At 67.0% G+C, this 57140-nt stretch carries 56 protein-coding genes and 2 pseudogenes (2 of these 58 running past the window's edge); 23 read left to right on the top strand and 35 right to left on the bottom strand.

All coding sequences use genetic code 11. The features are described from left to right. A protein-coding gene (locus NV348_RS33395) for a TetR/AcrR family transcriptional regulator (protein WP_447150470.1) crosses the window boundary here: on the top strand, positions 1 to 553 show its 3' portion. Its footprint begins 74 nt before the window's first position; 553 of the gene's 627 nt are visible here — the last part of the coding sequence; its start codon lies off the left edge, out of view; the stop codon is at positions 551 to 553. Positions 554 to 607: 54 nt separating this feature from the next. Here NV348_RS33395 and NV348_RS33390 read toward each other — a convergent pair whose 3' ends face one another. From NV348_RS33390 to NV348_RS33370, 5 genes and pseudogenes are all read right to left on the bottom strand, one after another. Further along, positions 608 to 2044 (bottom strand): three-helix bundle dimerization domain-containing protein, encoded by a 1437-nt coding sequence (locus NV348_RS33390; protein ID WP_447150469.1) that lies wholly within the window; start codon positions 2042 to 2044, stop codon positions 608 to 610. 223 nt (positions 2045 to 2267) lie between these two features. Next, positions 2268 to 2876: a DUF308 domain-containing protein gene (locus NV348_RS33385; RefSeq protein ID WP_447150468.1), complete on the bottom strand. Its 609-nt coding sequence runs from the start codon at positions 2874 to 2876 to the stop codon at positions 2268 to 2270. 79 nt (positions 2877 to 2955) lie between these two features. Then, positions 2956 to 3183: pseudogene (locus NV348_RS33380) on the bottom strand (hypothetical protein); the annotation flags it as partial. A gap of 31 nt (positions 3184 to 3214) precedes the next feature. After that, a complete protein-coding gene (locus NV348_RS33375; protein ID WP_447150467.1) occupies positions 3215 to 4216 on the bottom strand; it encodes a GNAT family N-acetyltransferase in 1002 nt (333 codons plus the stop codon). Positions 4217 to 4717: 501 nt separating this feature from the next. Further along, the gene (locus NV348_RS33370) at positions 4718 to 4951 is read right to left on the bottom strand and encodes a hypothetical protein (protein ID WP_447150466.1); all 234 of its coding nucleotides are present in this window, start codon (positions 4949 to 4951) and stop codon (positions 4718 to 4720) included. A gap of 9 nt (positions 4952 to 4960) precedes the next feature. Here NV348_RS33370 and NV348_RS33365 point away from each other — a divergent pair, with 9 nt between their 5' ends. After that, positions 4961 to 6376: an AlbA family DNA-binding domain-containing protein gene (locus NV348_RS33365; protein ID WP_447150465.1), complete on the top strand. Its 1416-nt coding sequence runs from the start codon at positions 4961 to 4963 to the stop codon at positions 6374 to 6376. A 177-nt stretch (positions 6377 to 6553) separates the two neighbouring features. Here NV348_RS33365 and NV348_RS33360 read toward each other — a convergent pair whose 3' ends face one another. The 3 genes from NV348_RS33360 to NV348_RS33350 form a co-directional block, all read right to left on the bottom strand. Beyond that, positions 6554 to 7366 (bottom strand): hypothetical protein, encoded by an 813-nt coding sequence (locus NV348_RS33360; protein WP_447150464.1) that lies wholly within the window; start codon positions 7364 to 7366, stop codon positions 6554 to 6556. Positions 7367 to 7706: 340 nt separating this feature from the next. Then, positions 7707 to 8072: a hypothetical protein gene (locus tag NV348_RS33355; RefSeq protein WP_447150463.1), complete on the bottom strand. Its 366-nt coding sequence runs from the start codon at positions 8070 to 8072 to the stop codon at positions 7707 to 7709. Positions 8073 to 8128: 56 nt separating this feature from the next. Next, positions 8129 to 9532 (bottom strand): LGFP repeat-containing protein, encoded by a 1404-nt coding sequence (locus NV348_RS33350; protein ID WP_447150462.1) that lies wholly within the window; start codon positions 9530 to 9532, stop codon positions 8129 to 8131. Between the two features lie 269 nt (positions 9533 to 9801). On the opposite strand from NV348_RS33350, the gene NV348_RS33345 reads away from it, so the two are divergent. Next, positions 9802 to 10353 (top strand): hypothetical protein, encoded by a 552-nt coding sequence (locus tag NV348_RS33345; protein ID WP_447150461.1) that lies wholly within the window; start codon positions 9802 to 9804, stop codon positions 10351 to 10353. A 79-nt stretch (positions 10354 to 10432) separates the two neighbouring features. On the opposite strand, the gene NV348_RS33340 is transcribed toward NV348_RS33345, so the two are convergent. Further along, a complete protein-coding gene (locus NV348_RS33340; RefSeq protein WP_447150460.1) occupies positions 10433 to 10654 on the bottom strand; it encodes a hypothetical protein in 222 nt (73 codons plus the stop codon). Between the two features lie 950 nt (positions 10655 to 11604). Here NV348_RS33340 and NV348_RS33335 point away from each other — a divergent pair. Together NV348_RS33335 and NV348_RS33330 are read left to right on the top strand one after the other, a co-directional pair. Beyond that, positions 11605 to 12606, top strand: coding sequence for a M20/M25/M40 family metallo-hydrolase (locus NV348_RS33335; RefSeq protein WP_447150459.1), 1002 nt, complete (start codon positions 11605 to 11607; stop codon positions 12604 to 12606). 2 nt (positions 12607 to 12608) lie between these two features. Further along, on the top strand, positions 12609 to 13658 hold the full coding sequence (locus NV348_RS33330) for an NAD-dependent epimerase/dehydratase family protein (protein WP_447150458.1): 1050 nt from the start codon (positions 12609 to 12611) through the stop codon (positions 13656 to 13658). 142 nt (positions 13659 to 13800) lie between these two features. Here NV348_RS33330 and NV348_RS33325 read toward each other — a convergent pair whose 3' ends face one another. Next, on the bottom strand, positions 13801 to 14340 hold the full coding sequence (locus NV348_RS33325) for a hypothetical protein (RefSeq protein WP_447150457.1): 540 nt from the start codon (positions 14338 to 14340) through the stop codon (positions 13801 to 13803). A 650-nt stretch (positions 14341 to 14990) separates the two neighbouring features. On the opposite strand from NV348_RS33325, the gene NV348_RS33320 reads away from it, so the two are divergent. The 5 genes from NV348_RS33320 to NV348_RS33300 all read left to right on the top strand — a co-directional run bounded on the left by NV348_RS33320 (position 14991) and on the right by NV348_RS33300 (position 21665). Then, entirely contained in the window at positions 14991 to 15632 is a 642-nt protein-coding gene (locus tag NV348_RS33320; protein ID WP_447150456.1) for a LysE family translocator, read from the top strand. A 205-nt stretch (positions 15633 to 15837) separates the two neighbouring features. Further along, positions 15838 to 19173 carry an aminotransferase class I/II-fold pyridoxal phosphate-dependent enzyme gene (locus NV348_RS33315; RefSeq protein ID WP_447150455.1) on the top strand — a complete coding sequence of 1112 codons (3336 nt, stop codon included), beginning with the start codon at positions 15838 to 15840 and terminating at the stop codon, positions 19171 to 19173. A 19-nt stretch (positions 19174 to 19192) separates the two neighbouring features. Further along, positions 19193 to 19960, top strand: a complete 768-nt coding sequence (locus NV348_RS33310; RefSeq protein WP_447150454.1) for an SDR family NAD(P)-dependent oxidoreductase — start codon at positions 19193 to 19195, stop codon at positions 19958 to 19960. A gap of 138 nt (positions 19961 to 20098) precedes the next feature. Continuing rightward, entirely contained in the window at positions 20099 to 20779 is a 681-nt protein-coding gene (locus NV348_RS33305) for a class I SAM-dependent methyltransferase (RefSeq protein ID WP_447150453.1), read from the top strand. A gap of 13 nt (positions 20780 to 20792) precedes the next feature. Continuing rightward, on the top strand, positions 20793 to 21665 hold the full coding sequence (locus tag NV348_RS33300) for a 2,3,4,5-tetrahydropyridine-2,6-dicarboxylate N-succinyltransferase (protein WP_447150452.1): 873 nt from the start codon (positions 20793 to 20795) through the stop codon (positions 21663 to 21665). 158 nt (positions 21666 to 21823) lie between these two features. Here the strand turns inward: NV348_RS33300 and NV348_RS33295 are convergent, their stop codons facing one another. The 5 genes from NV348_RS33295 to NV348_RS33275 all read right to left on the bottom strand — a co-directional run bounded on the left by NV348_RS33295 (position 21824) and on the right by NV348_RS33275 (position 24024). Continuing rightward, positions 21824 to 22303 carry a hypothetical protein gene (locus NV348_RS33295; RefSeq protein ID WP_447150451.1) on the bottom strand — a complete coding sequence of 160 codons (480 nt, stop codon included), beginning with the start codon at positions 22301 to 22303 and terminating at the stop codon, positions 21824 to 21826. A gap of 214 nt (positions 22304 to 22517) precedes the next feature. Continuing rightward, positions 22518 to 22676 (bottom strand): hypothetical protein, encoded by a 159-nt coding sequence (locus NV348_RS33290; RefSeq protein ID WP_447150450.1) that lies wholly within the window; start codon positions 22674 to 22676, stop codon positions 22518 to 22520. A 162-nt stretch (positions 22677 to 22838) separates the two neighbouring features. Beyond that, the gene (locus tag NV348_RS33285; RefSeq protein WP_447150449.1) at positions 22839 to 23237 is read right to left on the bottom strand and encodes a hypothetical protein; all 399 of its coding nucleotides are present in this window, start codon (positions 23235 to 23237) and stop codon (positions 22839 to 22841) included. Next, positions 23234 to 23425 carry a hypothetical protein gene (locus NV348_RS33280; protein ID WP_447150448.1) on the bottom strand — a complete coding sequence of 64 codons (192 nt, stop codon included), beginning with the start codon at positions 23423 to 23425 and terminating at the stop codon, positions 23234 to 23236. The genes NV348_RS33285 and NV348_RS33280 overlap by 4 nt, the downstream gene beginning before the upstream one ends. Beyond that, positions 23422 to 24024: a hypothetical protein gene (locus NV348_RS33275; protein ID WP_447150447.1), complete on the bottom strand. Its 603-nt coding sequence runs from the start codon at positions 24022 to 24024 to the stop codon at positions 23422 to 23424. Before NV348_RS33275 ends, NV348_RS33280 begins: the two co-directional genes overlap by 4 nt. Before the next feature lie 261 nt (positions 24025 to 24285). Between NV348_RS33275 and NV348_RS33270 the strand changes: the two genes are divergently transcribed. The 3 genes from NV348_RS33270 to NV348_RS33260 all read left to right on the top strand — a co-directional run bounded on the left by NV348_RS33270 (position 24286) and on the right by NV348_RS33260 (position 29723). Beyond that, entirely contained in the window at positions 24286 to 24735 is a 450-nt protein-coding gene (locus NV348_RS33270) for a hypothetical protein (RefSeq protein ID WP_447150446.1), read from the top strand. Positions 24736 to 25261: 526 nt separating this feature from the next. Beyond that, positions 25262 to 26518 (top strand): hypothetical protein, encoded by a 1257-nt coding sequence (locus NV348_RS33265; RefSeq protein ID WP_447150445.1) that lies wholly within the window; start codon positions 25262 to 25264, stop codon positions 26516 to 26518. A gap of 169 nt (positions 26519 to 26687) precedes the next feature. Next, positions 26688 to 29723 (top strand): Tn3 family transposase, encoded by a 3036-nt coding sequence (locus tag NV348_RS33260; RefSeq protein ID WP_447150444.1) that lies wholly within the window; start codon positions 26688 to 26690, stop codon positions 29721 to 29723. A gap of 137 nt (positions 29724 to 29860) precedes the next feature. Here the strand turns inward: NV348_RS33260 and NV348_RS33255 are convergent, their stop codons facing one another. The 6 genes from NV348_RS33255 to NV348_RS33230 form a co-directional block, all read right to left on the bottom strand. Continuing rightward, entirely contained in the window at positions 29861 to 30343 is a 483-nt protein-coding gene (locus NV348_RS33255) for a hypothetical protein (RefSeq protein ID WP_447150443.1), read from the bottom strand. 15 nt (positions 30344 to 30358) lie between these two features. After that, on the bottom strand, positions 30359 to 32764 hold the full coding sequence (locus NV348_RS33250; protein WP_447150442.1) for an LGFP repeat-containing protein: 2406 nt from the start codon (positions 32762 to 32764) through the stop codon (positions 30359 to 30361). Positions 32765 to 32879: 115 nt separating this feature from the next. Next, on the bottom strand, positions 32880 to 33779 hold the full coding sequence (locus NV348_RS33245; RefSeq protein ID WP_447150441.1) for a tyrosine-type recombinase/integrase: 900 nt from the start codon (positions 33777 to 33779) through the stop codon (positions 32880 to 32882). Between the two features lie 158 nt (positions 33780 to 33937). Then, positions 33938 to 34183, bottom strand: a complete 246-nt coding sequence (locus tag NV348_RS33240; protein ID WP_447150440.1) for a hypothetical protein — start codon at positions 34181 to 34183, stop codon at positions 33938 to 33940. A gap of 50 nt (positions 34184 to 34233) precedes the next feature. Then, the gene (locus tag NV348_RS33235; protein WP_447150439.1) at positions 34234 to 34863 is read right to left on the bottom strand and encodes a maltokinase N-terminal cap-like domain-containing protein; all 630 of its coding nucleotides are present in this window, start codon (positions 34861 to 34863) and stop codon (positions 34234 to 34236) included. A 22-nt stretch (positions 34864 to 34885) separates the two neighbouring features. Further along, positions 34886 to 36187, bottom strand: a complete 1302-nt coding sequence (locus NV348_RS33230; RefSeq protein ID WP_447150438.1) for a S8 family serine peptidase — start codon at positions 36185 to 36187, stop codon at positions 34886 to 34888. A gap of 365 nt (positions 36188 to 36552) precedes the next feature. Here NV348_RS33230 and NV348_RS33225 point away from each other — a divergent pair, with 365 nt between their 5' ends. Next, entirely contained in the window at positions 36553 to 38262 is a 1710-nt protein-coding gene (locus NV348_RS33225) for a glycoside hydrolase domain-containing protein (RefSeq protein ID WP_447150437.1), read from the top strand. Position 38263: 1 nt separating this feature from the next. Here NV348_RS33225 and NV348_RS33220 read toward each other — a convergent pair whose 3' ends face one another. The 3 genes from NV348_RS33220 to NV348_RS33210 form a co-directional block, all read right to left on the bottom strand. Beyond that, complete coding sequence (locus tag NV348_RS33220; RefSeq protein ID WP_447150436.1) at positions 38264 to 38452, bottom strand: hypothetical protein; 189 nt, start codon at positions 38450 to 38452, stop codon at positions 38264 to 38266. Positions 38453 to 38462: 10 nt separating this feature from the next. Next, complete coding sequence (locus tag NV348_RS33215; RefSeq protein ID WP_447150435.1) at positions 38463 to 39446, bottom strand: coiled-coil domain-containing protein; 984 nt, start codon at positions 39444 to 39446, stop codon at positions 38463 to 38465. A 1155-nt stretch (positions 39447 to 40601) separates the two neighbouring features. Continuing rightward, on the bottom strand, positions 40602 to 40931 hold the full coding sequence (locus NV348_RS33210) for a carbohydrate-binding module family 14 protein (protein ID WP_447150434.1): 330 nt from the start codon (positions 40929 to 40931) through the stop codon (positions 40602 to 40604). A gap of 393 nt (positions 40932 to 41324) precedes the next feature. Here NV348_RS33210 and NV348_RS33205 point away from each other — a divergent pair, with 393 nt between their 5' ends. After that, a complete protein-coding gene (locus NV348_RS33205) occupies positions 41325 to 41489 on the top strand; it encodes a hypothetical protein (protein ID WP_447150433.1) in 165 nt (54 codons plus the stop codon). Between the two features lie 3 nt (positions 41490 to 41492). Here the strand turns inward: NV348_RS33205 and NV348_RS33200 are convergent, their stop codons facing one another. Continuing rightward, entirely contained in the window at positions 41493 to 42197 is a 705-nt protein-coding gene (locus NV348_RS33200) for a DUF998 domain-containing protein (RefSeq protein ID WP_447150432.1), read from the bottom strand. A gap of 39 nt (positions 42198 to 42236) precedes the next feature. Between NV348_RS33200 and NV348_RS33195 the strand changes: the two genes are divergently transcribed. Beyond that, on the top strand, positions 42237 to 42947 hold the full coding sequence (locus NV348_RS33195; protein WP_447150431.1) for a TetR/AcrR family transcriptional regulator: 711 nt from the start codon (positions 42237 to 42239) through the stop codon (positions 42945 to 42947). 140 nt (positions 42948 to 43087) lie between these two features. Then, positions 43088 to 43624, top strand: a complete 537-nt coding sequence (locus tag NV348_RS33190) for a TerD family protein (protein ID WP_447150430.1) — start codon at positions 43088 to 43090, stop codon at positions 43622 to 43624. 58 nt (positions 43625 to 43682) lie between these two features. Here the strand turns inward: NV348_RS33190 and NV348_RS33185 are convergent. The 3 genes and pseudogenes from NV348_RS33185 to NV348_RS33175 form a co-directional block, all read right to left on the bottom strand. Continuing rightward, positions 43683 to 44681 (bottom strand): annotated as a pseudogene (locus tag NV348_RS33185) (DUF1254 domain-containing protein); the annotation flags it as partial. 24 nt (positions 44682 to 44705) lie between these two features. Then, on the bottom strand, positions 44706 to 46175 hold the full coding sequence (locus NV348_RS33180; protein WP_447150429.1) for a multicopper oxidase family protein: 1470 nt from the start codon (positions 46173 to 46175) through the stop codon (positions 44706 to 44708). Beyond that, entirely contained in the window at positions 46175 to 46471 is a 297-nt protein-coding gene (locus tag NV348_RS33175) for an SHOCT domain-containing protein (protein ID WP_447150428.1), read from the bottom strand. The genes NV348_RS33180 and NV348_RS33175 overlap by 1 nt, the downstream gene beginning before the upstream one ends. A 273-nt stretch (positions 46472 to 46744) precedes the next feature. Between NV348_RS33175 and NV348_RS33170 the strand changes: the two genes are divergently transcribed. Beyond that, positions 46745 to 47599: a universal stress protein gene (locus NV348_RS33170; RefSeq protein ID WP_447150427.1), complete on the top strand. Its 855-nt coding sequence runs from the start codon at positions 46745 to 46747 to the stop codon at positions 47597 to 47599. Positions 47600 to 47623: 24 nt separating this feature from the next. Here NV348_RS33170 and NV348_RS33165 read toward each other — a convergent pair whose 3' ends face one another. From NV348_RS33165 to NV348_RS33155, 3 genes are all read right to left on the bottom strand, one after another. After that, a complete protein-coding gene (locus tag NV348_RS33165) occupies positions 47624 to 48094 on the bottom strand; it encodes a pyridoxamine 5'-phosphate oxidase family protein (protein WP_447150426.1) in 471 nt (156 codons plus the stop codon). Then, positions 48091 to 48867, bottom strand: coding sequence for a sigma 54 modulation/S30EA ribosomal C-terminal domain-containing protein (locus tag NV348_RS33160; RefSeq protein WP_447150425.1), 777 nt, complete (start codon positions 48865 to 48867; stop codon positions 48091 to 48093). Before NV348_RS33160 ends, NV348_RS33165 begins: the two co-directional genes overlap by 4 nt. A 132-nt stretch (positions 48868 to 48999) precedes the next feature. After that, positions 49000 to 49584 (bottom strand): QsdR family transcriptional regulator, encoded by a 585-nt coding sequence (locus NV348_RS33155; protein WP_447150424.1) that lies wholly within the window; start codon positions 49582 to 49584, stop codon positions 49000 to 49002. 71 nt (positions 49585 to 49655) lie between these two features. Between NV348_RS33155 and NV348_RS33150 the strand changes: the two genes are divergently transcribed. The 3 genes from NV348_RS33150 (at position 49656) to NV348_RS33140 (ending at position 52977) form a co-directional block, all read left to right on the top strand. Then, positions 49656 to 50819 carry an acyl-CoA dehydrogenase family protein gene (locus NV348_RS33150; protein ID WP_447150423.1) on the top strand — a complete coding sequence of 388 codons (1164 nt, stop codon included), beginning with the start codon at positions 49656 to 49658 and terminating at the stop codon, positions 50817 to 50819. 9 nt (positions 50820 to 50828) lie between these two features. Continuing rightward, entirely contained in the window at positions 50829 to 51956 is a 1128-nt protein-coding gene (locus NV348_RS33145) for an acyl-CoA dehydrogenase family protein (RefSeq protein WP_447150422.1), read from the top strand. Positions 51957 to 52035: 79 nt separating this feature from the next. Beyond that, positions 52036 to 52977, top strand: coding sequence for an aminoglycoside phosphotransferase family protein (locus tag NV348_RS33140; RefSeq protein WP_447150421.1), 942 nt, complete (start codon positions 52036 to 52038; stop codon positions 52975 to 52977). Position 52978: 1 nt separating this feature from the next. Here NV348_RS33140 and NV348_RS33135 read toward each other — a convergent pair whose 3' ends face one another. The 3 genes from NV348_RS33135 to NV348_RS33125 form a co-directional block, all read right to left on the bottom strand. Continuing rightward, positions 52979 to 53530 carry an imine reductase family protein gene (locus NV348_RS33135; RefSeq protein WP_447150420.1) on the bottom strand — a complete coding sequence of 184 codons (552 nt, stop codon included), beginning with the start codon at positions 53528 to 53530 and terminating at the stop codon, positions 52979 to 52981. 245 nt (positions 53531 to 53775) lie between these two features. Beyond that, the gene (locus NV348_RS33130; protein WP_447150419.1) at positions 53776 to 54360 is read right to left on the bottom strand and encodes a winged helix DNA-binding protein; all 585 of its coding nucleotides are present in this window, start codon (positions 54358 to 54360) and stop codon (positions 53776 to 53778) included. 48 nt (positions 54361 to 54408) lie between these two features. Then, complete coding sequence (locus NV348_RS33125; RefSeq protein WP_447150418.1) at positions 54409 to 54852, bottom strand: winged helix DNA-binding protein; 444 nt, start codon at positions 54850 to 54852, stop codon at positions 54409 to 54411. A 131-nt stretch (positions 54853 to 54983) separates the two neighbouring features. Between NV348_RS33125 and NV348_RS33120 the strand changes: the two genes are divergently transcribed. Continuing rightward, positions 54984 to 55610, top strand: a complete 627-nt coding sequence (locus NV348_RS33120; RefSeq protein ID WP_447150417.1) for a TetR/AcrR family transcriptional regulator — start codon at positions 54984 to 54986, stop codon at positions 55608 to 55610. A 119-nt stretch (positions 55611 to 55729) separates the two neighbouring features. Here the strand turns inward: NV348_RS33120 and NV348_RS33115 are convergent, their stop codons facing one another. Further along, entirely contained in the window at positions 55730 to 56851 is a 1122-nt protein-coding gene (locus NV348_RS33115; protein ID WP_447150416.1) for an acyl-CoA dehydrogenase family protein, read from the bottom strand. 91 nt (positions 56852 to 56942) lie between these two features. Between NV348_RS33115 and NV348_RS33110 the strand changes: the two genes are divergently transcribed. Continuing rightward, positions 56943 to 57140, top strand: partial view of a winged helix-turn-helix transcriptional regulator gene (locus tag NV348_RS33110; RefSeq protein WP_447150415.1) — the beginning only. Its footprint extends 504 nt past the window's final position; 198 of the gene's 702 nt are visible here — the first part of the coding sequence; its start codon is at positions 56943 to 56945; the stop codon falls past the right edge of the window.

Genomic DNA, 57140 nt, shown 5'->3' with positions numbered 1-57140 from the left:
GATCATCACTCGGCATGCGGTCGATATCGCGTCGCTGGACGGCCTCGGCTGGCTCAGCTTCGGACGCCTGGCCGATGACCTCGACATCAGCAAAGCGGGAATCCAGACACTCTTCGGCACCAAGCAGAATCTGCAGCTGCGCACCGTGGAAACCGCCCGCGAGGTCTTCATTGATGCGGTCATCCGCCCAGCGCAGAAAGCACCGGAGGGCGTGCCCCGCCTGCGCGCCCTCCTCGAGCACTGGATCGCCTACATCGCGCAGCCACTGTTTCCCGGCGGTTGCTTCTGGAACGCCAATCTGCCGGAGTTCGACAGCCACCTCGGGCCGGTCCGCGACGCGCTGGTGCGTCAGCGTCGCGACTGGCTCGACATCCTGGCCCGACAACTCGGATACGCTGCCGCGGGCCACCCACTTCCGGAAACGGACATCGATCTGACCGTCTTCCAACTCGACGCTGCCCTCAACGCCACCAACACCGCACTACGGCTCGGCGAATCCGACAGCGTCGAGAAACTACGCCGCGTGATCGACGGTCTTGTACCACCGGAATAGCACGCGAGTGCCGCGCAGCGGTCGGGCTGCGCGGCACTCGGTGTGTCGAGGAAGTCAGTTGTAGGACTTCGCGACCCCGTCGAGCAGGTGCTCGAGGGTGTCGTACGCGGGGGCGTCGACGACGTCGATCAGCTCGGCGGGCACCGGCACGTTGCGTTCGGCGGCGACGGCGGTGAACTGGGCGTTGTCACCGGTACGGAACCCGTGCAGGGCGGCGAGGCGACGCAGTTCCGGGTTCTCGGTGAGCAGTTTGCCGACCTTGTCACCGGTGCCGGTCAGCGGGACCAAGGTGTGGCTCGACAGCACGGTCGGGGTCGGGTAGGTCAGCATCATGTCCGGCTTGATCTTGCCCTCGCCCGCCGCCTCGACGAACTGTGCCTCGTAGATGCATACCAGCGGGGTGGGGCCCATCCCGTTGGTCAGGTACTGGGTGAACGGGCCATCGCTGCTGTTGTCGGTGTAGCCCTGGGCGAGGAACAATTTCGACAACGCGGGCAGCACGTGCTGTTCGGCCGTGGCGCCGCGCACGATGGTGTGGTCGTTGGCGACATAGCTCGCGATCGACAGGTACATGGCCGCGGAGTTGGAGCTGCGCGGATCGGTGGTCGAGACCAGGATGTTCTTCTCGACGGGGTAGGTGGTGTTGTCGGGCAGGTCGTCCCACTGCGCGCCGGTGCCCGCCAGTTCCAGGTACCGGTTCATGTCGAAGGTCGCGACCGGGCCCGGCTTGATCACGCCGGCCGCGGTGAGCAGTTCCGCGATCGGCCGGTAGGTGGCGATGGCGATCGGCGAGGCGAACGGGGTGTACTTGCTGGTGACGTTGCGCTGTCGCTGGATCCGTTCGGCGGCGGGACTGCTCGACGGGAACGCGAAGTCGTAGCGGTCCAGGTCGACGGTGGTCGCGATCTGCCGCGACCCGGCCGGCTCGACCTCGATCCGGATGCCGTTGTCGGCGAGCACCTTCACGACCTGCTCGTCCTGGAAGAACGCCACCTTCTCCGACCCGACGACACCGCGCACGACCGTCACCGGCGCGCCGGTCGGTGCCGCGGCCGGGGTTTCGCCCCCGCCGGGAAGCAGAATCACCGCGGCCGCGACGGCGGCGACGACGGTGACCACACCGATCGACAGCGGCAGCATGCCACGCCTGGTCACCAGGTGCCGGTCCCGCTCGGCGGCCGAACTCCCTTCCGGTGCGGCGGAAACCGGTTCGGGTCCGGCGGCGCGAACGGTGGCCGCCGGGGCGGGTACCCGCACGGTCGGATCGGGATCGGCCAGTTCACTGCGCACGATCCGCTCGACCAGAATGGGCACGAACTCCCGGATCGGCTTGCCCGCGAAACGATGGTGCGCGGCACCCACCGCCGAGGTGACCTGGTCGGCGGGGACGTTCTCGGACAGGTCTTCGACCAGACTCTCGGTCATGCGCCGCATAGCCAGCTCTTCACGCTGGACGGTATCGGCGGCTTCGGCGTGGGATACGCGCGACACCACATTTCTCCTGGGCTCACATCGGGCTGCGGACGACGGCGCGCGGCGACCGGGCCCTCCCGTGCGCACGCCGCGGGCCACGCTACCGGCGCGCAGCACAGTTACCCCAGCGGTGAACGGCTGGGCACACAGTGTTCAGCGCCCGCTCCGCTGCCCGCAACGTCGCGTTGTCCGGGTGTTCGCGTAAACATCGAAACACGCTCTGCGAGTGTGGGATTCACTACTATTGCCCGGCGGCGGCCTGCCCGGGGCCCGTGATGGCGTCCGGCTGCGAACGTCGCGCACCGCGCAGTGCCGTACGCAGCATCCCACCCGCGAGCTGTTCCAGCACGCCGATCACCACCAGCGCACTGCCGGCAACCGTCGCCAGCCCCGTGACGGTCTCGAACTTCATCGCGATGACGGTGATCCCGATCGCCGTCGTACCCAGTCCGCAGATCTCGTGCAGCCAGCCGTCGGCGACACTGTCGTCCCAGGCCGCGACCAGCGCCTGCACGACACCGCGCACCGACCAGCCGATCCCGATCCACAGCGCCAGCAGCTCGATGGTGCCGCCACCGAACGCCAGCGCCGCCAGGATGACCGTGAGCACGGCGCTCACCAGCACCAGCACCCGCAGCGGGAACGCGATCCGCGCCGCCACCGCGAGATAAGCCTGGATGCCCGCACTGAGCAACAGCGAGATACCGAACAGCAGCGCCAACGTGGACGCGCTGCGGCCGGGCCACAGCAAGATCGCGACGCCGAGGACGAACGAGCACCCGCCGGCGATCTGCATCGCCTGCCGGGTTCGGTCCTGCGCCGGACTCCCCTCCCCGTCGTTCACGGGCATTGCCCCACGATATGCCCCCACCGACCGATAGCCGCCGATTTGCCCGGGCGCGCCGCGGTCGTCCCTGCCGGATTCACCTCAGCCGCTCCCGCAGGTACGGCGCGGTCCGGCTGACCGGGTCGGCCGCGACCTGCTCCGGGTACACCGTCCCGAAATCCAGCGACGACTTGCCCGAACCCGACACCCCGGTGAACGCGACCAGGGCGTTTCTCGGCATGTCCGCGTCGACATCACGCAGATTGTGGACCCGGGCGCCACGCACCCGAACCGAAGGATCGACCTCGTGCGAATCCACAGCTACCCAGATTACGCGCCCCGGCCGCGCGTCCGCGTCCTTGCTAGAAGAACCAGCCCAGTTCCGGCGCGCGCTCGGCGGTGAACGCCGCGTCGAGATCCCGCAGCGCCGCCGCATCGTCGACCCGGATCCGGTGCGCGGCGGCGAGATTCCCGGCGCGATGCGCACCGAAGTAGAGCGCGCCGAGGACATTGATATCGAGACCGAGCGCGGCGGGGCGGGTGGTGGGTTCGCACGCGGCAACCCCGTCGCGCACGCGCAGCGCGAAGGTGCCACCGGCCGAACGGAACGGGTCGTGCACGGACAGCACCGTGTCGATGTCGTGTTGATAGGTGCGGGCGGTGAGGGCGGCGGGCACGTCCATCAGCCGCGCCCACAGCGAGTCACCGCGATCGGTCACCCGCACCGCACGGGAATCGGTGAGCAGGTACGGCAGCGGGTCGTCGTCGGCGATCTCGACATCGACCGCCTCGACCAGATCCAGTCCGAGCAGCACCCGCCACAGCGCGGCGTGCGCGTCCGGGGTGAGAGCGCGGTATTCCCACACCGACGCGGTGGCACGCCCGTCGCGCCAGCGGCGCCGATACAGGGCGTAACCGTCGGGGTGGACCAGGGTGAACAGCGTCGTGGCGCCGTCGCGGTGGCGTTCCACGTCGGCGAAGAACAGATCCCATTTGGCGTCGGGCCGCACCTGCGCACCCGGCACCGTCCGCTGCCAGCGCTCGTAGACGGCCCGGATGTGCGGCTCGGCCTCGGCCAGGGTGGCCATCTCGACGCCGCCGGGATCGGGTGTGGTCGACCGGAACTCGGCGCGACGGCGATCGATGGAGATCGTGGTGGACAGGATCGCCGGGTCGTAGCCGAACCAGCCGTAGATCGTGGCCTCGCTGGCGGTGAAGATCGTCAACGGCAGACCGTCGGCCTCGGTCCGCTCGTGCTGAGCGGTATACAGCTCGCGCAGAATGCCTCGCCGCCGATGGGTCGGCGCGACCGCGACGCCCGACACACCACACGCCTGCACCTGCCGTCCCCCCGGCACGGTCACGGGGGTTCGGGAACATCGACGAGAAAAGTCACGCTAAGGAGTTACCGCAGATAGCCGCTGACTATATGCGGTAACTCCGACGCCGACCTGGGCGGTTGCTCCGCACGGGCGATGCCGACTCCGGAAACTATCTGCGGTAGCGCCCTAAGCGCCGGATCTGGCGGAGATGTTCCTCGACCCCCGTCCCCGCCGCGGCCGACGTCGTTGTCGGCCTGCCGACGCCGTTGTCGGTGGCGGGAACGGTGAGGGCCCGGCTTGGCCGGGCCCTCAGTCGTGTCAGACTGCGGGGCGCGGGGCGCGGGTGACCACGGCGGTCTGGGTCGACAGGTCGACCTCGACGGTGTCGGCGGTCAGCTCCAGCGAGGCGCGGGGTGCGCCGTCGCGGCCCAGGTAGGCGTCGGCGGTCAGGCGGGCGCCGGTGACGTGGACCTTGGTCCCGACACCGATCGTGCCGACGACGTTCTCGGCGAGATGGGGGTTGAGACTGGCGGGGTCTCGTAATCAACTGTCGCGGGTTCGTGGTGCCCAGCCGGACGGTTTCCGGGCCCGTGGGCCGGAGGCGTAACGGCTCCAGTCGGCAGCTGCGTGGGCAGCGGCGCGGGTAGTGGTCTTGTGGTGATAGCCGAGGGCGTCGGCGACGACGGGCGCGGGCAGCTCGAGAACATGCTGATGCAGCGCCCCGACCCGGCCGGCGGTGGTGGGAACGGTGAACGCTGTCGGTACCGCCCTGGACAATGGCTGCTCATGCACAGCTTCCCGCGTTTGACTGCCCTGTTCGGCGCTTCGGTGGACGCGCTGACTGCCACACATCTCGCCGCAGTGGTCGCCAGAAAGGTCCCCGAAGCAGAGGACCTGGACTTCAAAGAAGCCCTCTACGGCAAGACCACCGAGGCGAAACAGGAACTGGCCAAGGACGTCTCAGCCCTGGCCAACGCGGGCGGCGGAGTGCTGATCCTCGGCATAACGGACCAGAATTCGGCGGCCGAAGCACTGAAACCGCTTCCGCTATCGGCAGAGGAAGCCGAGCGGATGCAGAAGATCTGCCACTACCAGATCCGGCCGTTCCTGCCCGGAGTCCACATCAAACAGATACCGGACCCCACGAACCTGCACACGGGCTACTACGTGATCGCGGTGCCGCGCAGCGCCGATGCACCGCACGCGGTGATCCGGGGCGGCAACGACAACGGCGACGGCACCCTGCTCAGCTACGCACTTCGAGACGGACAGGTGACCCGCTACCTCGCCGAAGCAGAAATCGCCCGCCGCTATCGGGACCGGTTCATCAGCCGCGCCGAACTGAGCGCCGCGCTCGATGCGGTCCACGACGACGGCGTCAGCCGTATCGACCCCGGCACCGCGCAGGCGTGGTTGACACTGGCCGCCTATCCCAGTGCCCCCGGCACTCAGCGGCTCGGCGGCTCGGCCGACATCGAGCGGACCGCTGAGGAAGTGAAAGCCTGGGCCGGTGCGACGCCGCCGATGCCGGGTCAGATCCTCAGCCACTACGTCGAGGCGTTTCCCGGGGTCCGGCGGGCCGTGGTGACCGCAGCCCAGACCTTCAGCAGCGCATTGGACGAGCCTTTCACCGAACTTCATTTCAACGGGGCGGGATTCGTCGCCAGCCCGGCGATGTCCTTCGGGCAAGCCGATGACGGGACCGAGGAGATCGCGCTGGATGTGTTGGAACTCGACCTGCACGCGATGGTGTCGATGCTGTCCAACCACGCTGCCCAGACTGGCGCCGGAGGGGACTGCGAGTTCCGTGCGCAGTTGCTTCTCCCTCCCCACCCCGCGGGCAGAAGCGCGGGCATGATCTGCACGGTCAGGCCAGCGGTCCTGCATGCTCCCACCCGACGGCTCCGCAACGGCCCGCTCGACCACTACCAGCAAGTCCTGCGATCACTCAAGGTGACCACGGACTTCGTCGATGCCCGCACCACCGCGAGTCTGGACGAGCTCGCCCAGAGTTGGCAAGCGCAAGTCCGAACGGCGCACGCTCTCGCTACCGACATCGTCGGCCGGTTCGCCGTCGCCGACACTATCGTTCTGGCAGCCGACGGCACCCTCCACAGCTCTGCCGTCGACCCGTATCGCGCGAAAGCGATCAGTGAATGGGTGAGCGGACAATCCTCGACCATCGCCGACTACCGGAGCTGAGCACATTCGCGACCCGCCCACTCAGCATCGTGTCCAACCGAGTCTCGGGATCGGTCGGGGCGGTGACCTCGCTCATGCGCTCCACCGTAAGCGCAATGCCACGCCGAGTTCAGGAATCCGGCCACGGTGTGGACGACCGCAGCATTTCACATGAACTCCGCGCGAATGGGAGGACGACTAGCGGTGCCACATCTGCCTGAGATACGCCTCGTCGGTCAGCTTGATGTCGGCCTCGGTTCCCAGTTCGCGCGCTGCCCGCCGCAGCTCGGAGCGGCGCACTGTGTTGTCTTGCTGGACATATCGGGCGGCGGACCCGGCCCATACTAGGCAGCAGGCGAGCAGATGGGCGCAAATGGTGGGAGAGAATGGCCCTCGTGGCTCCGACCGCAGCTGAAAAGGTGCAGCGGAGTCGTCTTCGGAGTCCTGGTCAGGCTGTTCGAGGTACTGGTCGGACAGGGAGGCACTGGGATGGGTGTAGCCGCATAGCATCCGGTAGTAGGCGTAGGCGTCCGGGCCGCCGGGAACGAAATCCGCCAGCAGCTTCTCGAAGACCTTCGCCTGATTGTCCGAGGAGGTCGACACCGTCGGCAGCTCGGTGTGAGCGATGCGCGAGGCGATGTCCTGCATCGTGGTCGACCGCGCGGCGGTGAGAGTCCGTTGGAGTGCACGCCGCTGGTTGAGGTCCTTGTTGTACATGGCCAGTGCCGCATCTTGGGACTGCGCTACCCAATGGACGGTCAGCGCGGTCTCGAAGCACGCCCGCAAGGTGGGCACCATGAGCGCCGGCGGGGTGTTGCGGTCGAGCAGGTCCAGCGCCAAGGCACCAAGTTTGTGCACGTGGATCGCCAGGCTCAACACGATCCCGGCCTTGATGTAGGCGTCCTTGCTGTCGGTCTTGATCTTGAGATTCGTACCGAGGTGTTCGTTGAAGCTGGCGATCAGCTCCCGTCCGGTCGACAGATATTGCACGGCGTCGGGATCGGTGGGCATGCGGTGAACCTACGGGATCCCGATGCGGAGACCCAACCCGATCGTCACGGTCAGGATCGGGTTGGGCTGGCACGGCAGGCCTCCGCTTCGGCGGGTTGGTGTTGTGGCTCAGGGGTGTTCGACGAGTCGCCAGGGGCCGCCGCCGGTGCCTATCTCGTCGTGGGCCGCGCCGTTCGGGATCGACGACGAATCCGATGCCGTCGGTGAGCCGAAGCATGTCGCGGGACCAAGTAGATGGTGTCGGGGTGATGACGCCCGCGACGACCCGCCGCCGGTGCCTGACCAGCACGCACAACACGTTCCCTGTCCTGGCCCGTACGCGGCACCAAGCCGCTCTGGGTCAGGAAGGCGCGAACCCGCCCAGCTCGAACCCGATCGTCAACGCCGCCAGCGCTACAGCTGCCACCCCAGCGGTGACCGCGTACCCCACCGCGACCCGTCGCATGACCGGCCACCCCGCCAAGACCACGGCCGGCGCGAGCAACACCACCCCTGCCACGAACCAGGTGACCCAGTACGAGGCGGGCACCTCGACCGGCCGAGCACGCAGATGCGACGGGGTGGCCGAAACCTCGGCAAGGTCGAGCCACTGCCGGACAATGAAGACCGCCGGGATGAACACCACCACCGAGAAAAACAGTCCGGCGCCGACACCCCAGCCAGCACTGTGGCGTCGTGTCTGGGTCGCTGGGTCGATGGTGGACATGGGCTCATTGTGCGGCATTGCCCGCCGCCGGCGCGCGGCGGGCAATGCACGGATCCTCAGCGGATGCCGGACCAGGAATGCACCGACGACGAACCCAACACCAGGAACGGTTTGGCGACGCCGAGCTTCTCGCCTTCGACGCCGACCAGGACCGCCTGCTGGGCAGGATTGCCGTAGTCGTCACCGGCGGCATAGTCGTAGACGTCGTAGATATGGGTCTGCTGACGCAACTCGATCGGGTTCTGGCCCGGATTGGCGGGCTGGGCGATCACCGCCGTGGTCGAGCACAGGCTGTAGCGGCCGATCGACTGCACCTGATCGTTGCTGATCCCCGCGGTCACTTGCCACGGAGTCGAAATGATGACCTTGGCCGGCTGACCGGTGCGGGCGGTCTCGTTGATCGCAGCGGTGATCGCCTCCTCCTTGTTCGCGTTGACCCATTCCGCCGGTGGTCGCAACCCCGCGTAGTCGGTGCGGTCCTCGGCGGTCCAGGAATCGAGCAGCGTCGCTCCGAGCGCGTAGTCCTGGCCCGCTTCGTCGTAGTCGTAGTAGTGCTCCCACAACGCGTGTGCCGTCGGGCGGCCGTTGGCGGCGAAATAGGCCGAGACCACACCCGCCTTCTGCAGATTCGCTGGGATCAGCGTGCCGTCCGGGTCGCCGACGGTGTTGTAGTCGGCCAGGTCCACCGGGCACGTCGGGGGCGAGTTCAGCGGGTCCGGGCAGTAGGCCGGGTGCAGGCCGGTGTCATAGCTCGCGAATCCCTGCGCCGGGACGAGCAGTGCGCGCAGGTAGTCGTTGAGCACATAGATCGACCCGTGCTCGAACTGCTGGATCAGCGAACCCGGCTCGGCACCGGGGGTGGCGTCGCTGGTCGGGTATCCGTAGTGGCTGCTCTCGTATCCCGCGGCCGACCACAGCGCCAGAATGCGGCCACTCACAGCGTGCGCGCCGGTCGAGGGCGACCAGTAGACCATGCCGCGTTCGAACCGGTTGAACCGTCCGTTGCCGTCGGGGGCGACGACTTCGTCGGTGCTGGGGTAGCCGAGTGGGCCGCGTTCGCCGCCGGACTCGAGCCATTTGTCACGGATCGCGCCCTGGATGTTGTGGGCGCCCGTCAGGGCGTGCCAGTAGATCCAGGCGCCCTGGAACTCCTGGCGACGGCCGATGCCGTCCGAAAGGACGATCTCATCGGTCAGCGGATAGCCGATGAAGCCTCCCTCATAGCCGTATTCGCCCCACTTGGTGAGGAATTCGTGCGCGACAGGATGCGCGCCGGTGTTCGGCGACCAGTAGATGTTGCCGCCGAGGAACTCCGAGCGCCGGCCGAACCCGTCGGGGTTGGTGAGCTCATCGGACTTCGGGAACAGCAGGAACCCGTTCGGTCCCCCGGTCTGCAGGTACTTGTCGAGAATCGCGCCACAGACCTGGAACGGTGACGGTGGGAAGGTCTGACATGCCATAGCTTGCTTACTCCTTCATCACGCTGCGTCTCCCCGGTGATGAACCAGGGAGGGCGGCCTCCCCCATCGAGGCCACTCACTCGAACATACATTCGAATTCATGCCATGCCCAGGCCTCGCGCGCCGAAACCGCCCGCGCTGCTGATCGTTACGAAGCCGAGTCGAGTTCGATGAACAGACGCAACGTGTTTCGACCTCATCGGCTACTGTCCCCCGCACACCCATTCCCGCGATACAGCCCGCTGCCGAGCCCGGATACGCTGTCGGACGTGGGGAGTCTCGACGACGCGATCGATAAGAACCGCCAACGCATGACCCAGCAGGATCAGGCCGAGAACGCCGCGGCCGCCGAGAGAGCCGTCGGCGCACGACAAGCCGAGGACCTCATCCGAGAGGCCACCGAGAAGTTCGCTCCACTGGCCGCTCTTCAGCTGATCCTGGTGCGGCCCCGCAAGCTGTTCGACCGGGGCAAGGCCATCGTCAGCACGATCGGCGAGAAGCCCGGCACTTACACCGCCGTCGAGGCGATGCGCTGCTGGGCCGTGTCGTCGAAGCTGCGCTACAGCCATGTAGTTCTGACCGAACGCGGGCAGCTGGCGCAGGTGGACTACGTCGACCGGATCACGATCAACACCGAGTCCGCCATGGTCGTGGCCGAGTCCGACCTGCGCACACCTGATATCCGGCGCGCGTTCACACCGTCCGGCGACATGACCGGGCGGCCCAACCTCTACGTGATCCACCTGCGCGAAGCGCTGGCCGCCGCGTTCCTCGAATACGAGCGCGTCACCGCCGAACGCGCTACCGCCCAGCGCCCGTGACGGCACCGGCACCAGGCGGACCCGATCTGGTGCCGGACACAGCGAGCTACGCCCGTGGCTGGCTGGCGCGGCGCGGCGGCTACCAGCTGGTGTCGCTGCACAGCTCGCCGATCGGTGCGAACATGCGCGCGGTGCGAGGATCGAGCCACACCGGTGCCTGGTCGATCTCGCGGGCCCGCAGCACGCGGCCTCCCCGGGAGGGCCACTGCACGAACTCGTAGCCGCCCAGCTCGGTCTGGTCGAGTCGACCGGGGTGCCCTCGCCCACCCGGAACCCGCCGACGCGCGCCGTTGTGCCCCACCCGATCACGATCGTGTCGTCGCCGGTGACCGCCAGTTCCCACACCAGCTGGTCCGGGTCGATAACGCGGCCGTAGCGCAGCACCCGCAGGTCGGTCGCGACCGCGGTGATCGCATCGACCCACACCGGCGGCGGGCCGATCCCCGCACCCGGGCTGTCGATGACGCCGACCCCGGAGACGGTGCGGCCGAGCCGCCACACCAACAGATCGTCGGCGCCGAACGTGGGCAGGGGCATGGTGACTACGATCCCACGCCCCGTCACTTGCCGATCCGGTCCAAGACCCGCAGCGCGTCGCGGCGTCGCTTCGGATCCGGATGCAGGGATGCGGTGAGGATGGGAATGATCCGGATCAGCACCGAATCGCGCCGCCAGCAGGCGGGGCGTCCTCGAATTCATCCACTGGGTCGACCGGATGGCCGGCGAGCATGGCCTGCCTGTGCTCGCTGTTCGTAATCCGGCGGCGCGACGGCTGGCCGATCGGACGCCGCCCTCGCTGGCACGTATGACGCGTTGCTGACCGTGACACCCACGACGGCAACCGATCTCGCCGTCACTGGCGGTGCCCTGGACAGCGAGGTGTCGTGAGCTCCGCCGAGGACTGGCAGGAGGTTCGCCACCTGTTCAGCTCCCGGTCCAGCAGGCGAGGTGACATATCAAGTCTGCGAGTTGCGGGTAGTGCCAGCGCAATCCATCGCCAAGTTGTTTCCTCGACGGCGTAGTTGTGGAAGGGTGGAATGAGGGGGTCGGTCTGCCGAACGCGTCGAAATAGCTTGGCGGGCACAGTGTCCCGCAGTCAGCGACTTGTGGAGGATCTAATTGTCGAGCAGTGTTAGCAACCTTCTACTTTCGGCTCACGATCTCCAACCGATCATGCTGGACAGGCTTGAGCAGCTCGTGAATTGCGAGTCCCCCTCGAACTCGCCAGGCGCTCTCGTTTCGTGTGCTGACGTGCTGCAACCCTGGCTGACATCGGCGCTCCAGCGTCCGGTGCGTCGAGTGCTGGTTGGTGATCATGTTCACCTGCTGGCCGAGACACGTGAGCCGAAGGTGTTGCTGCTGGGTCATTTCGACACTGTGTGGCCACTCGGCACGGTTGCGCAGTGGCCGTTTTCGATCACAGGGGACATCGCCGTCGGCCCAGGCATCTTCGATATGAAGGCCGGAATAGTGCAACTGGTCGCGGCCGTTGAGTTGCTGCCGGACTCGTCACAGGTCAGCGTTCTGCTGACCAGTGATGAGGAGGTCGGGTCGGCGACATCTCGATCGTTGATCGAGCAGCACGCACAGTTGGCCGGCGCGGTACTCGTATGCGAGCCGAGCGCCGATGGCGGCGCGTTGAAGATCGGCCGCAAAGGGATCGCGGGCTATCGCGTCGAGGTTCGAGGAAAGGCGGCACACGCAGGCCTGGAGCCAGAGCTCGGCGTGAATGCGGGTGTCGAGCTGGCACATCAGATTCTGTCGATTGCTAGCTTGTCCTCGGGTGAAACAACGTTGACCCCAACGGTCTTGGCGGGCGGCACCACAGTGAATACCGTTCCTGAACGTGCTCATGTACGCGTCGAGGCACGGTCGTGGACGACTGCGGAACTGGAGAAGGTCGACCGACTGATGTCCGAACTCACCCCGAATCTTATAGGAACGCAGGTGATTGTGACTGGCGGAATACGGCGCCATCCCTTCGAACAGGAGACGGCGTTGGCGTTGCTCGCCGAAGCCGAGCATGCCGCTTCCATGCTGGGGATCAGTCTTCCGACACCGGTCAGATCCGGCGGAGTTTCTGACGGCAACATCACGGCAGGGCTCGGGGTGCCGACGCTCGATGGACTCGGCGCCATCGGCGGTCACCCGCACGGGCGCAGCGAAAACGTCGTCATCACGACTATGCCTGAGCGCGTCGCTCTGCTTGCAGCACTGATAGGTCGGCTCGCTGAACGACCGGGAGTGCTGTGAGGATGGTCGACGCAACACGTGTGCTGATCCTGGGCGGGTCGTGGTTCCTCGGCCGGACCATCGCGGAATCCGCGGTCACTCGGGGCGCTGAGGTCACCACGTTCCGGCGCGGGGTCAGCGGTACAGACGCTGACGGTGTGACCGTGTTGTACGGCGACCGAACCGACCCCGCTGACATCGCTCGATTGGCCAGCGCCGGCACCTGGGATGCGGTCATCGACACATCGAGTTACGTTCCGCGCGAAACGCTTCAGCTCGCTCGTGCACTGGAACCAGTCGTTGAACGCTACGTGCTGGTGTCGACTGTCGCTGTGTATTCGGGATGGCCGTTGACGCCACTGACCGAATCCTCCGATGTCCTGAAGTGCCCGGCAGATGCGGGGCCGGACTTCAGCTATGTCGGCGATCCAAGGCCATCCCAGTACAGCATCACCAAAGCCGGATGCGAGCGGGCAGTCATGGAGACCTTCGGGCCAGAACGCACCGCGATCCTGCGCCCTGGCGTCATTCTGGGTCCCCTTGAGTATGTCGGCCGTCTTGAGTGGTGGCTGCGACGGATGCAGCGTGGCGGGCGTGTCCTGGGGCCTGGGTCCCCCTCGCGTTCCATTCAGCCGGTTGATGTGCGCGACGTCGCAGAGTTCGCTCTGCATGCTTGTACGTCATCCGGGACCTGGAATGTCACGGCATCGGGCATAGACACGATGGGTGACCTCCTCGAGGCGTGTAACCGTGTGGCCGCCGCTGGCGAAGCTCGGATCGACTGGGTCACTGATGAGGATTGGCTCCAGGCTCACGGTGTCTCGCAGTGGAAGGAGCTGCCATTGTGGCGAACCCACCGAGGAACCTGGGCTGTCGATTCGCAGCGTGCTCGTGTGGAGGGACTGAGCTGTCGCCCGCTCAGCGACACTGTTAGAGACACCTGGGAATGGCTCACCTGTGGTGGCGCGCCGATCGCCCACATCCGCGCAGGGGAGCTAGGCATTTGCCCAGACCGTGAGCAGGCTGTCCTGCGAGCGTGGGATGCCCACCAGCTCGAGCGCCGCGGGGCCTGACGGACTCGCGGCGTCTGCATCGTGCGCCACAGGGTGAGAACCGTGACTTGCCCGACAGCGGCGCACCGGACCGACGCCAGGCACCGGATGTCGGCTTCCGCTGCCGACATCGTCTGAGCAGCAGCGGACTCGACTCGGGGTCTCAGAGCCAGCTAGCGCGGATGAAATCTTCTACTGGCCCTTCTGGAGCTCGGCCTAGTTCCCCTGCTTGGACCCTGGCCCATACCCGCCGGGTTACCTCGACGATCTCGGCCGCTGTGCGCGGCAATTCAACCAGGTCGCCCGGGGTTACAGCGCTCGCGTCGACCCCAGCCTTCGCCAACAGGCTCGGAAGGTCTGACAGTTGGCGCTCCAACCATCCGAACGGGTCGGCGGACAGTTCGGGGTCGAAGACCCGCTCGCAGTCATTCCAGCCGTCGAACCACGGATGATGATGGACGCGATCGAAGCTTCCGTGGGGCCCGTCAACCGACTCCAGCAGGTCGGCCCGCCAGATCGGCTCCGCAACGGCGATCGGCCGGGCCGAATAGATTGTTCCTTTCAGTTCGCCAGCCTCCAGCCAGCGCAGTTCCAGCCGGACTCCGCGCTCCGGACCATCGTGGCCTTTTGCGCCCGCCGAATTAACGAAGTACATGTCGCTGATCACGACTCCGAGCCTGTCGAACCCGAAGGCATAAAGCATAATTGTTCCCCTTCTGAGATTCCCCCCGGCAACGTGGACAGGGGACGCTCTAAGTTGCTGCAGGTGGCGATCAGTCGCCTCCGAACACTCTTATTGAACGCCTCCGAGTTGTCAACGGCGGCAAGAACGTTCGGCGACGTGTCACGTAGGAGCTGGCGGCGACACGGCCCACTGAGGCGGTGTGCCGTACGAACGGTGCCAGCCCGGCTGCGTTCCGTTCATACGTGGCCGGCGCACCGATGCATTACTTCTGCCGTTCGGAAGCGGATTGACCTCGTGAACATCTAACGAACCGCAAGGTACGGTATGCCCTCCAACAAGGTCGCAACCTTCTAGCGCTCCTGCTTGCAGGCGGAGGGGCCCGCGCCTCAGCGGATCGGTTACTCTCGGCATCTGACCTAATCAATGGCCATCTCGTTACTCGAATCAGTTTGTAGAAGGAGGACCGATGACATGGATGACAGTGACGTCCGGTGCACAAAAAAGCGAGTCCAGCGAATATTTGGCAGCGGTTGAACTCGGTTGTGAGCGCTGCTATTCTTGCGCTGGTAAAGCGAGGTGGACATCACGCTGGATCGGGGGTTACGTTTGATAAAGACGCTGCTGTTGTGCGTGCCCGGAATTTCGTTTCCCTCCAATAGGAGCTGTTGATGTCCTTTCTCGCACAGTACGCCGCGTTCGCAGGTGTGATGCTTTTCGTCGCCATCTCTCCTGGGCCTGATATGGCGGTAATCATTAGCCGCGCTTTGACGGGCTGGTCTGCGGGCGTGGCAGCGACAGTGGGTGTCGTGGCCGGTGTTGCGATATGGGTGGTGGCCGCGGTGACAGGGGTCTCCGCATTGTTGGCTACATCCGCAACATCCTTTACCGTCGTGAAGATCGTCGGCGCAATATACTTGGTATACCTTGGTGTTCAGTCGTTGCTTGCCGCCCGTCGTCACATTGATGAGACAGTCGACGCACCGGCTCCGGTAGCGATGAACAAGACAGGGTTGGCAAGTAATGCGTGGCGAGGATTTTTGTGCAATATCCTCAACCCGAAGGCAGCCGTATTCTTTGTCGCATTGATTCCGCAATTCATTCGACCCGACGGAGACCGCGTCGTGGACGCGCTCGTGCTTCCTTTGCTGGCGGTCGCTATCGTCGGAATTTGGTATCTGATTCTCGTCAGCATCGTCTTCTCACTACAGAAGAAGCTCGTCAATTCTCGAATCCGCAAACGCATCGACGCAACCGTGGGTGTCGCCCTGGTCGGAGTTGGCATAGGAGTCGTTTTCGCCGATAGCAGGTAAACGGGCTGAGCCGCGCGGGGCAACCTGTTCATATTGAATCTTCGACGGCCAATAGATATCGATGTTGGCCGCTGCTTTTGCTGTGCATATCTCGGGGGGAAAATTGAACCAAAACGGCAATCTTGACAGTTCACCATCGACTCGCTCGCTTTCCAACGCCAGGGTCGTTACCACCACGGCAGGCGGCCACCAGTGGGATCCGCCCGTGATCGGGTTGGCCGTGCATGCTCTGCTCGACCGTGCGTTCCCACACCGCGACCGGATCGTGCTCGCATACCGCAACACAACGAGGATGGTTGACCTCAGTGGCATCGATCCTGACCAAGCCACGCTCGTAGACCTGGCCACGTTGTGCGCCCATGCGACTGAGGCGAGCCCTGGTGTCGGCGGCCATCTGATCGCGATTGACGGCGGTGCCAGTGCGGCGGCAACGACAGACCCCGACACCAGGTTGGAATTCGACACCCTCGACAGCTCTGTCCGCGTGACCACCGAGCTGGAGGCCGACGAGCAAGAGTTGATCGACGTGGTGAACCTCGTGTGGCCTTTGCTGGCCGCCGCGGACCCGGATATCCCGCTGCAACAGATCGTCGGTAGCACCGCCACAGAGATCTTGTCGACTCGAACCACGGCGCCCTATGGCGATCCACCGCTGTTCCTCGCCCGCTTCCTGGATCTGGTCCGACGCCATCCACATCGGATAGCTGTCGAGACTGGCGATCATGCGATGACCTACCAGGAACTGAACGCTGTCGCCGACACCATGGCCAGTACCTTGGAAGCTCACGGTGCTGGCCCCGGGCGTGTGGTGTTGCTGATTCCACGCCGAGACGAGTACCTGGTCGCGATGATGGTGGCGACGTTCAAAGTCGGCTCGGCGCTCGCGATCACGAATCCAACAGCACCACAAGCTTTCCTGCGTGAGTGCGTCACCGCGGCTCGCGCGGATCTCGTCGTCGACCTAGCTGGAATCGGATTTCCCGACGCCCTCTCCGAGGTACCGACGACACCACAGCCCGGCCAGCGCTATGACAGTGAACGCCTGTCCGGCGACGACTGCGCGGTGGTGACCTTCACGTCCGGTACATCAGGGACACCGAAAGCTGTTCGAGGCCGCTACCGCTCGCTGACGTACTACTTCGACTGGATGGACGAGCATCTCGGTCCCCTCGCCGATGCAAGGTTCGGAATGTGCTCGGCGCTGGGGCACGACCCGCTGCAACGTGATGTGATGACCCCGCTCTACCTCGGCACCACAGTGGTCGTCCCGCCTGAAGCCGAGCTGACCTCGCAGGGTGGCCTCGCGCGTTGGCTCGCCGAGACCGACACGCAAGTGGCGTGTGTCAATCCGTCGGCAATCGCGCTGCTCACCGCCGCCGACCAGCAGCTACCGGCCCTGCGCGTGGTGTTCCTGGTCGGTGCTGCTCTGACCCGCCCTCAAGTGCAGTCGCTGGCGAGGATCGCACCATCAGCGCGACTGGTAGCGCTCTACGGATCTACCGAAACACAGAGAGCCGTGGCCTTTTTCGACATCGACACCAGCGCTGAGGCTATCGAGAAGCTCCCAGATGTGATCCCGTCCGGGCGCGGCATGGCGGATGTGGACGTGCTGGTACTGACTGCCGCCGGCAGTGTCTGTCTGCCGTGGCAGAGCGGCCAGATCGGAGTTCGTTCGCCGCAGATCGCGCTGGGCTACGCCGGTGACCCGGAGATGACAGCAGCGAAATTTCGCATCGGCCTGCCTACCGGGACTCCACGACACGATCACACACCCACATATCTGACCGGAGATATCGGCTATTCGACGCCACGACACGGTGTCCGCTATCTCGGGCGCGCCGATGCACAGGTGAAGATCAACGGGCACCGGATCGAGCTCGACCATGTCACTGCCAAGGCACGTGCCGCAGCGGCGGTCCGGGACGCGGCCGCGATCGTTGCCGACGTCGCTGGCGCGCCAGCACTGGCACTGTTCCTCGTCCCGGAGAGCCCGGCAATCAGGTTCGAGGCGACCGCGTTTCGCGCCTTGCTGGCCGAGCAACTGCCGTCGCACATGCTGCCGACGAGGGTCATCACCCTCCATGAACTGCCGATCACGCGCAACCAGAAGATCGACACAGCCGCATTGGCCGGCCACCTCGCTCCGCCAGCGCAGGACGAGGTAGACGAACAGCGCGACGGCCAGGCAGCACATCTTGTCCGGAACTACCTGTACCGGCTGACGGGCGACACCGATCCGGATCCCTCGATTCCGCTGCGCGAGCTCGGCGTTGACTCACTGCGGTTGGCGGCATTGCTCAGCCAGCTGCCTGGTCCTGCCTCGGGCGCACACGCGGCAACCACGGCTTTGACCGCGGCCCAGCTTGTGGATGCGGTCAGCGTCGGCCTCGATGCACCAGAGACACCGGACGACGACCTCTCAGGCGGTGATGTGGACATCCGCGGCCTTCTAGGCCCGGTGAAGACTACGACAGAGACGGAAATCGCGTTCGACGGTCGGCGACTGGACCACCTCTGCTCAAACAGCTACCTCGGATTCTCTGGGCACCCGCAGCTACGCGCCAGCATGGCTGAATTCGTGCGCACGGCTGACTCGCTGGGACCCCACGGATCACCGGAACTCAACAGCCACACCGAAACTCACCAGCGTCTCACCGACGGGCTGCGATCCTTGTTGGGTTGTGAGGCGGTAACGCTCTACAGCTCAGCCTACCTGGCAAACCTTTCAGCTCTGCCCACGATCGCCGGGCCAGGTGATGCGCTGTTCATCGACGAACATTGCCATCGTTCTCTGCTCGACGGCGCGGTTTTGTCGGGCGCGGCATTCGACGTATTCCGGCATAACGATGCCGATCATCTACTCACTCTGATCAGCACCTCGGGGGCGCGTGGGCAGCGGGTGATCGTCACCGAGGGGGTGTTCAGCGGCCATGGCGATGTCGCCGATCTTCCCGCCCTCGTCGCATGCGCACGATCCACCGATGCGGTCCTCTACGTCGACGAAGCGTCCTCGGTAGGCCAACTCGGCGCCGGGCGTGGCCTCGAGGCCCACTACGGCATGCCCGCGACCATCGACGTCCGTGTTGGATCCCTCGGCAAAGCTCTCGTGGGTGGTGGTGGATTTGTCGCGGGCAGCGTTGCATTCGCCGCCCGGCTACGCCGCCGAGGGACATTCTCAACCGCGTTGTCCCCGCTGGCCGCGCACATCGCCGCCCATGCCCTCGAGCTCCTCATCAGCGCCGGACCACAGCTAACCGATCGGCTAAACCACAACCGCACTGTCTGGGCACAGGCGTTGACTCAAGCCGGATTCGACATCGGCACCTCGACCACTGCCATCGTGCCGTTGCTGGTACCGGTCGATCCCGCCCGCGCGTTCCACGCCGCGCTCGACGCCGGAGTCTTCGCCCTCCCGCTGGCGGGCACGGGGGGCGCCAGCCGGGGTCTACGCACCACCGTCACCGCAGCACACGATCCTGCCCAACTCGCTGACATTGCCGCCCGGCTCGGCCGCATCCTGGCTCCGGCCGCCGCCAACTAGCAACATCTGGAGGAACCCAATGCTCCCGTCCGACAACGTCCTCGTCGTGATCGGCGCGACCCGCGGCATCGGCGCCGCCACCGTCATCCAACTCGCGAACGACGACCCAGATACCCGGATCGTGTTCTGCGGGCGCGACGTGGCCGCAGGTGAAGCGCTGGCCGACAAGCTGAGCCCCGCAGTCGAATTCGTGCCTACAGACATCACCGACCCTGCCCAAGTCGCGGCATTCTTCGACGTAGTCGCCGCGCGCGGAAATTTGGCGGGTGCGTTCAACTGTGCCGGAATCATTGGCACCGACACGATCTTGCGCGGCAACCACTTTCATGAAGCCGAACCCGCAGAGTTCGAACAGGTGATGGCGGTCAATGTGCTCGGGATGGCCACCTGCCTGCGCCATGAACTACGGCTCCTCACCACTCACGGCGAAGGCGGCTCGATCGTCAACATGGCCAGCGTTGCCGGGCTGCGCGCCGCAGACAGCCTGGCGGTCTCCTACACCGCCTCCAAGCATGCGGTGGTGGGTCTGACACGTGCGCTGGCCGCCGAATACTCCCGCCACCGAATCCGCATCAACGCCGTTTGTCCAGGCGTGATCGAAACCGAGATCCTCGAAGGCCTGCACGAGCCGCTGTTGGCCCAGCTACGCGCTAAGAACCCGGACGCCTACTTCGGCACTCCTACCGAGGTCGCCACCACAGTCTCCTTCCTGCTGTCCCAGAACGCTTCCTACATCTCCGGAACCACTGTGACCATCGACGCCGGTGGATTGTACGGAGCCCTGTAATCCCTAACGAACGCGCAGCAAGCGCTGGCCAACCTAGTTGTCTCACTGCACGAACCGCCGCTTGAGCCCAACCGATGTTCGACAGAAATGCCTGCTCGTCGCAGTCTCAGCGACGACCCGGGGGAATGAGGACCCACCATGACACAAGATCTGCATGCGTTGCACGATTACTACTCCACACCTCGAACAGAGGATGCCGAAACCATCTACGGGATCTGGGAGCGAGGCGGCGCATTCAACGACTCGGTGACCCCGTCGACCTACGTGCCGGAGTACCGCTCGCATCTGCTGCTGAAGTTCCTGTCGCTGACGGAGCCCGGCTGCCGAGTCTTCTCCCTGGGATGCGGCAACGCCGCAGTCGAAGGCGCGCTGGTAGAACAAGGCCGCAAGGTCGCCGCGATCGATGTGTCCGCCGAAGCCGTCGCTCTGGCACAGGAAAAGGGTGTCGATGCCACCACTGTCGACTTCTTCGCGCTGACCCACGAGGATCTCGACGGCTACACGGTCGTGTACGCCGACGGCTTCCTCGGGCACCTGTTCGACGCGAGGGAAGAGGTCGGGCCGACATTGCGCAAACTGTCCGAGCTGGAACTGGCTCAGGGCACCCTTCTCGTATTGTCCAACGACGCCCCGCCGGATCCGCATGCCTTGTTCGCAGCCCACGAGCGAGTGTCGGACTTCTGGTATCTGTCCAAGGACTACCTCGCCCATCGCCTCGCCGCGGCGGGCTTCGAGCTGATCGAGAGCTACTACTTCCCGTACGTGCGCCCGATCAGCGGCCTGCGCAACCGCACGATCTGCATTGCGCGGGTGCGGTGATGGTCCCGCCGATGTGCGCCACATCGACGTACCTCGCAACATGTCTCGCGAGAAAGGTGGCTGTGTGATGGAGCCTATTGAGATCGACCGGCTCTTCGAGCGCCGCGCGGAGCTCAACGCCGACGAATGGGCCGAGGCAGCAGGTGCGGTCGAGGAAGGCCTGGCTCAACTCGACTCGGGGAAGCTTCGCGCCGCGAGTCCGTTGGATGGTGACTGGGTGGTCGACACCAGGGTCCAGAAGTTGATCCTGCTGTCCTTCCGGACCCGACAAAACACGCTGATCGACGCCGGTCCGGGTCTGCCGCGTGGCTTCGACAAGATGCCGTTGAAGTTCGACAACTGGGTGCGCGGCGACTTCGAACAGGCGCGGTTGCGGGTAGTTCCGGGGGCAGTAGTGCGCCACGGCGCCTATCTGGGCCCCGACGTGGTGATCATGCCTTCGTTCATCAATATCGGTGCCTACATCGGTTCAGAGACCATGGTCGACACCTGGGCCACCGTCGGATCCTGCGCTCAAGTCGGTAGCCGGTGCCACATCTCCGGTGGTGTCGGCTTGGGCGGCGTTCTCGAGCCGCTCGGAGAGAAGCCGGTGATCATCGAGGACGACGTATTCGTCGGCGCCCGGTCTGAGATTGCTGAAGGCGTGCGGGTTCGCCGCGGAGCTGTCATCGGCATGGGTGTCTACCTCACCCGATCGACGCCGATCGTGGACAGGGCCACGGGGAAGACCTATCGCGGCGAAGTGCCGGAGAATGCCGTGGTTGTTCCAGGCGGCAAGCCTGCCCCGACCGGAGATGGCCCCACCCTGTATTCGGCAGTGATCGTGAAGTATGCCGACGAGCAGACGCGCGGAAAGACGGCTCTCAATGAGCTGGCACGCTACTGACTCCGGACTCGCACCAACCTGTTATCCACTCGCACAGTTCGCTGAGCGGGATCGAGTTTTCCACACGCCGTGCTTGCGGCTGCTATCCACGAGTAGGGGCATCGACCTGATGTCGTTGTTCTTGTAGTCGTCATCGAGTCATCGGGCGGGGAATCCAACTAGGAGACCTCGCCCGTCTCGATCTCGAAGGATTCGCCTACCGCATCCGCGCTCCAACGCGTCAAGTCAACACGAAGCGCCGACACTGCGGCCGCAGCTTCCCATACTTGTGCGCCGCCTGCCGCTTCGAGGCCTTCTATCGCCGCCGCGATCGCCAGCTCGGCGGCGTAGATCGCACTGGCGGCGTCGCCGTACTCGTTGTGCAACGTTGCAAATGCGTGTTGCGCGCGCACCTTCACCGGGTCAGCAGAACCCAGCCGCTCTGCGGCATTGGTCGCCCACTCCAACGAATAGCGGGCGAGCTCGAGGTAGTAGTAGCCGGTCAGATCACCGACTCCGATGAGCTGGGCGATCTCAATGTAGGCGGCTCCCAGTTCGGTGCGGGCTCGGACCTGCTCCCTGTCGGTCAGCTCGGAGGCCCCCACCGCGACGATCAATCCCTTGATCTTGGCCCGACAGTCGGCCAGTGTCGTCGTCAACGATCTCCCCCTCTGCTTGCCGCAGCACCGCTGCGCCGAAACTCTCTCTAATGCAATCGGTTTGCCGCCGTGATGGCAACCACGACGGCTGGATCATCAGTGCCCGCAGGTCGGGCATTACCTTCCAGCTCTTCCACATCACGCATTGCCATGTGACACCGGCCAGCAGCAGGATCGCCGGCGCAGGGGCATGGTGACTACGATCCCACGCCCGTCACTTGCCGATCCGGTCCAAGACCCGCAGCGCGTCGCGGCGCCGCTTCGGATCCGCATGCAGGGATGCGGTGAGGATGGGAATGATCCGGATCAGCACCGAATCGCGCCGCCAGCAAGCGATTGCGGGAATGAGCAGCAGGAGGAATTCAGTCGGCACGGGAGGCGTCCGCGAAGATCGGAGGGGTGCCCGGCCTGCGGCCAGCAGCGCTATCTGATCGCAGGATAGCTCGGTTCAGGCTCGTTTCCCGGTCACCACACCGCGCCTCGATGGTCGCGGGCTGCCGAAATGGCGGCCGGTTCGGGGCGATCGGTGCCCGGCTCATGTCTGGTCGACCAGGACGTACTGGTTGGGGTCGGCGAACCGGTCGGCGGACAGGATCGCTTGGCCCATCCGGTCGCGGCCGGGCTGGTGGGAGCGGCAGATCGCCAGGACGCGGCCACCGGGTTCGGGCCACACGTAGTCGATTTCGAGTCGGCGGCAAGGGCCGGTCAGTTCGTGCCAGGTCTGGCCGTAGGCGAGGCGGCGGCCGTCTGGCAGCGGGTAGGAGGCCAGTCCTCCGCGCCACACGGCGAGCGCGGCCGCGACAGCGTGCTCGGGGTCGGCGGCCCCGGCGAGCAGCTGTCGCAGGATCACCTTGCGCTGCCCCTCGTCGGCGGCAAGGTACTGCGCGCCCAGGTCCGCACCGAACTCGTGGTCGTCTCGGTAGTCGCCGGTCATGACCCTGCCCCGCCGGTCTGGCGGCGCTTGTTCTCCATCGCACCGAGCAGGAACTGTACGGGCGACAGCTCGACCGGATTCGCCTCGGCGAGTGCGCGGTTCAGCATGCGGCGGGCGGTGTCGCGTTCGCCGTCGGTGGCGCCGCGGTCGGCGAGGGCTTGCAGGCGGGCGATGCGTTCGGTGCTCATCGGGCCGTGCTCCGGACGAGCTCCCACGGTGCACCGCCGCGCACGGTGGTGATGGCGCCGGTGCCGATCTCGTCGTGGCCGCGGTACTCGACGTCGACGTCGAAGCCGTAGGCGTCGCCGAACCTGATCACCGCGCGGGGCCAGTAGATGGTGTCGGGGGTCAGGACGCCCTTGACGACGCCGATCAGCGGCAGTCCCCGCTCGACGACCTCGGCGGCGTTGGCGGCGCCGATCCTCCAGACGGCCACGATCGCGCGGGCGCGTTCGGTGGCGGTCAGCCCGGCGGTGTTGTGGTGGTCGTATCCGGCATAGCGGCTGAACAGTGTCGGTGGCAGGGACCGCACGTCGTAGAGCGGGTCGGTGCGCTCACCGAGAGGCCCGAGGGACACCTGCAGGTAGTCGAACGGCAGGACGGGCCGGTAAGGGTAGCGGGCGAGGAAATCGGCCAGCTCGTCGGCGTCGATGCGCCGGTGGGCGCCGGTGCCGTGGTCGATGAGGATGCCGGTCGCGGTCAGCGCGGGCAGGAAGTGCTTGTCGGGGTGGTAGCCGGTGCGGTCGGCGACGATCCACGCGACATCGGAGCTGGTCAGGAGGGGCACGAGGACCAGCGTAGCAAAATTCCAACGTTATTTGCCAACGAATCATGGAAACGATGACGGGCAACGTGATACGTTGACATTCGGGCCGCCGCCCAGTTCCCGGCCGGGCTTCATTTCCACTTGCGCTAACGCACATTGACGCAAGCAAGATTTCAGAAGTCCCTGATAGACAGCGGTTTTCGGTACGCTGCCCCAGGTCCGACGCGACCCGCAGCGGCGACCCCACCTAATCATCGACAGCTCTCGCTGAAAGGCACCACGATGCTCACCACCGAGCCTGACCACCCCGGCGTCGATCTGTATCTCGTCGACGGCCGCGGTGTCGCGATCCCAGCGTTCCCTGACACTGGTCCGCGCACGGAGGAGATCTATCGGTATCTGCCCGGTGATGTCCGAACTGCCTTCGCCGTAGCCGGACTCGGGCACTCCAGCACGCCCCCGCCTCCAGTGCAAGAGGACGATTACGAAGGCGACGTGGCCTACGCCGCCCGGGAAGCCACACGGCTGCAGGCGGTGAACGGGGACGGCATCGCCCTGCACAAGATGACCGGCACTGACCCCGGAGGCTGGTGGGTCACCGCCGCCGAATGCGCCCAAGCTCTCGACGGCTGGGCGGCGGCCGGGTCTCCTGAGCTGCCCGGCGACGACCTGGCGCCGTTCCTCACCCGCGCCGCCGCTGGCGACGGATTCCGCGTCTGGCAGGCGTATTGACCGGCGGGTCCTGGCCGCCGTCTCGTCTCCTCCACCACCACCCAGGTGCTCAGACCGGGCGGTTCACTGTTCTGACTCCGGATAAGTGCATTTGTCCGGAGTTACACCAAAAAATTGTGTGTGAGAACATCCCGGGGCGCGAGGGTGGCGGTGGGAGGGAGGTTTTCGGCCGGATTCGGTAGCCACAGATTCGCCGCAAGGCGGAATTACATCCGTGGGACTCGCAACACCTTGTGTTGTTCCAATCTGTCGGGCACAACATCTAGACTTGAGGTGGATCGCCAGGGCGATCCACCGGACTACAGGAAACCCCTGGAAAACGCCGAGGCCCTAGCCGGGTATCGGAACCGGCAGGGCCTCGAGGTGTCTTGGACGACCACCCCGATGTTACGTCACGTGGGTTAACGCGGCGCGTTGAACCAAAGTGACCCTTTGCTCAGTTCCTGCTTTCCGGCGACACGCCTCTCCTCGGCGTACCCGGTTCCACGATGTCGGCGACCCACCGCCGGAACGGAGCAAGAACACGATGATGAGCGACGAGCAGGACAATCCGCTTCCTTCGCTGGAGTTGGTCACCACCGATGTGGTGGCGACGCCGAGCCCGGCGGCGATGCCGCCGGGCTCGGAGCTGGCCTCGGTCCTTCGCTCCCTCCCGTCTGCCATGCAGGCGTTGCTGGGCGTCAACCGGCACGCGCTGGCCACCTTGGATCTGACGGTCGCGGCCGCCCGCACGATCACCGATGACACCGACGAGCGTTCGCTCGATGACCGGTTTGCGTGGTTGCCTGCGGCGCTGGCCGAGCTCGACCCCGACGGTGGGGTCAACGAGCTGCTTGCCTGGCTCAGCGACATCACCACCCGCGACGCGGTCATCGGGCGCATCCGGCGCCTCAAGGACGGCTCCTGGCGGCGGTTCCTGCGCCGGCTGCTCGGTGCCGCACTCTACGACCGGCTCGCCGTGGCGGGCCGCGCCGACGGTGAAGTTGTCGGTGAGGCGGTGCAGTGGGCCAGCGAGCGGATCAAGCCGTTCGCGGTCGCGTTCGACGACTGCATGCGCCCGCTGCCTCCCGACGAGATGCGGCGGCTGGTCGGCATCGACGGGCTGCCCGCGAGCTCGACGCTCGAGACTCTGCTCAAGCTCGATGGTGCTGTCGCCAAGCTCATGGCGCTGCGGCGCGAGGACCCCGCGACCGACCTCGTCGAATCCCCTTCTGCGGCGGGCCATCTGCCCGACCTCGTCGAGGAGCTGCGGACCGCGACGTCGGGTCCGACCCGGCAGGCGCTCGGTGAGCTCAACGGTCTGCTGGGCCGCAAGCTCGAAGGTGCCCGCGCGGCGTTGGAGTCCTCCCCCGACGGGGTCTCGCAGGCGGCGAACTCACTGGTCGAGTTGATCGATCGGATGCTGCGCACCGCGTTCTCGCCGGCGGAGGTGCTCGACTGGCTCGCCGCCACCGGCCGCCAGGGCAAGCTGTACGTGCACTACGTCGGCGACAACCGCGACACCCCCCGACCGACCAAACGCGCTGAGGCCTTGTGCTTCGTCTACGGCGGCCAGGTGACCGCCCCCTCGTCGGTGCTGGAAGCACTGGGTGAAGCCGTGCCTGCCATGCGCAACGAGCTGCAGAAGCTCAAGCATGCCGACACCGCGGTCGAAAGCGAGGTCGTGAAGGTACGCAACCTGACCTACAGCGTCGAGGCCTTCATCACCCTGGTCGTCCGGATCGGTTGGGCGATCATGGGAGCCGATCGGATCGAGGAAATCCGCCGCCGATTCGCGGCGTAGAACCCGCAGGGCGAAGCGATCGACGGCACCGCGGTCGATCGCTTACCTCCGGCCCCGGCGGCTCGCTTCCAGGACCGGTCCTACTAGGGGGTTGAGGAACATCCGCGAGGAAAGTCACGCTTAGCCGACAGGGTGAATCCTGTTGTTGTGCTGGTGATTTTATGTCGTCGTGACTGATGAGGGTGTGCCCGGTTACGGGCGTTTCGGTGCGTTGTCTCGCGTGGAACTCGAACGGTTCTGCTACCTCGATGACGAGGACCGCAGATTGATCGCGGCGCGGAGACGCGACTACAACCGGCTCGGGTTCGCCGTACAGGTGGTGACCGTGCGCTACCTGGGGATGTTTCTGGCCGATCCGGTCGCTGTCCCACCGGAACTGATCGCCTACCTGGCCGAACAGCTTGACATCGCTGACCCGTCATGCTTGGGCGAGTACATGGTGCGACGCACCACGAGGTTCGAACACCAGGCCGAGATCGTGACCTCCTACGACCTAGTCGCATTCGCCGACGCGGAAGCGGAGCTGGCGGCGTGGATCGCGGATCAGGCGTGGATCACCGGTGACGGGCCGAAAGCGATCTTCGACGGCGCGGTGGCCTGGTGCCGGGCCCGGCGCGTGCTGCTGCCGGGAGTGACGACGTTGGAGAAGCTGGTCGCGACCGGGCGGGAAGCGGCCGAGCAGCGGTTGTGGGCGCAGTTGGCTGGGCAGCTCTCGGGATCGGCGACCGGGACACTGCTGGGGTTGCTCGAAGTCCCGGCAGGCACGAAACAACGGGTCAGCGAGCTGGATCGGCTGCGTAAGGGAGTGTTTCGGCCGTCATCGAAAGGGATGCTGGCCGCGCTGGAACGGGTCGGGGACCTGGCGGTCGCAGGGTCTGTGGGGGTGGATGTGTCGGCGGTGCCGCCGCGGCGGCTGCTGGGGTTGGCCCAGCACGGGCTGTCGGGCAAGGCGAGCGGGCTACGGCGGATGAGCCGTGAGCACCGGCTGGCGGTGCTGGTGGCCACGGTGTCGGTGCTGAGCGCCCGCGCCGCCGATGACGTGCTCGAGTTGTTCGACCTGCTGATGACCACCGAGCTACTGTCCAAGGCCGAACGCGAGTCCAAGGACGAGAAACTGCGCCGCTATCCACGAGTCTCGCGCAACGCCGGTCGCCTGGCCGAGGCGGTCGGGGTGCTGCTGGAAATGGTCGAGATCGACCAGGATGTGGCGCTGTCGGTGGTGTGGGACCTGATCGAGACGAAAGTGACCGGCGCCGAGCTGCGTTCGGCGGTCGCGGTCATCACCGAGCTCGTTCCGGTCGGTGACGCCGAGCTCGACGGACAGCGTGCCGAGGAGCTGGCCGGCCGCTTTGCCACGGTGCGCCCGTTCCTACCCAGGCTGATGCGCATTGTCAGCTTTGGCGCGACCGCCGACGGTGCGCCTGTGCTGGCCGCGATGAAGACCCTGGCCGAAATGATGTCGGTGAAATCACCGAAAGTGGGTGCGCGCTGGTTCGATGCGCGCCGCGTCGATCATGATCTGGTCGGTGGGGCGTGGTCGCGGCTGGTGTATCCGGAGGGTCGACCGGACGAGACCGTGGACCGGGCCGCCTACACGTTCTGTGTGCTCGAACAGTTCCACCGACACCTCAAGCACCGCAACATCTTCGTCGAGTCCTCCTCGAAGTGGCGCGATCCCCGCGCGCACCTGCTGGCCGGGGCGCACTGGGAGACTGCGCGTGAGGCCGGGCTCAATGCCCTCGGCCTGCCAGGCGAGGCGACGGCGATGCTGGCTACCCACGCCGAAGCGCTCGACGCCGCGTTCCGCGAGGTCGCCGAGCGCCTGAACGCCGACACCCCGGCCACCGTCGATGACGAAGGCAAGCTGCACGCCACGGCGCTGGTCGCGGTACCGGATCCGCCGAGCCTGACCGACCTGCGGCGCCGGGTGGAGGCGATGCTGCCGCGCATCGACCTGCCGGAGCTGGTGTTGGAGGTGATGTCGTGGCAGCCCGGTTTCACCGAGGCGTTCACCCACGCCTCGGGCAACCCGGCCCGGGTCGCCGATCTGGGCTTGTCGGTGGCGGCGGTACTGTGCGCGCACGCGATGAACGTCGGCTTCGCCCCGGTGACCAGCCCCGGCGTGGAGGCGCTGACCCGCGACCGGCTCCATCACGTCGACCAGTCCTACATCCGGTTCGACACACTCGCCGCGGCCAACGTCGCGCTGATCGAAGCACAGGCCCAGATCCCGCTGGCCCAGGTGTGGGGCGGAGGCTTGGTGGCGTCGGTGGACGGGTTGCGGTTCGTGGTGCCGGTGCGCACCATCCACGCCCGCCCCAACGCGAAGTACTTCGGCCGCGGACGTGGAATCACCTGGCTGAACATGATCAACGACCAGGCTGCCGGCCTTGCCGCCCAGGTGCTCTCGGGCACCCCGCGTGACTCATTGCACGCCGTCGATGTGGTGCTGCGCCAACAGGGCGGCACGGTGCCGGAGGCGATCATCACCGACGCCGGCTCCTACAGCGACATCGTGTTCGGGCTGCTGCACCTGCTTGGGCGCCAGTACAGGCCGCAACTGGCGAACCTGCCCGATCAACGGTTGTGGCGCATCGACCCGGCTGCGGACTACGGGCCGCTGGACAAGGCCGCTCGCGGCCGCATCGACTGCGACCGGATCGAGCGGCATTGGGAGGACATGTGCCGGATCGCGGTTTCGATCCATACCGGCGAAGTCTCCGCCCACGAGGTGACGCGGATGATCTCCCGCGACGGGCAACCCAGCTCGCTCGGGCACGCGGTCGCGCACTTCGGGCGGATCTTCAAGACCTTGCACGTGCTGCGCCTGGCCGACGACGAACCCTACCGGCGCGAGATCAAGGCCCAGGCCAACCTCACCGAGGGCCGCCACGACCTCGCCCGGCGGATCTTCCACGGCCGTAAAGGCGAGATGACGCGCACCTACTACGAAGGCATGGAAGACCAGCTCGAAGCGCTCGGCCTGGTGCTGAACTGCGTCGTGCTGTGGAACACCGTCTACATGGACCGCGCCCTGACCGAGCTGCGCGCCCAGCACTACCCGGTCGACGACGCCGACACCACCAGGCTCTCCCCGTTCATCCGCTCCCACATCGGCATCGACGGCCATTACAGCTTCCACCTGCCCGATCTGGGAGGAAAACACCGGCCACTACGTGATCCGGACGCTCCCGACGACGAGTGAGCCCGGCCCCTCGCGATTGTCGACCGAATCTGTGGATCGCTGGCTACTGGTCGATATGACCGCAGACGAGTTTGGTCGACGGCCGCGCACGCTCCGGGCCCGCTGCGCTGCTGCAGCGGGCCCGGAGTTGGTGTTGCTCAGGTGGTTGCTTCGTTCCAGATGTGCAGAAGCAGGTGAACATCGACCGGGACCGACCGAGGCTCGTACCCCGGTGCCGACGCTGAATACGGCTCGTGCGGGCCGGCCACCTCGAAGAGGCGGACGTGGACCCGCGCGGGCCCCGGCGGGGTCAGATCGATCGCGAGCTCACCTTGACATTCCTCGTAGTAGCTGGAGCCGACATACTGGCGCCCCAGCTCGGTGAGATAGCTGGCCTCCTCGACGAACTCGGCGCCGACGGGTTCTGGAGGGAACCCGCCCTCGCCGACGACGACACTGACGCGGCCGAGGTTGCCGTGGCTGCGGTCGCGGCCGGTGGAGATCGCCAGTGCGCCGACTCCGGGCCGTAACCGGTGCTCGCCTTCCCAGGAAATGGTCTTGGGCTGCGAATCGAGCGCACGATCGAGCAGGTAGATCAGTCCACCGTTGTCGTAGTCGACGATGTCGGTCAAGGTCACCATCGGGTCCTCCAACTTTCACAACGACGGGTCTGCGCGGACATAGAACTGGTCACCGTCCATGACCCGGTTCTCGTAGTAGAAGGTCGCGATCACATCCGCTTGCTTCTGATTGGCGTCCACGGGTGTCTTCGGCACCATACACACGCTGTACCCGTTGGTTCCGGTGCGTGAGGGCTCCACGCGTGGCGGGTCGGTGATCTGGCAGCCGGAGAAGGTTCGACCGTTGGCCGGCAGCACGACGTTCGGCGGTTGCGCAGCCCCTTGATAGGTCGAGCGGAAGGGGTACTCGTCGCAGGTGAAGTTCGGCGTCGAATACCGTCCGGACGGACATGCCCGGTTGCCGTTGCGATCTTTCTGAATTTGATCCGTCATTCGGCTCAGCGCACCGGTCGAGTAAGCCCGAGGCGCGCCGGGTAGTCCGGACTGCTGAGCTTGCCGGACGTGGTCGGCGATGGTGCTCAGGTCCGGGTCCGAGGCGAAGTCCATCACCGGCATCCGCGACGGGACGATGCAGCCCTGCGACGGCAGGCCGGCCGAGATACCTGGTCGACCTGTGTCGTTGTCGCACCGGATCTCCGGGGTCATGCTCCAGATCGACAGATCGCCCGGCTCAATTTCACCCGCACCCGGCGAGGCGAAATCGAAAGTCGATTCCGAGATCATGGTCATGACCTGATTCGGCGAGAGCCCACCGGGCCCGAACTCGTAGAAGCCGAAGATCTGGCCACCCTGTGGCAGCGGCTCGTTGATGATCTCGTCGTGCACGGTCACCGGGCAGGGAATCGTTCCCTGGCAGGGAGCATCACCGGTGACGGTGATCTGCCCGGAGGCCTTCTCGACGGTGAACCGCACCCGGTAGTCGACCTTCGTACCGTTGTGGTGGGTGATGAGCTCCTGTTCGAGTTTGCCCGAGGCGTAGGCGGCGATCCCGGCGGGCTTTCCATCGACGTAGCGGTTGATGACGACTGTGAACGGGTTGACCGCGCACGCATACAGCCGGTCGACCTGCCAGTACGCTTCCTGCGGAACCGTGCCAGCCAGCACCGCGGCCTTCTTGCTCGCATAATCGCGGTCACAACCGGGCTTGAGGGTGATCGGATCGGCGAACGGTGCCGGGGCCGCGGCGCAGCCGCGCAGTACCGGGTCCGGAGTCGGGTCGATCGCGGGTGCCTGATAGCAGCGGTTCCAGGCCGTGCTGCCGGGCCGCAGGCCCAGACCGGTCCGGTGAGCAGCATCCGGGGCGTAGTCGCCCCCTCCGGGAACGGGATTCTGCACCGCGTCTTCGTCGGCTCCGTCGCCGCCGGTGAGAGGATTGGGTACACGGATGGCGCCCTGCTGGAAATCCTGCTCTCGACTGTCGGCCAGAGCGGTGGTGCCGCGTTCGTCACCGATCGGGTATCCGAACATGCCGGCCTCGTACTGTTCGCTGCCCCACTCGATTTCGATTTGACCGGCGACCGGATGCGCCCCTGTTGACGGTGACCAGTAGATGCGGCCGTGTTCGAACTTGTTCATCCGGCCTTGTCCGTCGGGCAGGAGAGTCTCGTCAGAGGTCGGGTAGCCGAGCCAGCCACCTTCCCAGCCGGTTTCGCCCCACTTGTCACGGATCGCGCCGCCGACGAAATACGCTTCGTTGAGCTTCCAGTAGATGGTGCCGCCGTCGAAGTACTGGCGCCGGCCGAGACCGTCGGGGTTGACGATCTCGTCGGAGGTCGGGTAGCCGAGAACGCCGCCCTCCCAACCGTTGCGCTGCCAGCACGCATAGAAGTGATTCACCACCGGATGCGCACCACCCCATGGCGACCAAAAGATCGGACCGTTCTGGAAGACGGTCCGTTTCCCGATCCCGTCGGGCTGCGTCAGTTCATTGGTCGTCGGCCACAACAGGAAGCTGCTCGGACCGCCGAGTTCGTTGTATTTGTCCTTGATCGCCCCACACACCTCGTACGGCGCCGGCCAATAGACCTGACAGTCCGCGGCCGCGAAGGCCGTGCCGCCCGGTTGGGCTGTGGCCTCCATCGTCTCGGCCTTATCCGCGTCGGCCTTGGAGAAGCCACCCGGAACGTCCTCGCGGTCCGAGCGCATCTTGCCGGGAACGACAGTCGCGTTGGGGTTTTCGGTGGGAGCCCAATCTCCATCAGCGGGCTCACGCTCTACCGACGATGGAGTTGGTGCCGATGGCGAGGATGGGCTCGTGCTCGACGGCTGCGCCGCCACGGTTCCAACAGCGATCGTCCCGGAAACTGCCAGAACTGCCACAGCAATCGCGGCCGCGAACCTCGGTGGCGAACTGCGCCCTGACCGGTTTCGGCGCGAAATTCGAGGTAGAAGCATGTCAACCCTCCCTGTAGAGCGAAAAACATTGCCGTTGAGAGCAATCCAGCAACGCTGGCGAATCACCCCCTGCATCCAGTCGAACATACGTTCGGCGCATTTCGGGCAACGTTATAGACACTCGTCCAGGATGTTTCCTGCCCGTTACCTGCCCCGCGGGCCGACTCGCACCCGAGCGCCCGCCCACCCTCGCTGGAAGTGTTCAGCGAACGGAGCGTCGCCTCGCCGCCGGATCGCTGTCGGCCTGAAACCGGCGAAGCCCTTCGTCGGAGACACGCGCGTATTTCGCCAGGCTTCGGACCGAGGTGTGCCCGGACAGCTTCATCAACACCGGCGTCGACGCCCCATCCTCCGCAGCATGGGTGAGCCGCGAGTGCCGTAGCTGATGCAGCGTGTACGGGCCGCCGTCGAAGGCGGTCGTGTGTTCATCGAACAGCTCCGCCGCACGCCGGTACGACAGCCGCGCCCGACCGGTTACCGGGTCGACGTCGTTGACCGCGACCGAGGGACGAGCCTTGCGGTCGGTGAGGAACAGCGGGCCGGACTTGCGGTCGGCCAGCATCCTCGGAAGGAGCCGGGCCGTGCCGGTCTGCCAGGCGATGACCTCACGCGCACCGCCCTTACGGGTCACCACCGCACACCGGTTACCGGTGTCGAGATCGCCCACATCCAACATCAGCACTTCCTCGGCACGGGCCGCCGATTCGTAGAGCAGATGCCACAGCACCCGCTCTCGAAGCCGCGCATCCGATCCCAGAATCTGCGCGACCCTCTCACGGCTCAACGCCTTGCTGTTGTCACCAGGCGCGGGCCGGGCCCGCAACCGAATCAGCGGATCACCGACCAGCCACTGCTGTTCACGCCAGTACACGACCGCTGAACCCAACGCGGTTAACCGGATATTGAACGTCTTGGCCGACTTCGCGCCCCACACGTAGGTGAACCAGCCGCTGACCCGGTCCGGTTCAGAACCCAGCGCCGCCACATCGGCATCAGCGCCGAAATCGGCCACCAGGCGATCCAGCGCCACCGCGTACGTCGCGCGGGTGTTTGGCACCGCGATGGTCGCCAGATAGATCCGCACTGCGTCGGCCAAACGCACACCCGCCGCCGACCGCGGAAGCGTTCGAACTCGCCCCATCACGCCTCCCACAGCACTACCGCACATAGTTTCCCGAGTCGCCGATACATGGAAGGCCCATCGCGCCAGGACGACTCAGCAGTTACCGCACATAGTATGTCACTATATGCGGTAACTGCTTAGCGTGACTTTTCTCGCGGATGTTCCCGGACTGCCGTCACCGTCATCGTCCGGTCGACGGTATGCCCGACGACCCGGTCGCCGTCGACCGCCACCAGTGACCGCTCGACCGGAAACAACTCCCACCGATACGGGAGCTCATCCGCCCCGTACCGCATCCCGAACCCGGTCTCCTGCAATCCGGTGATCGCGTCCGCGTCCGCACTGGTAGCCGACCGCACGGTGATGCTCTTCGCCGATGCCATCCCCGTACCCTCCCATGTCGGCCCGGCACCACACATCTCATTTTTCGGGACTAACCCGGAAGCAGAGTCACCAGCTCGACCGCATCCTGTTCTCGGCCGCCCAGTTGGTAGGGCGCGGCGACGGATCCCGGCGCACCGGACGGTCTCCCCACGGGTGAACGAGGAAACCGCAGGACAGCGCCCGCGGAACCGATCGGCACCTCGGTCGCCGTGTCACCGTCGACCGCGGCACCGATGTGGACTCCCGCCGTGACGCTGTCGGCCGGTGTGACCAGCACCGACAGGTCGGGCGCGTCGCTGTCGTTCTGAGCCTGCGCCACCACCCGCCCGTTCAGCAGTTCCACCACCGCGGCGATGGCGACCGGATCGGCGGTCCCGTCGTAGATCCACCGCCGACCGAGCACCCCGTGCTCAGCGGTCCCCAGCAGCGCACTGCCGGCCTCGGGCAGCGGAGCGCCGCGATAGGTCAGCGGCACGCTGTACAGCACCGGATCTGCGGCGGAATCGTCGACGACCAGCAGGAATTCGATGCCGACCGCGCCAGCGGGATCGTCGAGCCGGAACCCACCCGCCTTGTGCAGGCGCGGCGCCCGACCCCGATACCACGGTCGCCGGGGCAAGAGTTCCTCGATCAACGCGACTTTGCCCGGAACCAGCGTGGTCCGGTGGATGACGGCCATACCGAAGGCTACCCGTGTTCGGTCATCGCCCGCAGATCCGGCAGGGAACCGATGCGCTGGGTGACCGGACGGCCCGGCGCCGCGGTTTGAGGTGAGCCGGTGGCGCGCAGCAGTTCCCGGATCCGGTCCGGGGTCGCCCGGCCGGGGCCACCTCGCGGCCCCAACCCTGGACATCGAGGCGGGCGCCGTAGTTGGAGAACGGGAGCCGTGACCGCGCTGGCCCGTGGTCACGGCCGTGCAGGCCGGGCGGGGGTGCGCCCGCACCGACCAGCACGGCGCCGGAGTCGGTGCCGCCACCGCGGAACGGGTTGTGCCAGGTGGCGGGGAAATCGCCGGGACGCGCGTCATAGACGGGGTCGTCGAGATTCTCGTTGCCGTTGCCCGCGGCCTCCACCACGACGATGCCGCGCCCGACGGCGTAGCGAATGGCGGCGAAGTCGTCGGGCCACCATTCGACGGCGATGTAGCCGCGCTGATCAGGCTGGCCGCGGTAGTCGAATCGAGGTCCGGGACGGTGCAATTCGATGAGCAGGACGTCACCGGGGTCGAGGGTGTCGGCCGCCGAGCGGATCGCGGTGGCCGAGCCGATCCCGAAGATCGAGATCGCCCTGATGTGCGCCTCGGGCGCGATACCGGTGACGCCGAACGCGGTGAGGTCGCCACTGATCTCCCCGGCGACGGCGGTGCCGTGATTGCGCCAGCCGAGATCGGCCGAGGAGGTGCCGCCGATGACGCCGCCCTGGTTCTGCCGCAGGTCCTCGTGGGTGAACCGCCAGGCGCCCTCCACGTCGATCACCCGCACCCTGGTCCCGAGCCCACCGGGCCGGGTATGCGCCCAGGCCGCGTCGATCCCCGTCGGTGCCGCGTCGAGATAGCCCTGCCTGACCCGGAAGTCGGGAGTGACCGCGGGCGCGTCCGGCGCGACGACGTGCTCCGCCAGCGGCGCGAGCGGCGGCTCGGCGGCCGGTTTCACATAGGCCGCGGCGACGGTGTCGTCCTGCCGCAATCGCTCCGCGAGCTCGGCGAGGTCACCCACCGGCCCGCGCACGGTGTAGTAACTCAGGTACTCCCCCGCCGTCGGCGCCTGCGGCGTCTCGGCCAACCGCGCGGCCAGCCGATCGGCCGGCCCGAAGATGGGCACCAGGCGGGTGCCGGCGGGCAGCAGTTCCTCGACACGGGCGCGCACGGAACGGTTCTCCCGCAGCGCGATCGGCGTGATCTCGGTGCCGGTCGCGGTGGTGAGGACAACCAGTTCGGCCGGCGACACCGCGGGGCCGGGCACCCCTGGTCGCCGCTGCCTGCTGGGTCGAGCGGTGGAAGCCATGGCTATCAGTGAACAGGGCGCGGGGCCGAGCCGCTACCGTTGTGCCGCAACCGGATTCGCGACACGCCGCGCCTGTCCGCGGCAACGCGCCGACCACACCCGCGTCACGACGAGAACCGTCGTTTCGCACAGCCCCCGCATACGCCCCGATTCCGCCCGCGTTTGCCGGTCGGCCCGGCCGGGTACTGTCCCGATTGTCAGCGAATCCCGGTGCGGTGCTGCGTGTTTCGCTTAGAATGGGTGCAGGGTGAGATCCTCGGGCACCCCGGTGCCGATTCTCGGGTACCAGCGTAACCCTGCAGCCGTCGCGCGGGGTGCGAGCGTGAACCATGCCATCGGATATGCAGTCATGCAGGGGGTCAACCATGTCCACAGCTGTCGATTTCGCCGCCCGTCTCATCGATCCGGCCGCCATTGTCGCGGCCGGCCACTCGGCGGTCCTCGCCTATGTCGCACCGAGTAGGCCCGGCGCGAATTTCGGCGCCAAACCGATCACCGCCGACTATGCCCGCGCGTTGACGGCCGCCGGACTCGACATCGTGTCGATCTGGCAGTACGGCAAACCCGGCGATCCCACCCCGTCGGACTGGACCACCGGTGTCGACGGTGGCAGGCGCATGGCCGAACAGGCACTGGCCACCCACCTGAGTCTCGGCGCACCCCGCCGGGCGCCGATCTTCTTCGCCGTCGACGAGGACATCTCCTTGACCCAGTGGAACAGCACCGCCGTCGAGTTCTTCCGCGGCGTCAATGCCGTCCTCGGCACCGAATGGACCGGCATCTACGGGCATTCCCGGGTGTGCGCCTGGGCGATCGAGGACGGTGTCGTCGGTGGTCGCGGCGGCTTCAGCTGGGTGTGGCAGACCCGTGCCTGGTCGGGCACCGAGCGCGAGCCACGCGCCGTGCTCTACCAGCGAGTGATCGACACACCGAGCAACCCGGGCCCGATCATCGACGGCACGCACGTCGATGTCGACGACATCCTCGCTCCCGATTTCGGGCAGTGGAGCCTGGACCGCTCCGTGGCGATCCCGGAATTCACCGAACTCGACCGGCTCGGCCCGTCGCATTCCGCCCGCGACGGTGCCAGGGTCACCAACTTCATCCTGCACACCCAGGAGGGCAACGGCAGCGCGGAATCGCTGGCGGCCTACCTGAACAATCCGGCCAACGGCGTCTCCTACCACTACACACTGCGCGACGCGGTGCTCGTACGAGTCGTGCCCGAAGAACTCGCGTCCTGGTCGGTGCTGTCGGCCAATCCGTTCACCGTGAACCTGTGCTTCGCGGGCAGCCGGGTCGCCTGGTCACGCCAGGACTGGCTGTCCATCGACGACGACCTGCGCATCGCCGCCTACATCGCCGTCCGCAGCGCGCACCGGCACGGTTACCCGGCCGACGTGATCGCTCCCGACTACCACGTCGCCGACGGCATCACCGACCACCACTATGTGACCAGGGCACTCGGCATCGGCAGTCACACCGATGTCGGCCCGAACTTCCCATGGGACGTCTTCGCAGCGCACGTCGCCGAGTTCGCCGGCACCGCCCCGAACGCCATCGACGACCGCGCCGCGGCGTCCCCGTGGCTGGGCGCGCGACGGACCGTCGGTGAGATCACCACACCGGACGGGGTGGGCCGGTTCGCCGAGTTCGAGCACGGCTACGTCTACTGGCACCCGGCCACCGACGCCCACGCCGTCCCCACGGCGATCATGACCAAGTACGCCGAACTGGGCTGGGAGGCAGGACCGCTGGGCTACCCGATCGCCGAGCACACCGAACTCCCCGACCCGCGCGGCACCGGCCCCGGCCTCGCCCAGGCATTCCAGGGTGGCACCGTCTATCGGCGAGCCGGTCAGCCCGCCTATCGCGTGCACGGCGCGATCGGTGCGCGCTGGTCGGCGGCCGGGTTCGAGAACGGCCAGCTGGGCTGGCCCGCCTCCGATGAGATCACCCACGACGACGGCAAATACCAGGAGTTCGAGTTCGGCCGCATCTACTGGGTCCCCGACCAGATCGTGGCGCTCCGCAACTCCGGCGACCCCGACACTCCGCTCGCTCGCCCGGCTTAGGTCAGGACAACAGGATCGCGAGGGTGGTGGCGCCCGCACCGAGAATCAGGGCCGCCACCACCAGGATCGCGATCAAGCGGATCCGCGGTGACGGCCCCGTGTAGGTGTCCTCGTCCTCGTTCAGCATCGCGGCGAGGTCTACGGCGGCGAACTCGCGGGTGGACTCCAACGGTCCCGGCTGGTCGGTCATGGCGCTGACGCTAGTCGAGTGCGCCGCCCACCGCGCCGGATAGCCGGTTCGCCTCGGCGGGCGATCGGGTGGTGGCCAGTAGTTCGTCGAGTTGCCGTTCGGCGCGTTCGGCGCGGGCGAGGGTCTGGGTGCGCGCATCGTCGAGCGCGGCGAGCCGTTCCGAGGTCTCGGCCCTGACCCGGTCCAGTGCGGCCGCCGATTCAGTGCGCCAGGTCTCGGCGTCGGCGACCGCGGTGCGGCGCAGGTCGGCGAGTTCGGCGCGCGTGCGATCGAGTTCGGCGCGGGTCGCTTCCAGTTCGGTTCTGGCCCTGCGCCATTCCTCGCGTGCCTCGCTCGCGGCTTCCACCCGTTCGGCGGCCGCCGCTTCGGCCCGCTCGGTGGCCCGGTCGGCATCGGCGGCCCGCTGCACCGCCAGGTCGCGTTCGGCCTGTGTCGCGTTGACCCGGGCCTCCGACTCGCGACGAACCTGCGTGATCTCGGTATCGGCGCGCTGTTCGGCCCGCGTCGTCTGATCGGCGGCTTCCTGCCGGATCCGTTCGATCTCCTCGGCTGCTTCCCGCTGCGCCGCACGCACATCGGCCTCGGCCGCACTGCGCGCCGCGAATACCTCGTCGGCGGCCTGTTTCGTCAGCCGTTCCACCTCGGCCAGTGCCTCGTCGCGCGCCGCGTGCGCTGCGGCAATCAATTGTTCGGCGTCCTCCGCCGCGCCGGCCGCGTCCTCGGCCGCTGATTCGGCGAGGGCACGGGATTCCTCCGCGTCCCGGCGCGCCTGTTCAGCGGCGACCGCCTTCATATCGGCTTCCGCGATCCGCCGTGCGGCATCGGCCTGTACCGCCTGGACCTGGGCCTCGGCCACCGATGGGTCACCGAGCGTCGACAGTTCCGCGACGGCGGCATTCAATGTCGTGCCCAATTGCTCGGCCAGGCCCCGGAACTGACCGAGCAGTTCATCCGCGCGCAGCCGCGCCACGGTCACCGGACCCTGAGCCGTCACAGTGACGGTTTCACCCCCACTCTCCGACTCCTGCTGTAGGCGTTGCCTTTCCCGCCACGCTCGCCATCGGGTGTGGTCCGGGTGGTCGCAGTATTCGGAGGGACGACCCGGGCCGCCGCCGCGGGTGATGGGACGGGCACAGCCCGGATAGTTGCAGACGCTCGACACGGAAGAATCGTAACGTTGGTTTCGTCAATCACCTACGAATTAGACGAAACGAAAACCGTGTCGCCCCTTCGGGACTCGAATCGCAGACATCCACCGCTGACCGCCGATAAGTGAACATTATCGGCGGTCAGGTGCGCGCTCAGGTTCCGAATACCTCGAACTATTTTCGTTTGCGTTTGGTCGCGCCCAACGTAACGTAACTGCTACAGAACACCCGAAAAACTGGGAGCGGTGGTACGTCCGTACCGTTTTCGAGTCGCGTGAGAATGTAGTGCCGAGACCTCGGGAAACGGCACTACTTGTCAGCAGCAGTCCGCACAAGCCGTCGAGGCCCGCCACCCGGGCGCACGTCGCCAGCGGGTCGAGGGCAGCGGCACGCAATGACGATCGCGGGCGTCCACCCGCCACGTTCCGTGCTGGCACGTAGTCACGCGATAGGTTCCACGGATTCCCCCGACCAGTGGTTTCGCCATGATTCATGGTGACCGCACAACACCGGCTGCCCCACCCGGAGGCTAGCTGTCGGCGCGCCGCTGAAGCAGGATGCGGCCGATGTCGTCGCGAACGACGGCGGACGCTGCGGCGACAAGACTGCTCGGTTGTGGCGCGGTGGGGTCGTCGTAGAACTCGGTGCGCGTCGTCTGCTCCGCCTTCCGCCGGTCGCGATTGCCAGACCGCGTCGAAACCACCGGCGTGGGTGTCGAACAGGCCACCGTCGGCGGTACGGCGCAGGTGCCAGGACGCACCGTGTGCGTTCACGCCCCACACATGGGCATACATCAAGGCCAGACGGCAACGGGATTCGACGCCGTGCCCGAGTTTCTCTTCCCGGCCCCGCTGTTGGACGTCGGCGCTGCCGGGCATCCACTCCCGGCAGCACGAGCCGCGGTCCTCGATGCGATGCGCGTTGTCGTCGGGTATCCGGGAACGTCGGCGAGAAAAAGTCGCGCTAAGGGTCATCGCCGATGCGTGAGAGCAGCAGGCACCTTATCGGGCTATACGTGCTCGACCTTCCACGGCTGTCTTTCTGTGGTCGGCCACCGCGCCGGCGTTGGCCGGCCAATCGCAGTACTGCCCCTTCTGGTTCCAGTTCAGGCCACTCGGACAGCTGTGCACGGTCGGAACGTTGTTCGAGCACTCGACGTACTTCGTCACGTCTCCGGGATAAGGGAAGAGCCCGTCGGGTTCGGGACAGTGGAAGGCGGCGATGTCGAGCCTGGTGTCCTCCGCGAGAGCCGACGACGCGGCAACGAGCGTGAGGGCGGAACCGAGCAGCAGTCCGGCTGCCGGCAAAGCGAGAACACGGGTGAGTCGCATGGTCGTCTCCTTCAGGTTCTCTGTCGAGTCGATCAGGATGTCCTCGGCTACCTGTGGCTGGCTCGTACCTCCTGCTGCCGAGGAGTTGATGCACCTTCGAGACACTCGGGCAGAGCGAACCTACACAATGTGCGGTGGTTCGAGAGACGAACACACGCCGAGGCCCTCGTCCAGGCAGACCGACCGCGGGTCGCGGGCTCGCTCAGTACCTGGGCACCGGTCGACGAAACCGGCCACGTGGGACCGGTAGTCGCGCTCGTCCCGCACCCGGACGACGACCTGTACGCCGATGTCGCGGGGCACTCACTGCGGTGGCCGAGCCGGAACCCTCGGTGATCGACGTCGATGGGGCGCTGAATTCGCCCCTTCTGGAGGTCGCCGAGCGGATCGTCCGTGACGGCGGCGCTGCAACTGTCGGCCACCCTGCTCACCAGCGCCGCCATCCTGGCCGAGCAGACCAGGTACCTGGACGGCGTGCTGCCGATGCTGGTCTACCCGCTGCCGGCGATCGTACTGCTCGTCAAGCGCCGCGGCAGGTACGGCTGTCCGCGATCGTAGGTACTAGACTCGCGGCCGAACCGCCTGCGGCACTCGATCTTCCAGCGGCGTCTCGGCACTGCCGGGCTCTCGGTCGACTCGAGTCCGCACGCGGATCGCGAACACGATCTGCCAGATCCCGATGAACAGGGTGGGCAGGCGTTCGAACAGGCCTGCCTGCGAATCCGCGCCTTCGACGGTTCCTTCGAACGCTGCGAAGAACGCGCCGACCGCGACCAGAGACAGCACTGCCGTGGCGATCGAGAAGGCGGACCAGCCGCGGAAGGGGCGGCCCGCGGCAGCGAACGCTGCCACCGGAAACGCCAGGAACACCACCAGCGCACCCAGGCTGTGCACGGTCCCGATCGGGGTCACGGTGTCGGGCTCACCCGCAGGGAAGCCGAGCGCCGGGTCGGTGGGGAACACGCCGATGAGGATCAGGCCGATTCCGGCGACGAGCAACGAGACGTATCCCGAAGTTCGGATGGCCTCGAACCGCCGGAGGGCTTCGGCGAAGCACAGGGTCAGCGTCCCGTAGACAACAAAGTTCGCAACCTGGATCCAGCCGTGCGGGGCGATGCTGAGGGTGCTGATCGTGTCGTGCGTGGAGTCGTAGTCCGGCTGCATCGCGCCGTTGACGAGATAGGTCAGGACGAAGACGACTGGACCGGCCGTGCCCGCCACCAGAAGCGCACGTGTACAACGTATACTCATGTGTACAAGGTACACAGCCGCGTGTACGTTGTATACGCGAAGGAGAGTTCGGGCGTGACTTTCGACTGGGAACGGCTCGCACAGCCCGTGGGCACCTCGGGTAAATCCCTGACCGCGCACCGTATCGCTTCGACGGCGGTGGCCGTTGCCGATATCGAGGGGCTCGACGCCATCACCATGCGTCGCCTTGCCACTGAGCTGGGAGTCGCGCCGATGGCCGCCTATCGCCATGTGGCGAACAAGGATGAGGTGTTGGAAGTGATGGTCGATCTCGTCTACGGTGAGATCGATCTCCCCACCCGGGTCGGCTGGCGCGCGACCCTGCGCGAGCTGGCGCTGGCGGTCCACGCCCTGATCCTGCGTCACCCGTGGCTCACCCGCCTGCCTGCCCAGCAGATGGTCTACGAACTGACCCCGCACCGAATGGCCCTGACCGAGCAGGCGCTGGCCGTACTCGTCGACGACCTCGGCCTGGACCTCGATGCGGCGATGGCCGGCTGTCGTACCGTCTTCACCTACGTCCACGGCGCGACGAGCGCCGAGATCGGCCTCGGCGACCTTGCCGACCATCTCGGGCAGGCAGTCGGTGCGGGCACCCGCGCCGGACTCTCGACGCACATGCGGTGGCTCCTCGGTACGGGCCGCTATCCGACGTTTCAACGCTACATTCTCGAGGCGAGCCACAAGGACGACCTCCAGTGGCAATTCGAGACCGGCCTGAATCAGGTCCTGGACGGAATCGACCCCGATACACCCCCACGCTGAATCAGCGCAGGGCGACGGAACCCGTTCTCCCGAAACGACACCCGGTTCGCGGAGGCTGGATCGGGTGGGGCATGTTTGCGGGTACGGAGGCCGGGGGATCCGAACGGCAACCGCCGCAGCAACCCGACCAGGAGCAGCAGATGCCCGCAGCAGTCCCCCACACCCTGAACCACATCACTCTGGGTCTGGGCTGGGATCCCGTGCGCTCGGGCAAGTTCCGCCGGCGCGCGAAGGACATCGATCTCAACGCGGCCGCGCTGTCGTTCAGCGGCACCGACTTCGTCGACATCGCCTATCACGAACAGCTGACCTCGCGTGACGGCGCCATCCGGCACCTGGGCGACAGTGTCGACGGCGTCGGTGACGGCGACGACGAGCTCATCGTCGCCGACCTGACCCGGCTCGACCCCGCCGTCACCACCATCGTCTTCCTCATCACCTGCTACACCGGCCAGCCCTTCGACCGGATCGAGAACGGATTCTGCCGCGTCCTCGACAGCGTCACCGGCTCCGAACTCGCGCGTATCGACCTGGCGACCGCGCACTCCCACACCGGCCTCGTCCTCGGCACCCTCCACCGCACCGACCGCGACTGGACGTTCACCTACCTCGCCGAGCCGATCACGGCCCAACACGTCGCCGACGCGGTCCCCCACCTCACCGCCTACCTGAACTGATCCGCGCGGCACCCTTCGAGCCGAGCGGTTCTGCGCCGACCTGTTCGCGACGCGCCAACCGGCTCTTGGTGATCGGGGCGACCACATAGGTCTGGTCCAGGACTGCGTTGCCAGGTTCGTACATCCGCAGCACGGGCCGGAACTCGCCCGCGGGCGCGGGCAGCCAGTTCGCTCGAGCCGCGGGATCGGCGGGGGCAGTGTGGCTGATCGTGATGGTGAGGGCGCCGTCGGGGTCGAAGACGATCCCGGGGGTGCGGTCGCCGATCGAGTAGCGGTCGATGGGATTGGCGACCAGGTAGAAGTCCGGGACCGAGTACATGGTGATCGACCAGAAGGCACCCACCGGCGGGGTCGGGTCCAGGCGCAGGGTGTAGGTGTCGGCGCCGGTCAGTTGTTCACCGTCGTCGTCGAGATAGGTCACGATGTAGGCGGCTTCGTAGGCGTGGTTGCCCCACAGGCCGCCCTTGGCCGCGGCGGCGCGTTCGATGATCCGCAGCTTCGGGTCGGCCATCTTGAAGCGCGGGTCGTCGAGTGCGCCGACTTCGAAGTAGTCGAGGTTGTAGTCGAAGGCGTGCAATGTCAGCGTCCAGCCGTTGACCTGCGGGCTGGATCCATGGGTCAACGCGGAATCGAGATCGGGAGTCGGGATGCCGGCCGGGTTGGCGTCGGGATCCAGTGGTGTCAGGGTCGTCGCATCCTGCAGGGCGTGCACAACGGGCAGGTCGGCATCGCCGGTGCAGGCCCACCGGCCCACGATCGAGGCCACGGTGGTCGGAAAGCGGATGACGGTAGCGCCCTGCGGGGCCTGGCCGGTCCATCCCGGCGGGACGAGCAAGAAATCACCGGCCGCGGTGCCGGTGGCGCGGTGCCCGACGTAGGCGAAGTTGTCGGTCCAGGCATCGACGAACTGCAGCACGTAGTAGCGGCCCGCGGTGTCGGGGACGTGCAGCGCCACCGGCCCGACCGACAGGTCGATCTGCGCCATCGAGTACAGGGTGTCGTTGTTGATCGTGACGAAGGTGTCGGCGGGCCGGGCACCTGGAGCCGCGCGGGGATGGCGACGCTCGCACTGGTACGGGGGTCAGCGTGCTTCGATGACGCCCATCATGCCGTTGTCCTCGTGGTCGAGGATGTGACAGTGGTAGACGGTGCGGCCGGGATAGTCGTCGAATGCCACCCGAACCGTCACCCGGTTCCGTGCGGGGACGTTGATCACGTCCTGCCAGATCGGGTCCGCGGCCGGGCCGATGGCGGTAAGCAGTTGCATCGGCCACACGTGCAGATGCATCGAGTGATCCATAGGCGAATCGTTGACGAGGGTCCATTCCTCGACGGTGCCGATCCGCACGGTTCGGTCGATGCGGTCGGGATCGTATTCGCGGCCGTCGATCGTGAATCGCATCCCACCCATGCCCATGCCCATGCCCATGCCGAAGGTGAACGTCCGGGACGCCGCGACCCTCTCGTTTCGCAGGTCACGCGGGACCGGATGCGAGGGCACCGGTGCCATCTGCGCGGCGGAGGGACCGGTGACCTCGACGGTCGCCACGACCACACCCGCCGGATCCTGGGACGGCCCCATCCCGGGCATCCCCCTGTCGCCGCGGCCCATCATGCCCAGCATGCCCCGGTCGACCGGCAGGGCCCGCAGTTGCGAGGATCCGGCCACGGTCGAGACCAGCAGGTCGGCGCGGTTCCCCCCGGCCAGCACGATCTCCTCGACCGGTCTCGGCTGGGCGAAGCGGCCCGAATCCACGCCCATCAACTGCATCTGCTGCCCGTCCAACCGAAGCCGCAGATGTCGGCTGACGCAGGCGTTGACGATCCGCCACCGCTCCCGGGCACCGGGACGGGCCGTGATCGTCGGCCGATTCAGGCCGTTGACCAGTACCAGGTTTCCCTCCCGGCCGAGGACCCGGTCCATCATCGACGCCGACGCGACCGACCCGGAACCATCGATCGTGAGATCGGCGATGACCAGCACCCGCTCCTGCGTGAGCGGCACCGGATCGGTGTCCTCCACCACGATCGCCCCGTACAGGCCGCCGAAGATCTGTTCGGCCACCAGACCGTGGTGGTGCGGGTGATACCAATACACCCCGGGCGGGTGGTCGCCGGGTAGCCGGTATTCGTAGTCGAAGTCGGCGCCGGACTCGATCCGGACGAACGGATTGTCCCCGTTACCGGCCGGGGAGACATGCAACCCGTGCACATGCAGATTGGTCGGCTGAGACAACCGGTTACGCAGCGTCACTCGGATGTGGTCACCGGCCCGCACCCGCAGCGTCGGCCCGGGCACCCCACCGTTGAATCCGAGCCCCCGCACCCAACCCCCGGCAAGCGGGAATCGTCCCTCGGTGGCCTCGAGGGCGAGCGAGAGTTCGCCGTCGGTACTCGCGAGCGTGGCCGGCTCGGACCAGCCGGCGGCGGTTGTCGTTCCGGATCCGGTGCCGCGGCTGCCCTGCCAGGCCAGCCCCACACCACCGACAACGGCGGCCGTCAGACCGAGACCGCCGAGCTGCAATGCCCGGCGCCGACTGATCGGTTCCATCAATCGGCCCCCTCGAGCGTGCGCCGCCGCTCGCGGTACTCCTCGGCATCGATCTCACCACGGGCAAAGCGTTCGTCGAGGATTCCGCGGGCACTCCCCGGTCCCACGGGAGCCGTGGCAGGACCACCGTAGTACCCGGGACCGGCCGCAAGGTGGCCGCCGGGTCCGGAGGGGCCGCGGGACAGCAGCCGGACCGCGACCACGATGAGCAGCACCAGACCGATCAAAAACAACGCACCGAACAGCCACGAACCCCAACCCGCGTTCGTGCCCCATCCACAATTCTCATACGGCATCATCAGAATCTGCCCTTCGCCGACAAATCAGACCGGCCGGTCGCAGCAGCGTTCCGGCCCTGGATCCACAACGTTCCGGCTCTGGACCCAGGATAAGCCCGCGCGCAGGCGCGGCGGCCCACCGCTCCGGGGCAGCCGGCGCGAAGGCAACCATCGGATCCCGCAGTCCACCGAAGTCCTCGCGAGCAGAGCACTTCGGCCCTCTTCGGTCGGTGATCCAGCACGCGAGAATCGGCTGCGCAGTTCCCCTGTCCGAGCAGTGAGGCAGACTCGATGTCAGTACCGAACACCAGTCCCGTCGTCGTCGGGGTCGACGGCTCCGAATCCGCGCTCGCCGCCGTTCGCTGGGCGGCCGGGGCCGCGCTGCTGCGCAGGGCACCGTTGCACGCGGTGCACGCGATGAGTTCGGGGTGGGATCTGGGGCGGGCAGGCACCGTGTCGATCCACAATCAGCGTTTCCACGACGATGGTGCAGCCGCCGTGGCCCGAGCCGCAGCGCTCGCCATCGCCGAAGCCGCACCACAGCACCTCGACGTGGAAACATCGGTGGTCAGCCCGGCGCCGGTCGCGGCCCTTCGCCGCCGCGCCCGCCATGCCCAGCTCCTCGCTGTCGGGACCCGAGGCCTCGATGCCTTCGAGCGCACACTGCTCGGCTCCGTCAGTGCCTCGCTAGCCCGACGCCCGGTCTGCCCGCTCGCCGTGATCCCACATCCCGGCCGTCCCGCGTCGGACCGCCTCCCGGTGTTGGTCGGGCTCGACGGTTCGCCGGGCAGCGACCGCGCACTCGATCTCGCGATCGAGGAAGCGGCTCTACGTGGTGTCGGTCTCCTCGCACTGCGCGCATGGACAGAACCCGGTCCCGGACTGCGCGACTCGCAGATGACCGAGCACACCCACCAGCTCCTGGCCGACAGTCTGGTCGGCTACGGCGAGAAGTACCCGGGAGTGCCGATCACCAGAATCGTCACCGGCGACGACCCGGCGCGACGGCTGCTGCGCGAGTCGGCGCACGCGCAACTGCTGGTGCTGGGCAGTCACCGGCGGGGCAGCCGCGACGGATTCGGGTCGGTCAGCCGAACCATCTTGCACGCCACCGAGATTCCGCTGGTCCTCGCCGACCACCGCTGAGGCCGGCCGATCACGTCGGTGATCTCATGTCGGATCCGATCGCGGGGATCGCTGGTCGCTCTGCTGCTCGAGCACCCGGATTCCTGCGACGATCTCGGGTTCGATAGCGATGACGGTGTCCATCACCCTGCCGACCCACGGCCGCAACAGTTGTTCGTAGCGGGCCACCCGGGCGGGATCGGTGACGGTGCGCGCCAAACCGGTGACCGTGACCGACCAGCCGGTGCGCCGCACCGGATCGATATCGTCGACCTCGTAGGCCACGACCACCGGCGAATTGCCCTGCACCGCACTGGTCAGTCGCGAGGTGAGCCGGGTACGCACGATGATCACATCGTCGTCGACGAGGTGGTTGACCGGACGGATCGCGGGCAGCGCGTCCCGGGTGAACAGCACCCGCCCGAACGGCGCGCCCGCCAGCAGCCGCATGGCCTCGGCGCGTTCCAGTTCGACGACGGCACGACCGTCGGCATCGTCACCGGCCAGCTCGATCACGACCCGGCCTCCGGATCGGCGGCACCGACCTGCACGGGCTGCACACTGGCCAGATCACCGTCGTAACGGCGGTAGAGGAGGCGACCGCGACCGCTGTCCGCCTCGGTGAAGAACAAGTGCGGCAACCCGAATCGGCATACCCGGCTCGCGGCGTCGGACTCGGTCAGGTGCGGTGCCGGATGCGGATTCACCGTGAGTGTCATTCCGGCCGGACCCTCGGGTAGTCGCGTCCGGTGTTGCCGCGCCAGCCGCACTCCCAGCGGACCGGCCCAATAGACGACGGCGTCCTCGCCGGACTCCGCGTCCACGAACAGGTGCGCGTCGTAGTCCAGCGCGTCCAGCACCCGGGTCGCGGTGGCGGGGTCCGCGCAGCGCAGCACGCAGCGCTTCCGCCGGACGATCGGCCGGTCCTCGGTGACCACGGCCAGCGGCGGTCGCGCCGGATCCGGCCACCGCCGCAGCGGTCCCGCCGGCCTCGACCGGGAGATCGCCCGATCGAGTCGTTCGGAGACGGTCGTGGCCACGAAATCGGCGGGGCTTTCCACCTGCACCCGGACTGCTGCGGCCACTCGGCCGGCGTTCACCTGCGCCAGCACAGATCCAGCCCGGGAAGGTGTGGCGGACAATCGGATCCGGGCGGGACCGTCGATGTGACGGGACCGCAGCACCGCGGCGACCGCTTTCGCTGTCCGGGCGACGTCCGCGGTGTCGACAGCACCGCTGGTCGTCACCCCGATCTCCGGACCGGCCCAGCGCAGTTCAGGAGAACTCACGTGATCCGACCTCGCTTCCGCTGATGATCCTCCCCGTACACGGGCTCCGGCCAATAGCACCACTCCCGCGCTCCCGCGCTTAGGGGCTAAGGTCCCGGCGCCTCGTGACCATCGACCCGAAGTTCGTCCGCCTCAGGCGCGCAAGAGTGCCGCCTGGACCTGACCCAGGCGCTCGACATCGCCGCGGAAACCGGCGACGGCGTCGTTGTAGAGGAAGGCTTCCCAGAGCCGGACCAGTGCGTAGGCCAGGGTGCCGCGCTCGATCGGTGGGTGGTAGCCCTGATCTTCGGCGCGGGCGATGAGTCCTTCGACGACGGCGACCGCGGCTTGGTGGACAGGGCCGTCGCTGCGGGTGATCAGGCGCAGGGCGGCGGTGGATTCGTTGTCGAAGTAGGTGCGCAGTGAGTCGTCTTCGACCAGCCACTGGATGCAGCGATCCAGGATCTGGTTGAGACGTTCGGCGCCGGTGGCGTCGCTGGTGCGGTCGGCGTAGGCGACCATCCGCTCGAGCTGGCTGGCGATCGCGGCGCCGAGCAGACCGTCGCGGGAGCCGAACCAGCGGTAGATGCTGGTCCGGCCGAGGCCCAGGTGGGCGGCGATGGCGTTCACGTCGATGCGGTTGCCGGACAGGAACATCTCGACCGCGGTGCGCAGCACGTCCTCACGGCTGGCCGCGGCGGGGCGTCCCGGCGCTCTGGTCCCCTCGGCTCGCGTCACATCGCACAGCATAAGGGCTCCCTCGCGACCAGCATTTGAAACATTTCAATCTCTGTGTAACATACTCGACCATGCAATTGGCACTCACCGAGGACGAGCTCGCCTTCCGCGACGAGCTGCGTGCTTTCTTCCGGCGCGAAATCCCCGCCGACATCCGCAATCGGGCCAGGCATATGGCCGAACTCAGCAAGGACGACATCGTCACGACCCAGCGCATCCTGCACGCGCACGGGCTCGCGGTACCGCACTGGCCGGTCGAGTGGGGCGGCCGCGAGTGGACCCCGATCCAGCGCCACCTCTGGCACGACGAGATGCAGCTCGCCTCGGTGCCGGAGCCGCTGACCTTCAACACCAACATGATCGGACCGGTGATCGCCCAGTTCGGGTCACCGGAGATGAAGCAGCGCTTCCTGCCCGCCACCGCGAACCTCGACATCTGGTGGTGCCAGGGCTTCTCCGAACCCGATGCCGGCTCCGACCTCGCTTCGCTGCGCACGGTGGCCGTCCGCGACGGCGACCACTACGTGATCAACGGCCAGAAGACCTGGACCACCGCCGCTCAGAGCGCGGATTGGATGTTCTGCCTGGCCCGCACCGACCCGGACGCGCCCAAGAAGCAGGCCGGCATCTCGATGCTGCTGTTCCCGCTGGACTCCCCCGGCGTGACGGTTCGCCCGATCGAGCTCATCGACGGTGGCTTCGAGGTCAACGAGGTGTTCCTGGAGAACGTGCGGGTGCCGGCGGACCAGCTCGTCGGCGCGGAGAACCAGGGCTGGACCTACGCGAAGTTCCTGCTCGGCAACGAACGCACCGGCATCGCCGCCGTCGGCCAAACCAAGGTGCGGCTGTGGCTCGCCAAGGAATACGCCAAGCAGACCCGGCTCGACACCGGCACCCTGCTCGACGACCCGGTCTTCGCCGCCCGCATCGCCGAGCTCGAAAACGAGCTGCTCGCACTGGAACTCGTCCAGATGCGGGTCGTGGCGGGCTCGGCCGACGGAGCCCCCAACCCGGTGTCGTCGATTCTCAAGCTGCGCGGCACCGAGCTCCAGCAGGCGGTCACCGAACTGCTCGTCGACATCGCCGGCCCCGACTCCCTCGCCCGCGAAGGCGACAGCGGCGACTGGGCGCGTCGCAGCACCGCCACCTACCTGAACTACCGCAAGACATCGATCTACGGAGGATCCAACGAGGTGCAGCGCAGCATCATCGCTTCGACGATCCTCGGATTGTGAGACAGCACCATGGATTTCGAACTCACCACCGAGCAGGACATGCTGCGCGACACCGTGCGCAGCGTGCTGACCCGCCACTACACCCATGAACGCCGCGCCCAGGTCATCGGCACCGACCCGGGCTGGGACCCGCAGGTATGGTCGACCTTCGCCGAGATCGGACTGCTCGGGCTCACCATCGCCGCCGAGGACGGCGGGATGGGTGCCGGTCCCATCGAAACGATGCTCGTGCTCGAGGAACTCGGCCGCGTCCTGGCGCCGGAACCGGTGCTGGACTGCGCGCTGCTGCCGGGCGCGATCATCTCCAGGGCCGGGTCGGAGGTCCAGCGCAAGGAGATCCTGCCCGAGGTCGCCTCGGGTGACCGTCGCCTCGCGTTCGCCCACGGGGAGCCCGGCGTCCGTCCGGTGACGGCGAAGGTCACGACCCAGGCAACCCCGGTGGGCGACGGCTGGCAGGTGACCGGGCGCAAACATCCGGTGCCCTACGGCGATGGCGCCGACCAGTTCATCGTCAGTGCGACGCTGCCGGACGGTGGCACCGGACTGTTCCTGGTCGAGCCCACCGATTCCGGCGTCACCATCGCCGGTTTCCGCACCCATGACGGGCGGCGCGGGGCCGACCTCACCTTCGACGGCGCGACCGCGGTGCCGCTGGGCGCGCCCATCGATGCCGCCGATGTCATCGCCGACATCCTCGTCACCGCCCAGGCCGCGCTCGGCGCCGAAGCGATCGGCGCGATGTCGGAAGCGTTGCGGCTCACCACCGAATACCTGTCGACCCGTCAGCAATTCGGTGTGCCGCTGCGCGCCTTCCAGACGCTCACCCAGCGCGCCGCCGACATGTACGTGTCGCTGGAGCTGGCGCGGAGTATGAGCCTGTACGCGTCGATGTCACTGGCCGACGGTGTCGCCGACCCCGTCGTCGCGGCCCGCGCCAAGCTGCGGATCGGGCGCTCCGGCAGGCACATCGGGCAGGAAGCGATCCAGATGCACGGCGGAATCGGGATGACCGCCGAGTACCCGGTCGGCCACTACACCGCACGTCTGACCGCCATCGAGCACACATTCGGTGACTCCGGCGATCATCTGCGCTACCTGGCCGGTCACGTCGCCGACCACCAGCTGGCCGAGATCTGAGCACGCCCCTCGACATCGCCGCAGCTCAGCGAGTGCGGCGATGTCGAGCAGCCGCCGGCGGCATGGCACTATCGCCGTCATGACAGCCGACCTCACCGCCGAAGACCTCGCCGCCCGCACCGCCCGCGCCGTCACGGCGGCGGTGGCGGCGGGGCGCGAGTTCGGGCTCACGGTGACCGAGCCGGTGGTGCTGCACGACATGTTCTCCGTCGTCGTGCAGCTGCGGCCGTCGCCGGTCGTCGTGCGGGTGCCCACCGTCGTGCCCGCCCAGCTCACCGTCGATGCCCAGTCGGCGCGCCAGCGAACCGAACTCGAGGTCGTGTCGTGGCTCGCCCAGCGCGGCGTCCCGGTCATCCCGCCCAGCCCGCTCGTGCCGGTCGAACCTGTTCAGCGCGGCGGGTTTTCGATGACCTTCTGGCAATACGCCGAGCTCGAACCGAGCGCGGAACCCGACTATGTGCACCATGCCGCCCTGGTCGCCGAGCTGCACCTGGCCCTGCGCGACTACCCCGGCGAGCTGGCGTTCCTGACGGCGGCCGAACCGGGGGTCGTCGGCGATGGCCTCGCCGCGCTCGACGGCCTCCTCCCGACCGCAGACATCGACCGCGCGCGGCGCGAATGGGACCTGCTCGAACCACTGGCGTCCTCCCGCGCGGCCTTCGACACCGAATACCCCGGCGTCGACCTGCAGCCGATCCACGGCGACGCACCCGCCTACAACATCGTCACCACGTCGCGGGGCCCGCTGTTCGCCGACCTCGAACTGGTCACCTTCGGCCCCGCCGAATGGGACCTCGCCGCGTTCGGCCCCGAAGCCGCCGCCGCATACGACACCGCCGCCGATCGCCTCGGCCTGCGCCGCCTCGATCCGCGCCTGCTCCGTTTCGTCGAAGCGGTCGGCATGGCCCGAACCATCGCCTGCCTCACTCTGGTCCCGCAACAGCCGATCCTGCGCGACGGCCTCGCTCCCGCGATCGACCACTGGCGTTCGATGCCGTTCGCCGGTGGAGTGTTCGGGTGAGTCAGCCCTTGCCGAAGCGTTCGACCAGCCGTGCGTAGCTGTCGTGGGCGTACCCCGCGTCGATAGCCTCGGCGACGAGGGCTCTGGTGTAGCCGGGCAGATCGGCGTCGATCCCCCGGGCCCGGCTCTCGGCGATCAGGTCGTCGAGGGAGGGCAGGTGGTGTTCGAGCGCGCCGAACGGAGTCGCGAACTCCGCGCGGTCGATCTCGCCCGCCAGCATCGGGAACAGGGACGACAGCGCCGCCAGCGAAGGCTGTGCGCGCTGCTGGAAGTCGTCGATCCGGATCCCCGCGTCGCCGAGAAGTGCCGCGGCGTGGAGGAAACCGTTGAGCAGGCCCCACATGATGTCGTGCACGGCCATGCCGTACAGCACGGCCGCACCCGGGTAGGCGGACACCAGAGTCGGGCGGCCGCCGAAGACCCGCAGCAGGGATTCGTGTCGGTCGAACACCTCCCGTGGTCCACCGTAGAACACCACCGCGTCCGGTGATCCGATGACCGGAGCGATGGTCATGATCTGCCCGTGCAGATGGTCCGCGCCGGACTCGGTCACCAGTTGCGCAGTCGCCCTTGCCTCGTCCGACGGGCCGTCGGTCAGATCGACCCCAGAACTGCGACCGCTACCGTCTCTGCACTCCGATTCTCGCTCATGATTCGGACACTAAAAGCTCAACCCATCTTCAGGTCAAGGACGCTCGGCAGGGGCGATCCGACACCCGGGCCTCGGCCGCGGGGAATCACTGCGCGCGCACCTCATGAGACGGCACGGGAAACGGCGGGCGTGGTCGGGAATTCGGTTCAGCGGTGGGCGAGTTCGGCGGCCATCCGGGCGGTGATGGTGGTCAGCACGCGGGCTGCGGTGGCCAGGTCCTCCGGCGCGACGGCGCTGTACGCTGTCGCCACGATCTTCCCGGATTCGGCGCGGACCTTGTCCGCGAGCGTGGTACCCGTGTCGGTGGGCTCGATCAGATCGCTGGAAGTCGCTTGCAGCAGGCCACTGTCGAGCAGTGCGGTCAGGGCGGTTTCGACGTCGGTGCGATTCCACTGGGTCAATCCGGTGATGCGGGTGACGTGGGCGGCCCGATCGACCGGTGCGCCGGTGGCAAGTGCCTGGTTGAGCACGATCCACTGCTTCTCGTCCAGTGTGGTGCCGGCCAATGCGCGGGTCAGGACTGCGGTGTGGTGCTTCTCGGCCTGGCCGATGATCGAGGGGCTGAGCGTTGCCGGGGTAGTGGTCGGAGCTGGTTCGGTCGTACTCGCGGCCGCGACGGTGGTGCCCGAGGACGGGCCGGTGTCGGCGGCTGTTCCGTTGCAGCTGGTGAGCAGCAGTGCCGCGGCGATGACCGAGACCGCGATGCCGACGTTGGTGGTTCTGCTGGACATGGTGTGAAACCTTCTCCATTCGGGTGTTCGGATCGATCGACAGCCAGTTCAGGCGCGGGCCAGTTCCTCGGACATGCGGGCGGTGATGGTGGCCAGCACGCGGGCTGCGGTGGCCAGATCCTCGGGGGCGACCGCGCCGTAGGCGGCGGTCACGATCGCGCCCGATTCGGCGCGGACCTTGGCGACCATGGCGGTGCCGTCTGCGGTGGGCTCGACGAGATCATCGGAAGTCGCTTGCAGCAGGCCACTGTCGAGCAGTGCGGTCAGGGCGGTTTCGACGTCGGCGGGATTCCACTGGGTCATGCCGGCGACGCACGAGACGTGAGCGTCCGGAGCGACCGGTGCGCCGGCGGCCAGCGCCTGGTTGAGCACGATCCACTGCTTCTCGTCCAGCGTGGTGCCTGCCAATGCGCGGGCCAGAATCGCCGTGTGGTGCTTCTCGGCCTGGCCGATGACCGACGGGTTCAGGGTGGCCGGGACGGTGGTGTTCATTGCGATCTCCTTGTTCGGGGTGGCGCTCGTTGCCGTGAACAATTCTGACACTGAGTATCAGCCGTGCGCAAGTGTCACTTTCGACTGAGTTTCTTTCGTGCCCGAGGTTCGTATCGAGCTACGATTCCGGCATGCCCATCGACGACCGCGCTCTGCCGCTGCGCGAACGCAAACGGCTCCGCACCCGCCGCGCTCTGGCCGACGCCGCACTACGGCTGTTCACCGAGAAGGGTTTCGCCGCGACCACCGTGGAGGAAGTGGTCGACGCGGCAGAGGTCTCCCGCAGCACCTTCTTCCGGGCCTTCCCCACCAAGGAAGCCGTGGCCGTCGAGGCCGAGACCGAGCTGTGGACGGGCTATCTCGACGCCCTGACCGACTGCGACCTCACCGGCCCGGTGCTCACCGCGCTACGCGACATCCTCACCGACGCGGTCACCGCGCTCCCGGACGACTGGGACGCTCGCTACGTCGCCACCCGCAAACTGGTCCTCACCGCCCCCAGCCTGCTCGGTCACCTCGACTACACCCGATCCGGCGTGGAAACCCGAGTAGCACAACAGCTCTCGGACACACTAGCGCTCCCCGAGGGCGACCTGCGCCCCCGCGTCCTCGCCGAGCTGACCACCACGGCCTGGAGCATCGCCGGCCGAGGCTGGGTCGCCGCCGCCGCCGACGCCGGCGGTGGCCGAGACGATCTCCTCGAACGCCTGCACCAGTCCTTCGCCGTCATCCCCGAAGCACTCCGACTGTCGGCGTAGCCAGTTGCCGACACGGTCGACTCCGCCGGACTCCAACAGCCCGGTGCGCTCGCCCGCCGCGAGATCCACGTGCGGGAGAAGACGCGATCGCCCTGGCCGCCCACCGGGACATAGCGTGATCAGTAGATCGGGCTGTGGCCCAACAGGACCCGGCCGCTGAAACGGGTCTGTTTGGCGCGGGGCAGGGGATGGAACTGGCAGCCGTGGATGTCGCGGTAGAGGCGTTCGAGGTCGCAGGCGCGGGAATAGCCCGCGCCGCCGGTGGTTTCGATGGCCAGGCGGACAGTGGTGATGAGCGCGTCGGCGGCGACGGTCTTGCGGCTCAGGGTGCGCGCCGCGTAGGCGTCGGTATTGGCGAAGGCCAGGTCCTCGGAGTCGGCGAACATGGCGGTGATCAGATCCGCGGCGGTCGTGTAGGCGTTGAGCATCTCGCCTGCCGATTGCACCGTGTGCGCTTCGGTGCGGCCTTCGAGCATGCGGGCGGTCAGGTCGACGGCGGCGTCGGCGACACCGAGGTAAGCCGCCAGCACCAACGGCAGTGCCGCCCCGATCACCACATTCAGCACCGGCGGCCAGGCACCGGCGGGACGGATCATCGACACCGCGGCATCCGCGACGAATACCTCGTCGAGCACCACCGTGTGCGATCCGCTGGCGCGCAGACCGAACGAATCCCAGGTCTTGTCGATGCTGACGCCGGGCGCGCTCATCGGCACGGCACAGTGCAGCACCTGATCGTCGAAACGGACGCTGGTCACCAGTACGTCACCGACCTCGCAGCCGCTCGCCGGTGCCTTCCTGGCGCTCACCAGATAACCGCCGTCGACCCGCACCGCCGTGCCGTTGGAATCGACCCAGTCCGACGCCCCGGTGCTGACCAGGATCGCGCCGGCCGCCACCTTGGCGAACACCGCCGACGCGTCGACGCCGTGCTTGTGCCGCCACACCTGCGCGGCCACCAGATGCGAATGCATGGCGAAGGCGACGGCGGTCGACGGATCATGGCGACCGAGTTCCCGCAGGATCTCCCCCATCTCCTGATGGGTGGCACCGCCACCGCCGAACTCGACCGGGACGAGCGCCGCCGAGAGTCCGTCGGCGCGGAGCCGGTCGAAAGCGGCGACGGAGATCTCGCCGGTGCGATCCCGCTCGGGGACCTCCGAACGCAGGGATTCACCGATCTGGCGGGCCAGCGCGAGCCGGTCGGTGCGGGACGTGGTGTCGGAAATCGTGGAAGTCATGTTTCGAAGGTAGGAAGCGCCGCGATAACCGGATAGTCCAGAAAGTGGACTCTCCCGGTCCAGGAAATGGACCCCCGTCGGTGAGGTGACCATGACCGATACGACCGCAGGCTACGGCCAGTACTGTCCGATCTCCCGCGCGCTCGACGTGCTCGGCGAACGCTGGTCGCTGCTCATCCTGCGCGACCTCTACCTGGGGACCACCCGCTTCAACGACCTGGCCCGCGGTCTCCCCGGCCTGTCCCGCAGCCTGCTCGCCAAACGGCTGCGCCAGTTCGAACGCGCCGGG

The sequence above is a fragment of the Nocardia fodinahabitans genome, assembly GCF_052983615.1.
The sequence above is the reverse complement of the archived record's forward strand: the minus strand, read 5'-3'. Positions and strand labels throughout refer to the sequence as shown.

Bases quoted from the DNA above. Each gene is read 5' to 3' on its own strand.
- NV348_RS33385 (WP_447150468.1), bottom strand. From the start codon at position 2,876: ATGCCCGTGAACGACGGGGAGGGGAGTCCGGCGCAGGACCGAACCCGG.
- NV348_RS33365 (WP_447150465.1), top strand. From the start codon at position 4,961: ATGCACAGCTTCCCGCGTTTGACTGCCCTGTTCGGCGCTTCGGTGGAC.
- NV348_RS33360 (WP_447150464.1), bottom strand. From the start codon at position 7,366: ATGCCCACCGATCCCGACGCCGTGCAATATCTGTCGACCGGACGGGAG.
- NV348_RS33355 (WP_447150463.1), bottom strand. From the start codon at position 8,072: ATGTCCACCATCGACCCAGCGACCCAGACACGACGCCACAGTGCTGGC.
- NV348_RS33350 (WP_447150462.1), bottom strand. From the start codon at position 9,532: ATGGCATGTCAGACCTTCCCACCGTCACCGTTCCAGGTCTGTGGCGCG.
- NV348_RS33330 (WP_447150458.1), top strand. From the start codon at position 12,609: ATGGTCGACGCAACACGTGTGCTGATCCTGGGCGGGTCGTGGTTCCTC.
- NV348_RS33325 (WP_447150457.1), bottom strand. From the start codon at position 14,340: ATGCTTTATGCCTTCGGGTTCGACAGGCTCGGAGTCGTGATCAGCGAC.
- NV348_RS33320 (WP_447150456.1), top strand. From the start codon at position 14,991: ATGTCCTTTCTCGCACAGTACGCCGCGTTCGCAGGTGTGATGCTTTTC.
- NV348_RS33310 (WP_447150454.1), top strand. From the start codon at position 19,193: ATGCTCCCGTCCGACAACGTCCTCGTCGTGATCGGCGCGACCCGCGGC.
- NV348_RS33305 (WP_447150453.1), top strand. From the start codon at position 20,099: ATGACACAAGATCTGCATGCGTTGCACGATTACTACTCCACACCTCGA.
- NV348_RS33285 (WP_447150449.1), bottom strand. From the start codon at position 23,237: ATGACCGGCGACTACCGAGACGACCACGAGTTCGGTGCGGACCTGGGC.
- NV348_RS33280 (WP_447150448.1), bottom strand. From the start codon at position 23,425: ATGAGCACCGAACGCATCGCCCGCCTGCAAGCCCTCGCCGACCGCGGC.
- NV348_RS33270 (WP_447150446.1), top strand. From the start codon at position 24,286: ATGCTCACCACCGAGCCTGACCACCCCGGCGTCGATCTGTATCTCGTC.
- NV348_RS33265 (WP_447150445.1), top strand. From the start codon at position 25,262: ATGATGAGCGACGAGCAGGACAATCCGCTTCCTTCGCTGGAGTTGGTC.
- NV348_RS33255 (WP_447150443.1), bottom strand. From the start codon at position 30,343: ATGGTGACCTTGACCGACATCGTCGACTACGACAACGGTGGACTGATC.
- NV348_RS33250 (WP_447150442.1), bottom strand. From the start codon at position 32,764: ATGTTCGACTGGATGCAGGGGGTGATTCGCCAGCGTTGCTGGATTGCT.
- NV348_RS33240 (WP_447150440.1), bottom strand. From the start codon at position 34,183: ATGGCATCGGCGAAGAGCATCACCGTGCGGTCGGCTACCAGTGCGGAC.
- NV348_RS33235 (WP_447150439.1), bottom strand. From the start codon at position 34,863: ATGGCCGTCATCCACCGGACCACGCTGGTTCCGGGCAAAGTCGCGTTG.
- NV348_RS33230 (WP_447150438.1), bottom strand. From the start codon at position 36,187: ATGGCTTCCACCGCTCGACCCAGCAGGCAGCGGCGACCAGGGGTGCCC.
- NV348_RS33225 (WP_447150437.1), top strand. From the start codon at position 36,553: ATGTCCACAGCTGTCGATTTCGCCGCCCGTCTCATCGATCCGGCCGCC.
- NV348_RS33220 (WP_447150436.1), bottom strand. From the start codon at position 38,452: ATGACCGACCAGCCGGGACCGTTGGAGTCCACCCGCGAGTTCGCCGCC.
- NV348_RS33210 (WP_447150434.1), bottom strand. From the start codon at position 40,931: ATGCGACTCACCCGTGTTCTCGCTTTGCCGGCAGCCGGACTGCTGCTC.
- NV348_RS33190 (WP_447150430.1), top strand. From the start codon at position 43,088: ATGCCCGCAGCAGTCCCCCACACCCTGAACCACATCACTCTGGGTCTG.
- NV348_RS33180 (WP_447150429.1), bottom strand. From the start codon at position 46,175: ATGGAACCGATCAGTCGGCGCCGGGCATTGCAGCTCGGCGGTCTCGGT.
- NV348_RS33175 (WP_447150428.1), bottom strand. From the start codon at position 46,471: ATGCCGTATGAGAATTGTGGATGGGGCACGAACGCGGGTTGGGGTTCG.
- NV348_RS33170 (WP_447150427.1), top strand. From the start codon at position 46,745: ATGTCAGTACCGAACACCAGTCCCGTCGTCGTCGGGGTCGACGGCTCC.
- NV348_RS33150 (WP_447150423.1), top strand. From the start codon at position 49,656: ATGCAATTGGCACTCACCGAGGACGAGCTCGCCTTCCGCGACGAGCTG.
- NV348_RS33145 (WP_447150422.1), top strand. From the start codon at position 50,829: ATGGATTTCGAACTCACCACCGAGCAGGACATGCTGCGCGACACCGTG.
- NV348_RS33140 (WP_447150421.1), top strand. From the start codon at position 52,036: ATGACAGCCGACCTCACCGCCGAAGACCTCGCCGCCCGCACCGCCCGC.
- NV348_RS33130 (WP_447150419.1), bottom strand. From the start codon at position 54,360: ATGTCCAGCAGAACCACCAACGTCGGCATCGCGGTCTCGGTCATCGCC.
- NV348_RS33125 (WP_447150418.1), bottom strand. From the start codon at position 54,852: ATGAACACCACCGTCCCGGCCACCCTGAACCCGTCGGTCATCGGCCAG.
- NV348_RS33120 (WP_447150417.1), top strand. From the start codon at position 54,984: ATGCCCATCGACGACCGCGCTCTGCCGCTGCGCGAACGCAAACGGCTC.
- NV348_RS33115 (WP_447150416.1), bottom strand. From the start codon at position 56,851: ATGACTTCCACGATTTCCGACACCACGTCCCGCACCGACCGGCTCGCG.